This is a genomic window from Maribacter ulvicola (assembly GCF_900155985.1).
GTDB lineage: Bacteria > Bacteroidota > Bacteroidia > Flavobacteriales > Flavobacteriaceae > Maribacter > Maribacter ulvicola.
The window spans coordinates 1-46,427 of sequence record NZ_FTMA01000013.1; the positions used below are offsets into that span (position 1 = coordinate 1).

Below are 46,427 nucleotides of genomic sequence, written 5' to 3' on the forward strand. Positions count from 1 at the left end.
AAGGGCGTAGCATCAGAAATGGACGCGGAGAAAGCCATCCGCTTAGGCTTGGACGGCATTATCGTATCCAACCATGGTGGCAGGCAGCTAGATGCTGGAGAATCTACCATTAGGCCCTTGACCAGAATAGCAGAGAAATATGGAGATCAAATTAAGGTTATGATGGACAGTGGCCTACGTTCCGGTCCGGATATTGCCAGGACAATGGCCTCTGGCGCGGAGTTCACCTTTTTAGGGCGTTCATTTATGTACGGGGTGGCGGCATTGGGAAATAAAGGGGGAAACCACACCATTTCACTCTTAAAGACAGAACTACAACAGGTAATGGAGCAAGTATGCTGTGAGCATATAGAAGATTTTCCAAATTTTTTAGTGAGATCTTAGTTGCTTTTAAACCATGTTTTATAAGTCTTTAGTTGTTTAAATGAAATAAGGCATGATAGGTCTATAGTCAATGAGTGAAACTTTTGTATAAAAACCACTTTAAAGAAATACATACACTGTTATGTGATTTTGGTACTAGGAGGGTGAAGCTTTTGGTGAAACATTTAAGAATGTTGAAGCTGCTCTAAAGTTCTAATATTTTTATAACGAAATGGCTATAGTTTGCAACGCTTGCATCAGTGAAAAGATAGGTAATTTAGTTTACAAATCACACATAACTTATATTGCAAAAAAAGTATCATATTTTGCAAATTAAGGGTAGGTTTTGTGCGCACTAAAAATTTAGATTTGAATGCTTTCAATTCAACTTAAAGACAAAACAACTATCAAAAAATAATGTAATGACTAAACCAATAGTAAAATCGTTAAAATTAATTACATCCTTAATTGTAATACTCCTATTAGTTGCTTCGTGCAATAAAAAATCGAAATCTATTTTAAGGCTTAAAACAAATAGTACTCTTGAAATTGACGAAGATGATTCAAGAGATTCGGTACTTTTAAAAGCAACTCACGTCGTTCCTACAGAAAATCAAATGACAGCTTTAGAAGATGAGTTTATTGCGTTTGTTCATTTTGGTCCAAACACATTTACAGAATTGGAATGGGGAAATGGCATGGAAGATCCAGCTGTTTTTAAGCTTGAAAATTTAGATACGGACCAATGGTGTAGATCAATGAAAGAAGCTGGTATGAAAAAAGTTATCATTACAGCTAAACATCATGACGGTTTTGTATTGTGGCAAAGTAGATATACCAAACATGGTATAATGTCTTCACCTTTTAAAAATGGAGAAGGTGACGTGCTAAAAGAGTTGTCTCTTTCATGTAAAAAATATGGTATTAAATTAGGTGTTTATTTATCGCCTGCTGATTTATATCAAATTGAGAATGAGAAGGGTCTGTACGGTAATTTAAGTGAATATAGCATGCGAACTATACCAAGACCGGTAGAAGGTAGACCGTTTAAGAATAAAACTACTTTTGAATTTAAGGTAGATGATTATAATGAATATTTTTTAAATCAATTATTTGAATTGTTAACTGAATATGGTCCAATAGATGAAGTTTGGTTTGATGGTGCACACCCAAAAAGAAAAGGAGGGCAGCAATACAAATATAGAGATTGGAAGAAGCTAATAACAGCTTTAGCTCCTAATGCGGTTATATTTGGTAAGGAAGGTATTCGTTGGTGTGGAAATGAAGGTGGGGCAACAAGAGATACTGAGTGGAATGTTGTTCCCTATAAAGAAGATCCTAGAACTTTGAATTTATATGCAGATATAACTGCAGAAGATGTGGGTAGCATAGATAAACTAATGAAAGGTAATTTTCTACATTACCAACCGGCCGAGATTAATACTTCTATTCGTGAAGGATGGTTTTATAGAAACGATACAGAGCAAAAAGTTCGAAATGCAGACGATGTTTTTGATATTTACGAAAGGTCTGTGGGAGGTAATTCTATTTTTTTACTGAACATACCGCCAAATAGAGAAGGTAAGTTTTCAGAGCAAGAGGTAGCGGTTTTAAAAGAAACAGGTAAACGGATCAATGAAACCTATGGAGCTAATTTAGTGATAGGTGCATCAGAATCTGAATTGTTGGATGATGATAAAGATACATATGTAGTATTGACAGATTCTAAATTAGAACTTGAATTTGAGCTACCTAAAGAAACAAAGGTTAATAGGTTTGTTGTTCAAGAAGACATAAAAAGACATGGTGAACGTATAGCTAAACACGCATTAGATGCCTACGTAGATGGTAAATGGCAAGAGATGATTACGAGCACTAATATTGGTTATAAAAGAATTTTAAGGTTCCCTGAAATTACAACAAGCAAGCTTCGTTTACGAATTTTGGAGTACCGTGATACACCTGTAATTCAACATGTTTCTGCACACTATTATAAGAGTAGACCACCTGTTTTAAAAATAGAGAGAGCTAAAGACGGTAAAGTTAGTATAGTTCCTGGAAAGACAGATTTTAGTTGGAATTTACATGGAGAGAACGCCTTTAAAAATTTAAATAATGGTATTAAAATAGTGTATACTACAAATGGAAAAGAACCGAACAAAGATTCAGAAGAATATGTGAAGCCTTTTCAGTTTACAGATGGTGTAGTAAAGGCTGCGGCAATCCTAAATGGTGAGTTAGGTAGCGTATCGGATTATAAATTTGGTATACTTAAAAATACATGGAAAGTGCTTGATGTAGATAGTGAATTAAATGAACATAAACGTAGTTTATTGATCGATGAGAACAATGACACTTTTTGGCAAACACAAACACATAAAAAAGAGGGGCATTTTGTTAGTATTGATTTTGGTGAATTACATGCAATTAATGCATTTAAGTATACACCGCCAACAAGTATTTCCAACGGGATGATTCAAAAAGGAACTATCTACAGTAGTAAGGATGGTTTAAAATGGGAGAAAATAGAAAATTTTGAGTTTGGGAATCTTATTAACGACCCTACACCAAGAATGCATGAATTTAAATCAACGGTTACAACTAGGTATGTGAAATTGGTAAGTAAAGAGATTGCAGGTTCAAACACAACTGCGGCTATAGCTGAATTAGATTTTTATAAGAATTAGTTGTAATGTATTGAAACTTCTAAATTGGGTTTGACCTTTATATTTAAGGTTGAATCCAATTTTTAAATTGAAAATTGGCGTTGTAATAGCAAAGTTGCTTTTTTTTAATTTGTATTTATTTTGCAGGGTATTTTTACGGTATTTTTTAAAATAATTCTCTTTTGTACCATATAATTTCGGTTTTGCAATATCTTTAGGAGCTAGTTATCGATAAAATAAATCAGTGATTTTTTAATGTCGATATATTACACTTAAATTGCATGTATACTTCAATCTTATTTGTGTGATATGAAATAGTAGGTGTAGACGATTTTCTTAATAGAAGAAGTCTAAAACGGTTACAAGAAGAATTAGAAAATAAAATGACTCATTGGCAATTATTAAAAAATGTAGAACATGTATTTATTAATGTTAAATGTAATCAGTTAGGCTTTAGGAGGGAATACCTTAAAAATATATGGTCATTTATTTTGACTTTCATATTCGGGTTTTGTGTATGTCAAGCTCAAAAAGATTATGGTTCTTTATCTAAAGAGGAGAAAAAGGAAATTCGGTTACGTTCGCATTTATTAATTGATTTAAATTCTGTTTTACTTGATTCTTTACCAATTGCTCAGCGCATCTCCAATACCACTCCTTGGGCTATAATTCCCTCATCTAAAAAAAATAAAAACGTTCGTTTTTTACACGAATATTCAAAATATCAAAATAAGTTAATAGTTCTTGGAACTAGAAATATATTAGAAAATATACCTAGTGAACTTTCGGTCGTTTGGGTTAATGATCGTGATGTAGAGACACTTAATATAGAGGAAGAGCAAACGCTAAGCGAAGTAGATTCTAATGGTGTTCAGGAATTATTGCGTGTATATGTTAAGAATAAAGATTCTTTGGGTATTGATAAATTGTTAAATGTATGGCTTAAAAAAGGTAAGACACCAAATTTTATTGAAACTGCTGGAGCAATAGGCCATATAAATAGTTTAGTTGATAGCCTAAATAGACAGCCTAAAATATATGGAGTTGTCCATAATGAATTAGGTGAGTTACATGGTGTTTCCTTTAAAGGATATTTGCAAAACCATGTGCAGGGAAATTTTAGTTTACCTATAGATGAATCACAAACGTTGCCGGCATTAATACCTTACAAGTCAGGGTATTATTTTTCTCCTGACATCATATATACCACGCCAGAAAATCGAAATAATCCTAAAGATTTCATGGCTTTTCCTTTAAATCCGGAATATGCTTTAACCCACGACTATGTTTTTGGAACCCAAATAAGAAATAAACTTGCTTTTGATTCTTCAAAACTTATTTCTAATAATGTAGTGGCAAAAAAAGATTCTGTATTTGGAGACGTCAGTTATTTTTCAAATGGAGCTTTTATTGATACCGGTATAACCAGTAAATCTGCCCTAAAGTCAAATTTTTCAATATGTGCATGGATCAAGCCAACGCAATTAGACCCAAATAATAGCATACTTGGCAAAGGTGATAATTTTGTGTTTAAGTTACACCAGGGTTTTTTAACCTTTACAATGGCCGGAATCAAAGATTATGTGTCAACTTCATCTCCAATACCTCTAAATGAATGGAGCCATATTGCATTGGTGTATTCTAAAATAGAGAGCATGCTATATTTCTATGTGAATGGAAAAAAAACAGATAGTATGAGATTAATTTCAAACTATAAAAATTCAGATTTTCATTTAATGATAGGAAGCAATTTATGGGAAGAGTTTTTTGTAGGTTACATGAAAGAGGTTAAAATATGGGAGCGAGAACTTAATGACAAAGAAGTAAAACAACAATTTATTGGTATACCAAAAGCGAGCAAAGATTTTTCAGCGTTAATGTGGTGGCTTATTGTAGTGTTTTTAATTGCTGCTGTATTCTTCATTTTTCTGTATAATTTCAAAAAAAACAAGGATAGTTTAATACCCCGGAAAAAACCTGTTAATACGTTAAATGTAGCTATACATAATGGGAGTTCAGATTCAGCGATTCTTTGTTTTGGTCCATTACGTATTATGGATAGTAAAGGTGTTGAAATAGCTAAAAAATTAACACCACTTCAGAAAAAAATGTTCATAATTGTTTTTTTACATAGCCAAAATGGACAAAAAGGAATTAGTACAAAGGAACTTACTGGTATATTATGGCCGGGTAAAAGTATTGCACAGGCAAAAAACACAAGAAGTACCACCATTCAAAATCTAAGGTTAATATTAAGTAGCTGTAAAGGGGTAGAGTTGATTTTTAAGGATAAATGCTGGTTCATGGACGTTGGCGCAAATTGCTTTTCAAATTATGCCGTTTCTGAAGAGTATTTAACCATGTATAAGAACGAAGAATATGATCATACAGATTTTGAAAAAGATCTTCCTAAATTACTTTCGATCATTAGCTCTGGTAGGTTGCTTGCAAATGAAAGTTACCCATGGTTGGATCCGTTTATAGAAAAATTTAGTAACCGTGTCGTTGAATTATGTATTCAAATTGGTGAAAAACTTGAAATAGAAAGTCAGAATGAATTAATATTTGATCTAGCCAATGTAATATGTATCTATGACGACCTTAACGAACACGCGCTAAAGATGAAGCTTAATGTGCTTATATATCAGGGGAAATTAAGTTTGGCTAATCATGTGTACGATAATTTTGCAAAACTTTATGAGCAATTATATAAAGAGAAATATGAAGTGTCTTTTGAGAAAATAATTGTTCTAAAAGATTATCAATCTTAATGAACTATATTTTTTTAGATAGCATGTTTTAAAAAGGTCTTAGAATTGATTTGCATACATTACAATAAATGTAATTATAGATTTGTATGTTATTTATTTAATGCGGTGAAATACCATAAAGCCAACTGGTATATGGGTTATTTTTTACTAGGGAATTAATGATTCAGTATTACATTTAAAAAAGCTGTATACGCTCTTTTTATTATGAAGTAAACAATTTATAGAGTATTATGTTACAATACCTTAAAAGTATACCATTAAAATACTAGTAATAGCTAAGTGGCGTATTTATGCTATTGCCGGTATATTCAGCCTATAGTTTTATAATTTTAAACTTATGTAATTGGCAAGGACTGTGCCATCTATGGTTAAGCAATTTAAACTCTAAAAATATGACCAAATAGAATTATAAAAAAAAGAGTGTTTAACAGTTTGTATGGTTAAACACTCTTTTTTAAATTTTTATTGAAGGTATTATTTATTCTGTTTAGAAATACGTTGTTTTAGTTTAGATTCTCCGTTGACAAACAGTTCTATAACATATCTACCATCTTCAAATGAAGACATATCTATATCAAAGGTCTTATCTTTTACTTTTTTAAAGGGTATTGTTTTTTGCAAAGCACCATCTTTAAGTATTTGAATCTCTCCGTCTGAAAATTCCTCTAACTGTACCAGTAATTCTGTGTTTTTTCGAATTCTTCTTGGATATAGTTTTATAAGACTTTGTTCAACATTTCTATCTATTTTCGGATTTTCGTTTACGGTAAAATCAAACTGTTCTCCAATACCGCAATCACTTTCAAAACGATGCAACACGCGACCATCAATATCGGATATTTGTAAATAACCGAACCCTTGTTTTGGGTTGAACCAAAACTCTAGTCCGTTGTTGGCCGTATCGTCTAAGGTCATTCTATATCCGCCTAGATTCAAATTAAGTGTGTCTTTGTATAAGGTGTTTTTTAGCGTATTGGCTGGTGTTTTTTCATAGATTAATTTATTATTGGTATCTATTATTCTTACCGTATTATCTTCAGGAGCGTTGTTAGATTGATAGGTAATGACCACTTTGTTGGGCATTTCGTTAGGCGATGTAAATACGGAGGTTTTCGTATTATCTTGTGGCCATTGATCTACTTTGCCATTTGGTTTTTCTAGTTGTACGTTGAACTGATTTTCGCCAAAAGCATAATCGATTGTTCCTGGAAGTACTATAATAGCCTCCTCATAAAATTCTAGTTCACCGGTCCATTCAAAGGTCTTTTCTTCAAACCCTTTAGTTTTGTAGGTAACGGTAAGAGAATTAAGTACATCACGACCTAAGTTTTTAATAATAATTTTAGGTTCCACATTGGCTGGGTTATATCTATTTAGTTCAGGAGCATTGTTGGGAACCAATATTTGTTCTAGAGATACATCGTTTGCTTTAGCAGGTTGACCGTATTGAAATAAAATTGCACTTATACTTTCGTATGCTTGGATATTCTCTTCTGCAGTATAAGGTTCCATTTCAAAGTCTATAGTGTGTGTGTCTTTGGTTATAGGAAAATCGATAACATCTGGCGCCTGTAAATCTCCCGGGCACCAATATGCTCTATCAAAAATCCAAGTACCGCCCTGTGGGTATAGGTTGTTGTCTGCACATTCTTTCCACATATCTCTGTGGTCTATTACATTATCGTCAACAAGTACTTCTCTCCATCGACTACAAAATTCACTACAGCCTTTTGGTTTGTCCATTCCATGACCTGTATGTAGTATTCTTAATCTTCCAAATTCGCTACCTTTTTCTCTAGTAATTGTTTTTGGGGTAAGAGATGCTGAAATAGGCTTTTCTGGATTGCCATAACTGAAGCCGCCATCGTATAATTTTCTGTAGCTTAATTGTTCGGCTATTGGATCTCCCAGCTCTAAATCAAAACTGATATTAAGATCCCAGCCTACGTTGGCTCCTTCATAGCCGGTATGGTTATAGGTTATTTCAACACTGTCTCGTAAAATACTGGCTAAATCTGTAACGTCTATACGCCAGCGCCAGCGCCAATCTTTTTTAAAATTACTACCGTAAGGCGTAAGCATTTTACCAATTTCTAAATCTAGGGTGTCCCCTTTAGTGCCGCCTATACGACCAATTCTAATAGGATCCATGTAATCCCAATGGGCAATATCTATAGAATCTGGGTGACCTAGGCTCACCTCCATAAAAATACGTCTAATAGACTCTTCTTTATTTGGGAAAGTACCCCATGAAGAAAAGAGATTATTTCCCTTGCTAGGGTTACATATTATGGTAACGTTCTCATGGCTGGTAATAACTTTTGTTATCTTTTCTTTTGAAGGATCCTGACAGCCGATCAGTAAAATCAGGGAAAGAAAGAATAGTGTAGTGTAAATTGGTTTCATTAATTTTTTTGGATTTAATTTAGAATTCAGGTTGAATTGATCGCTATGGAAATAATTTAGCGATGCTCGAAATTGAACCGACTAAAATAAATACATCGTAATTGATGCGATATTAAGATTATGTTAAAATAAAGCCAAGGTGATGATTATTTAAGAAGCGTGGTTTAAATAATAATGATGATATGCATGCGCAATTGGAAAGCGATAAAATTCACTGCTAATTGATTATCAAATGTTCTAAAGCGTATTTTTTACTCCTTGTTTCGTTGTATTGAAATATTATACATGATAAATAAAATAGGCTCAACCTTGTGTTCAAGCTTTTTTCGTAAAATTTTAAAAGCTTTGCTCATTTGGTTTTCTACTGTTTTTATAGAAACGTTCATAAAGCTAGCGATCTCTACATTGGTAAGTCCTTCTTTTTTACTTAAGATGAAGGTTTCTTTACATTTTGGGGGAAGTTTTTGAATTTCGGTTTTAATAATGCGAATTTGCTTTTCAAGCAATTCCTCATCTTCATCTATGGCCTGATAAAGATGATGCATATGCTTTTCCTCTATCGCTAACATTTTTTTATCGCTTCTTAATTGATTAAGGAATCCATTATATACAGATTTGTACAAGAAACTTTTTAAGGAGTCTATAGTTGTAAGTCTATCTCTGCGCTCCCATAATTTCAAAAACACATTTTGAACAATGTCCTTTGCTTTCTCATTATCATGAGTGAGACTATAAATATATATGCAAAGAGAGTGTTGGTAAGTATCCATTATAACCTCTAAGGCATTATGACTTCCCTGGCTCAATGCTATAATAAGCTCCTTTTCATTTGAAGACTGTGTCAATTTCTACTGCGTTTATGTTAACGTAATGTTATGCAATTTATAAAAAACATTAAAATTTTATAGGGGTAATGTGAATTTCATGTGTCTTATGGTAAAATAAGTCAATAATCTTGAAAAAGAGAATAACATATTTATTAATTACTTATTTCTCAAAATCGGCATCGAGAGAAGAAATAGTAGAATTAACAGAACTCTTGAAGGATGAGGATAATTCATTTATTTTCAAGAGTTTGGTGAGAACCAATTACGTAATCGACCGCCATATGCTTGATTTTGATACAGAAGCTGAGAAGAAAAAAATATTAGAAAAAATCCATTTTAACGAACAAAGCAGTAAAAGAGTTAAAAGATTAAATTTTTTCAAATATGCAGCCGTAGTATTCATTTTGTTCGGTTTAGGTTTTTTTAGCTACAACTATAATACATCTTTTGTAGAAACAAAGCAGCAAAAGGTCAACGTTGTAGTTGATGCTAATAAGAGTCATGATGTTTTGCCTGGTAGTAATAAAGCGGTTCTTACGCTTGAAAATGGAGATCAATTAGTTTTAGGTAAAGAAAAGAAGGTAGCGTTAAAAGGTGTAAAACAAGAAGGTGAAAAATTAGTTTATGATCAACTTTCTTCTAAAAGTACAATAGCTTATAACTATTTAACCATACCTAAGGGAGGGCAGTTTTTTGTGCAATTGTCAGACGGTTCTAAAGTTTGGTTGAATTCAGATTCAAAACTTAAATATCCTGTTAAGTTTACTAAAGACCGGCCAAGGGAGGTAGAGTTAATTTATGGTGAGGGCTATTTTGAAGTTGCCGAAAATAGTGAAGACTTTGGTGCGCATTTTTTGGTTAAAACTAAAACACAGACCGTAGATGTCCTGGGTACCCAATTTAATATAAAAGCCTATAAGGAGGATAAAAATATTGTGACGACCTTAGTGGAAGGAAAGATTGCTATAGAGTCTGGTGGTGTTAGAAAAAATCTTCGTCCATTAGATCAGTCTACAGTTACTGCAGATAAGTCTGGTTCCTTAACTGTTGAAAAATTAAAATATGTTTTTGATGAAATAGCATGGAAGCAAGGATATTTTAGTTTTAAGCAGAAGTCGATGGAAGATATTATGGTTGTACTGTCTAGGTGGTACAATGTTGAGTTCACCTTTAAAGATGTAACAAAAAGAAATAAAACATTTACGGGGGTGTTAGACCGTGAAAACACTATAAGTCAAATACTAATTAATATCAAGAAAACCAATGAAATAAACTTTAAAATCAATGAGAAGAATGTAATTATCGAATAAGAATTCTTGTACTTTATGAGAGTGCACAGCCGGAATTCTTTTATTAACCAAAAAACTAATTAATTTTTTAACTAATCCTAACTTTTTTGTATGGAACTAAACTCAACCAAAGCATTCCATAGATTTCGTAAAAGATGTTTTACGAAATTTATATGCGCAATTTTAATTTTATCTTATTCAACGTCTTTCGGATTTTCATCGAAAGATCTTTTTCAAAATGTTGAAATAAGTATTGATAACAACAAGAATATTGATTTACCTGAGCTTTTTGAGCTTTTAAGGGAGCAAGCTGGCTATAGATTTGTTTATAGTGATGAGCTTGTGGCAAAAGCTCCTAGCGTTAAATTGACAAAAGGGTCAATTTTGGCAAAAGACTTATTGTATATGGGGTTAGCTCCTAAAGGTCTTACCTATGAATTTGCAAACAATAAAACAATAATTGTAAAAAAAGAACTTCTAGTTCAAACCCAAATAAATAAACAACTTTCTGTTTCGGGTACTGTAGTAGATGATCAAGGTATGCCTTTGCCAGGTGTTAATGTAGTAGAAAAAGGTACTACTAATGGTACATATACTGATTTTGACGGTAACTTTGAGATTACGGTGTCTAACAATGCATCTTTAATGTTTTCTGCACTGGGCTTTAAAAGCGTTGAACAATCAGTTAACGGTAGGTCAAGTTTAACAATTACCATGCAAGAAGATGCGGAGCAATTGGGTGAAGTTGTTGTAACTGCTTTAGGTATAAAGCGTGAGCAAAAAGCACTAGGTTATGCAATGACCGAGGTGAAAGGTGAAGAGCTTGCTGAGACAAATACCGTAAACCCGGTAGCGGCGTTACAGGGTAAGGCTGCCGGTGTTAGTATTGGTGGTTCTGATGGTGGTCTTTTTGGAAACAGCAAGATTCAAATTCGTGGTGTCTCTACTTTAAATTCTAATAATAACCAACCTATTTTTGTGATAGACGGTGTAATTCTAGATAATAGTACTTCTAATTCTAGTGCAGATTGGTCTAGTAGTTCAAATGACTATGGTAATATATTAAAGAACTTGAACCCAGATGATTACAAGAGTATTTCTATTCTTAAGGGTGCTGCTGCAACGGCATTGTATGGTTCTCGTGGTATTAACGGTGTGGTTTTAATAGAGTCCAAAGATGGTGCAAATGCTAGAGGTATAGGTGTTTCAATAACACACTCTTTAGGTTTTGACAGGGCTTATGATCAACCGGCATTGCAAAACGAATTCGGTGAAGGTACTTTGGCGGGGTATGTTAATTATGGAGAAACCGATGCTAACGGTAATTTCTATCGTTTTGATAATGGACAGTTTTATAACAATAGTCAAGGTATGCCAACTGTGATAAATCATGCAGGTGGGTTAGGGTATGGTCCTAGATTTGATGGAAGGCCAATAGAGGATTATGATGGTAATACCATTCCGTATAGTCCATCAAAAACTAATATGTTAGATGTGTATGACACTGGTGTTAACTCTAACACTTCGGTAGCATTGAGTGGCGGTAATGAAAAAGGTAATTTTTATCTTTCGGATTCTTACAACTTAAGAAAAGGGATCATGCCTGATAATAGTTTTAGAAGAAATTCATTGTTATTGTCCGGTTCGTACCAGTTAGCGCCATGGCTAAAGGCTAATGCGTCTATTTCCTTTACCAATTCAAGTGCAAAAAACCCGAGAAACGATATTTCTCAAAGTTTTTTCGACGGTAATTTCCAGCGTATCTACAATACCGATAAATACACGCAGCAACAATACTGGCAAGCGCCACATGGAGGTTTGCCTAGTGCTAACTATAGCGATGATTTTGCCTATGTGCCTAATAAAGGACTTTGGTTTGGTTATTATAACAATGATCAAGCTAACGAAGAGCAGGTAACACGACCTGTAGTTCGTTTAACGGCAAATGTTACGGATTGGTTGACAATTGCAGCAGAAGGTAATATGAATCATTATACCGTGCGTTTTGAAAACAAAGAGCTAGGTAGTGGTTATGCCAATGAAGGTGGTTATTATGAGCTACAGCATAGAGAAGACATTAGTAAAACGGGTAAATTGACATTCAATTTTACACCAAAAATTTCAGATAACTTTACAGCGCAAGTATTGGTAGGAGGGGAAATCTGGAACCAAGAAAAGTCTAATACAAGAGTAAGAACAGATGGTGGGTTAATTGTACCGGGTAGGTTTTATTTAGATAACTCTAAAAGAACCAAACTGTCAGAAGGTGGTATATCTGCAACCAAACAGATCAATTCTTTATACTTCTTGTCTAGCTTTGGTTATAAAGACCAACTATTTTTAGATCTTACAGGTAGAAATGACTGGTCTTCAGCTTTGGTGTATACTAATGGTGAAGGGAATTACTCTTACTTCTACCCATCAGTATCTACATCATGGGTGTTTAGTGAAACTTTTGCTAAAACCGACTGGTTTACTTTTGGTAAGTTACGTGCGTCTTGGGCGCAAGTAGGTAGTGATACTAGCCCGTATTCAATTAACAAGGGGTATGGTCTTGGTACATATGAGTTGCCAGATGGTAATTTTGTGTATAAGAACTCTGTAAATAGTACAACGGTTGACAGAGACATTAAACCAGAGCGTAAAAATTCGTTTGAAGTTGGTGCAGATGTTCGTTTTTTTAGTAATCGTTTAGGGGTTGATTTAGCCTATTATAATGAAACTATTAACAATCAAATTGGTTCTATACCATTGCCAAGTGTTTCTGGTTATAGTGGTCTATTTACTAATATTGGATCTTTATCTAATTATGGTGTAGAGTTAAGTGTAACGGGTACTCCGGTACGTACGGCAAATTTTGAATGGAATACGACATTTAATTATTGGAACAATACTACTAAGATTAAAGAAATGCATGAAGATCTTGGTGAGTACAAGGGTCTTGGTGGTGCTATAAACTATGGTAATTTCAGAATTGGTTCTGTGGCTTATGAAGGTGGTGAGTATGGTGTGTTATATTCTGATATTACTCCAAAATTATATCAAGCAACTGATAATGCTGGTAATCCTATTGATGATGCTAATAATGGTAAGAAGGTGCTTGTTTGGAGTGATTCAAGACGAGGGGCTTATTATGAAAGAAGTTATGAAGTAGAGGAAGTAGGAAAAATTCAGCCAGATTTTGAAGGTTCTTTTAATAATGAATTCAATTACAAAGGCTTGTCATTATCGGTTTTATTAGATGCTAGATTTGGAGGTAATATTGCTTCTTATTCAAGTAGGTATGGAACTGCATATGGGTACCTTGAAGAATCTTTGCGAGGAAGAGATGCTGAATATGGTGGTGTTCCTTGGACATCGCAATACGGTGACACACAAGATAGAAGTTATGTAGATGGTATAATCCCTGATGGTGTATTTGCTGATGGTCAAGAGGTTACCGCGCCAAATGGTTCTACCGTTGATGTTGGTGGTATGACGTACCAAGAGGCTTATGATGCTGGTCATGTGGAACCTACGCATGCAAGTTTTTATAACTATTTTACAAATTCTTGGGGTCAAGGCGTAGTAAATGATGATTGGTTTAATAAGTTAGAGTATATCGCAATTAGAAATGTATCCTTAGGGTATAACTTACCAAAGGCATTTAGCGATAAATTGGGCGCTAGGAATTTCTATATTGGGGTTAACGGAAGAAACTTAGGTTACTTGCATAATTCATTACCTAATAATATAAATCCTGAAAGTTTTAGGGGTACTACAAGTGATTCTTCATTTTTAGAGCGTTCTTTTAGCCCTTATGTTTCAAGTTATACAATGACTGTTAAAGTAGATTTTTAATTTAAAAAAGGAATATAATGAAACAAATATATAAACCGGTATTAATATTTTTAATGGTGCTTGCCTTTGGTTGTGATGCTGATGATTTTGCTGAATTGAACAGTAATCCATCGGAGCTTGCTGAGCCAGATGTAAGGTTTTCCATAACACAGGCGGTTCAGGATATGTATAGCGAAGATTATTTGAATTGGTTCTATACCAATTTTGACTATATTTTTCCTTGGAGCCAATTAACAACTGCAAGTGTGGGTGGTGGTAACTCAGAAGCTCTAGTTGAGATAGGGCCTACTGGGTCACAAAGTATATATCCTAATTTGTATGCAAATACCAGAGATATTCGAACACGTATAGATGCTTTGCCAGAAGAGGAAAAAGCAGAAAGACTTGCTATGAGGGCAATGACTTTTCCTATTCAAATTCAACCGGCACTTACCATAACGGATCACACTGGGTCAATGGTGTATACAGAGGGTGCAATGGCGCCGTATACTACGCCGCCGTTAATTACTCCTGTATTTGATAATCAAGAAACCTTATTCAATACTTGGTTGGCGGAGTTAGATGGTGCAATAGCTGATTTAACAAAAGAGAATCAATTTAATTTGGGTAACCAAGATGTAATCTATAATGGAGATTATGAAAAATGGGCCAAATTTTGTAATCTTTTAAAGTTAAAGATTGCTGCCAGACTTGTAAATAAGAATAGAGCAAAAGCTTTTTCTATAGCTGAGGAAGTTGCAACTTCTTCTGCAGGTTACATGAATGCGGTAAGCGATGATTTTGTCTATAGGAGAGATGTGAATTACAGAGGAAATGGTAATGGTTTTCAACCAGGTATAGGAGGTAAGAATATTATCAACTTTATGTTAGAGAATCAAGATCCAAGAATTAGGGTTATTTATGATAAAAATGACTTTAATGGAGAGGTTGTACAGGCGTTTATTGATGCAGGTAAGGCTCTGCCACCTTTTGTAGAGGAGTTTGTTATGCTTGATAATGAAGGAAACTTTGAAGGATGGTCAGGTCCGGGTGAGCCATGGGTTAGATATGCCGGGGTACCACTATCCCCAGAGGAAACTTTAAAATCTGAGAATAGAATTTATTTTAACCAATCTGAACTTTACAGAATTTCTTCTGGAGGTGTAGAAAAATCTTATGAGGCTACTTCAGATTATACAGAACGTATAACCAGAACTGGATTCAATTTTACCTACCCAACCAAACCAGGAGGTCGTGTGATAGAAATTACCGATAATTTTCCTCCACTAGAGGTGATTTTAGGTTCTTCTGCAGAAACCAATTTATATTTAGCTGAATTCAAATTATTGGGTGCCAATTTACCTGGTTCTGCTCAAGATTATTTTAACCAAGGCGTTCGCTTATCGGTAGAAAGAATGGATTTGTTAGCTAAAAACAGTGGTTTGCCTTATTATAATAGCGATCCTGTTTATGTGAATGAGGTTATGGCCAATGCTGCTTCAACTAGTCTTAAAGCTGGTGAAATTGAGGCTTTATTGACACAACCGGCTTATGATTTAAGTACAGATGGCTTAGAAAAGGTTTATATACAACAATATATAAACTTTGCAGCTACTCCTAATGATATGTGGACTACGGTTCGTAGATCTGGAATTCCAGCAACGGGTAGTACTTATCTACCAAGAGAAAACTTTTTGGCAGGAGGTACAGAGCTTACCTTACCAAGACGTTTACCTGTAGGTACACCAACAGAGGATGATAAAAATTATGCCAATGCTGTAAGTGCTGCAGAAGAGCAAGGCTTTACTACAGGTACAAATGATCCTACAGTTTTAAATACTCAAAGACTTTGGTTTGATCAAGAAAACCCAAGCTATGGAGCAGGACCTAATGAATAGGTTTTAATAGTATTGAAGAAGTCGTCCAAGTTTATATGGGCGCATATAGTTGAGTTAGATTTTGAGAAGCCATTTTTTTAAATGGCTTCTCATTTTTATACAATATTCGCTTTAAGTTATCTATGGTAATTTTTAAATGTAAATCCTCTAAGAGGTAACTAAGACAGCTTATTAATTACAGTTTTTTAAAAAAAAATCATATAGTGAACAGTTTACAGAAAAAATGCACAGTATTTACCTTTTTATGGCTAGGAGTGTTCATGGTACAATCTCAAAAAGTACCCAAAAGCTATGTGGCCTATCAAACGGTAGACACCATCTCTATTGACGGAAAGGCAAATGAAAAGTCATGGAAAAATGCAGAATGGTCAACACGCTTTATTGATATTGAAGGTGTAAAAGAACCAACCTACAAAACTCAGGTGAAGATGTTGTGGGATAAGACACATCTTTATTTTTATGCAGAAATGGAAGAGCCACACGTTTGGGCAACCCTTACACAACGTGATACCGTAATTTTTTATAATAATGATTTCGAGATTTTCATAGATCCAGATGGCGATACCCATGAGTATATGGAATTTGAGGTAAATGCACTTAATACCGTGTGGGACCTTTTTTTAACAAAACCGTATAGAAACCATCCTAAAGTTATTGATGGTTGGGATATCAACGGATTACAAACAGCAGTAAACGTAAAAGGAACAATTAATAACGCTAAAGACACGGATACGGGTTGGTCTGTAGAAATTGCAATGCCATGGAATGCGTTATTAGAGGCCAATAGTAAGGGTAAACTTCCAATGAACGAATTTTGGCGAATTAATTTTTCTAGGGTTAATTGGGATTTTGATCTGCATAATGGTCGTTACTCACGTAAAAAAGACAAAAAGGGTAAATTCTTACCAGAATATAATTGGGTCTGGTCACCACAAGGAGTTATAAATATGCATGAGCCAGAGCATTGGGGGTATGTTTATTTTTCTGAACAGCCGGCAGGTTCAAAAATCTCTTTTTCCATACCTGAAGATGAATATATAAAATGGTTTCTTTTTAAAAAATATAGAGAAATTAGAAATCTAGAAAATAAAGAGAATTTTAAAGTATCTCCTAGTAATATCATGGGTAAAACGATAAGTCCGGTTTTTAAAGAACATTCGTTGGGCTGGTATGTACAAGTGATTAGTCCTTTTACGGGTGATGTACTAAGTATTAGGGAAGATGGTAAATTCCAGAGAAGCAGAGGTGAAAAATAGTTGCTGATTTAGCCTTATATCCGTTACTAACGGTAGTGATAAGAAATTTGAGATGGCGATTATTCTAGGTGTAAAGGAGATATAATAAGGAATATTTGTTATGAAATGTTAGTACGCATTAATGAAGGTAAAATACTTTTTTGGGTTGGATTAAAATCCTTTAAAGTCCTCTTCATCCCGTATTACTAAAATATAATGATTTTTTTAAGAAATCGTTTTCGTAAGGGTGTTAGCGTCTTTTTAAGCCTAATTCATGCTCATCATAAATGTGAACGCTGTTTGTGGTTTACACGTTCAATAGCGTATAATGACATATGAATTTTTTAAGTCTGCAGAATTGTTCCGTTATGAACATGGTGCAACCCATTATTCTATAAAATTAGTAGATTTTATTTTTAAGAGCTAAGTTGTTTGTTCAAAATATAGTGTAATTATTAATTAAAAAATGAAATTATAAAATGAGACAATTAGTAATGATTTGTTTGTTGGTTTTTTCATGCTTAAGTGTTCGTTCACAAGAATGGATAACCTTTGGCGGTGAAGAAGGTGCTAATAAAAATCAGAAACACATAGTGTTGATTTCTGGTGATGAGGAATATCGATCAGAAGAGTCCATGCCAATGCTGGCAAAAATTTTGGCTAAAAGGCATGGTTATAAGTGTACGGTGCTTTTTGCCATCGATCCAGAGACCGGTAATATAAATCCTGAAGTTAACAACAATATACCGGGCTTAGATTTACTTGAAAATGCTGATCTAATGATCATCAATACCAGATGGCGACGATTACCAGATGATCAAATGAAATATATAGATCAGTATCTAAGATCTGGAAAGCCGGTTTTAGGCTTAAGAACTTCAAATCATGGCTTTAATAATAAAGAAGGAAATTATATTCATTATAGTTCTGAGTATAAAAAAGAGAATCCTGAACATCCATGGTATAGAGGTTTTGGAGGTTTACTGTTCGGTGATCATTATGTACGCCATCACGGTAAGCATAAACATGAATCAACTAGAGGGGTCTTTCCAGAAACGGCTGTGAACCATGCCATATTAAAAGGCATAGACGATGGAGAAATATGGGGACCTACCGATGTATATGGTTGTAGGGTAGCTCATCTTCCAATAACTCCGTTAGTTATGGGGCAGGTGCTTGAAAGAAAAGGAACCTTTAATATAAATGATAGGTTTTTTGGCATGAGGTCAACTGACCTTCCTTTAGCTGGTCCCAAAAACAATCCTATGCTGCCTGTAGCTTGGTTAAAAGCGTATCAACACCCAGATAATGGAAAAGAGGGTATAGCTTTTCATACCTCCATGGGGTCATCAACTGATCTTGAAAATCAAGGACTTAGAAGGTTGGTGGTAAATACGGTCTACTTTCTTTTAGACCGTAGAATACCTAAAAAAGGAACTAATGTAGCGTACGTAGGGGAGTATTATACTACGGCATATGGTTTTTTGGGTAAAGAGTTTTGGGATAATAGAAAATTAAAGCCTTCACATCTTTACTAAATTAAAAGTAGGCTAGTTCCTGCTAACGTTAAATCTATTAATTAGTTAAAAGAATGCATACACAGAAAATTGGTTTCATGAAATTAAAAATTGTAAAAAAGCATCTATACGTTTATGGCCTTATGCTATCGTTTTTACTTATAGGTTGTTCGCAAAATAATGTTGAAGAACACTATTTACAACCTAAGAAAAATTCACGAATTGTCCTTGTGGGTAATAACCTAGGTTCACGAATGATGGAATTTGGTCATTTTGAAACAGAAGTACAGTTAAAATACCCAGATAGTCTGCTCTTTATTAGAAATATGAGTGATGGTGGTAATACCCCTGGCTTTAGGCCACATCCTTCAAGAAAATCGCCATGGGCTTTCCCAGGTGCGGATAAATATGTAGATAATGCTATTTCTGAACATTTTACAGATTCTAAAGGATGGCTGAAAACAGCAACTGAAGGTCACTTTGAAACACCGGATGAATGGTTGACAAGGCTAAAAGCTGACATAATCATTGCATTTTTTGGTTATGGAGAATCCTTTAGCGGAAACAAAGGTGTAGAGAACTTTAAAATGGAACTCCAATCATTTATAGATCACACCTTAAAACAGAAATATAATGGCAAGAGCAGTCCGCAGTTAGCATTGGTCTCTCCCATTGCATTTGAAAACCTTTCGTCAAAAAAAGATCTACCAAACGGCATAAATGAAAATAAGAACCTTTCGCTGTATACCACAGCAATGAAAGAGGTTGCCGCAAAAAATAATATAATTCTTGTGAATACTTTTGAAACTTCAAAAGATTGGTATGAGGATGAAAAGAACGACCTAACGCTTGATGGGTTTCAATTAAACGACCGTGGGTATCGTAAATTTTCTAAACTATTGGCTAACCGTCTGTTTGGTAAAACAAAAGAGAAGAATGAAGAGAACCGAGATTTGGTACATGAGGCGGTAATGGAAAAAAATTGGTTTTGGCATAAAGATTTCAAGATTCCAAACGGTGTACATGCCTATGGCAGAAGATATAAGCCTTACGGTCCAGATAATTACCCTGACGAGATAGAAAAAATAAGGGAGATGACCCATGTTAGAGATACGGCAATATGGGATGCCGGTAAAGGCAAAAAGAAAGATTTGCTTCTTGCTGATCAGAAAACAAAAACGTTGCCCCAAATAGAAACAAATTATAGGCCCAGTAATAAGAACGGTACTACTGAGTACTTATATGGCGACAAGGCACTAGAGAAAATAAAGGTAGCTCCAGGGTATAAAATTGAACTTTTTGCTTCTGAAAAAGAGTTTACTGATCTTGCAAATCCTGTACAGTTATCATTTGATAATAAAGGCAGGCTTTGGGTAGCTGTAATGCCTAGTTATCCGCATTATAAACCAGGTGACCAAAGGCCTAACGATAAGTTGATCATATTAGAAGATACGGATAACGATGGTAAAGCCGATAAGCAAACTACTTTTGCAGATGGTTTGCATTTACCAATAGGATTTGAGTTGGCCCCAGAAGGTGTGTATGTTTCGCAAGGAACTAATTTGGTGCTTTTAAAAGATACGAACGGCGATGATCGTGCCGATGTAAGGGAAGTTGTTTTAAGTGGGTTTGATGATCATGATACACACCACGCCATAAGTGCTTTTTCCGCAGATCCATCTGGTGCTATTTATATGGGAGAAGGTGTTTTTCTACACAGTAATATAGAAACTTCCTATGGTACGGTTCGTGGAACCAATGGAGGCTTTTTTAGGTACAATCCCCAACGTCATCATCTTGAGCGAACTGCTCAATTACCCATCCCTAATCCATGGGGAATTGCCTTTGATGAATGGGGACAGAATTTTTTTGCACATACTTCTGGTCCAGATATGACTTGGATGATGCCCGGTACTATAAAACCCCGTTATGGAGAGGGTTCCCCAACCCCCAAAAGTTTAATTGAAAAGGATCATAAGGTACGCCCAACATCTGGACTCGAATTTGTATCAAGTAGACATTTTCCTGATGAAGTACAAGGAGATGTATTAATCAATAATACCATTGGTTTTCTTGGAACCAAACAACACAATATTGATGACGATCCTACAACTGCAGGTTATACCAGTAAACATAGAATGGATCTAGTAAGTGCCACGGATAAAAATTTTAGGCCTGTGGATATGGAATTCGCTCCTGATGGATCTCTATTCTTAATAGATTGGCATAATGTTCTTATAGGGCACATGCAGCACAATGCGCGTGATCCATTACGTGATCATGTCCATGGTAGAATTTACAGGATAACTTACCCAGAAAGACCATTGGTACAACCGGCTAAAATATATGGAGCTGACATAGAAGAGCTATTGAATAATTTGAAGTTGCCAGAATACCGTACCCGCTATAGAACAAGAAGGGAATTACGAAGTAGAAACGCTACTGAGGTGATGGCTAAATTAAAGCCATGGGTCGATGGTCTTAATAAGAACGATCAGCAATATGAACATCATTTGGTAGAGGCCTTATGGGTAGCTTGGGGGCTAAATGAAATGGACGAAGACCTTTTGAAGAAGGTATTTTCATCAAAAGATAGTAGGGCACGTGCCGCTGCTGTTAGGGTAGTTAGGTATATGGGGCACAGACTTGATGATCAGTCAGAATTTTTGATGATGGCCGCAAAGGATGAAAACCCAAGAGTAAGGCTTGAAGCATTGGTTGCTGCTTCTTGGCTTAAAACAGCGGACGGGCTGGAAATACTCAATGAAATAAATAAAAAACCTTTAGATGAGTGGATGAAACTTCCATTTGAGACGGCTATGGCTCATTTTAGTGACCATCGATTAAACTCAGAGAAGAAAACTGAAAAAAAGGATGAAACTGCTTTGAAAGGTAAGGATAAGGAGTTGTTTATGAAAGGTAAAGAGGTGTATCATAGAGAAGGATTCTGTGCAACCTGTCACCAACCGGATGGTCAAGGTTTAACGGCATCTCAATTTCCTCCTTTGGCAAGTTCCAAATGGGTTACAGGTAGTAAGGAAAGACTTATTAAGCTAACACTTCATGGTTTAATGGGACCCATTGAAGTGAGAGGTAAGAAATACCCAGGACAGGTACCTATGACTCCGTTTGGTGGTATGTTGAAGGACGACGAGGTTGCAGCTGTACTTACTTATGTTCGCAATAGCTTTGGGAATAAAGCTTCTTCGATAACTCCTGCTCTAGTGAAGAAAATAAAAGAGGAAACCAAAGAACGTAAAGGTTTTTATACTCCTAAAGAATTGTTGAAAGAACATCCATTTGATTAATATATGGCTAAAGAACCTATAATGGGTATGAACAAAAATTAAATGCAGGATTATAGATATTGTGATATTAATTTTTGAGTCTAAATCAGCTGTCTCTATGATCTTAGAGACAGCTGATTTTTTTTAGTTAGGTTCATAGAAATCATAAGCGTAGGCAAGCAAAATTTATAATATTACATGATTGTTAAATTAAAAAGTAACTAAAGTAAGTAGCAAAACTGTATACTTTTCTATCTTTTTAAGTTTATCATGTTTGGTGGGTAGTATTGTAAATTATTATGTCACACCATTAACTTTATGGTGTCTCCAGGGCTATTTATTAATGATGAATAGAGGTATGTATAATTATATTTATTTTTTGAAGTGTTTTCAAATTCGTTATTGTCTTCTTATATAGTAGTATTTTGTGGATTTGAAAGATGTTTTGTGAATATTTAAGCAAAACTGAAAAAAAGAACAGTAAAAAGTAGGGGATGTGTAGAAATCAGTTGTCTTATAGAAGAAGATAATTAATGGCACAACAAACGTATTGTAACGTTGAATTGAATATAAGATATATTTAAAATCAATATAGATATACCAAATGGAGGTCATCTAAGAATCATAAAAAGACATTTTACATTGAGACTACTCTTGAATAACAAAATTTTATATGTAATATACCTGTCATTATTCTTTGTTTCATGTAAATCAATATCAAAAGAAGAAATAGGGCAAGAGGAAGGTGAACATCCGAATATTATTATCATTTTTACTGATGATCAGGGCTATGCGGATGTTGGTAGTTATGGGGCTAAAATGTTTGACACTCCAAATATTGATAGTTTAGCATCTGCAGGTATTCGTTTTACCGATTTTTATGCTGCTGCATCTGTATGCACTCCGTCTCGTGCTGCATTGCTCACCGGTTGTTATCCAAAACGGGTTGGTTTACATGAATCTGTACTACGCCCTTATTCTAAAACCGGTCTGTCTTCTAATGAATATACCATGGCCAATATGTTAAGTGACGCAGGTTATCAAACAGCTTGCGTGGGCAAATGGCATTTAGGACACCACACAGAATTTATGCCCAACAACCAGGGTTTTGATTATTATTTTGGCGTCCCTTATTCTAACGATATGGATTCGTATTATTATAGCGATGTTGATTTTAAATCTCCTCCATTACCTTTATACGAAAATAGAAAAGAAATTGAATCAGGTCCTGATCAACGATATTTGACTAAACGGTTTACTGATAAGGCCATAAATTTTATTGAGGATCAAGAAGGTCCTTTCTTTCTCTATTTGGCCCATATTATGCCGCATGTGCCTTTAAGTGTATCAGAAAATTTTCAAGGAAAATCAGCGTATGGTATTTACGGAGATGTAATAACAGAAATAGACTGGAACGTTGGTAGATTGGTTTCTTTCTTAAAGGATAAAGGAATCTATGATAATACAATTATTGTATTTACATCTGATAATGGACCGCATAGGGCAAAACAAAAAGGATCTGCTAAACCTCTTAGAGGATGGAAAACCGAAACCTGGGAGGGTGGTTTTCGTGTACCAGGTATTATAAGTTGGCCAGCTAAAATTACACCTAATGTAGTTTCTGATGAAGTAGTCACCACAATGGATTTATTGCCGACGTTTTCAAAAATAGTTCATGGTAACGTGGTTAAAGAAAGAAGTTATGATGGTAGGGATCTTTCCGCATATCTATATGATACTACTATAAATATTGAAGACAGCCCATTTTATTATTATGGTGTAGACGGGGTTGTTGAAGCGGTAAGATTGGGGAAGTGGAAGCTTCATGTTTCAAAAAATAAGCGCCACAGTACTGATGAGAAGTTTCCTTTGTCCTTATATAATTTAGAGAAAGATGTTGGAGAGACCATAAATAAGGCAGAAGATTACCCGGAAATAGTTGAAAAGTTACAGGGCTTAATCCATAGTTTCGATAAGAAAATAACGCTTGAGTCAAGACCTGTGGGTAAAATAGATTACTAAAGAACAGGTGTGGTTCTGCTTTGGTAGGTGATAGAATAATTCATAATTAAGTGAATTTAATTTTACCATAATTAGTTGTTGGTAGAAAACTTTATGACAACTAAAATTTAGTTTGTATGTTATGCAAAAAAAATATCTATGGCACATGCTGGTGGGTAGTTTTATTATGATAAAGTTTGGTTTATAAGCATTTTATAAAATATTAAAATGGAGAAAATAGCTATTAAAAAGGAAGTTAAAACCAACCACATTTAATGTCTTTAAAGTAAAGGGCCTTGGCATAAATAAGCTAAGGGCGTTTTTAGCAATGATTTAAGATTATGATGAATGCCAAATTGGTTTAGAAGAGTTACGTAGTTGTAGGAGAAGTACATGTAGCATGGTTTTAAAGTATTGTCTATGTTGAAGAGTTAGTATAGAATTATCATTGGTAGTATGACTGTTTCAATAGCAATGTAATGCACAATTAGTATTAAAATTAAATATAACGAAATTCACCCCAAAAGGAGAAATGATAATGACAATGACAATGAGAATGAAAATGTTGGTTTGTATAGCTGTAGTTTTACTAGCACCCAAACAGGAAATGACGGCACAACAAAAACCGATCTATCATAAAGGTTGGATAGATTTCAACAAAAATGGAGAAAAAGATATATATGAGGATTTCACTGAACCTATAGAGAGTAGAATAGAAAATTTAATATCACTCATGACTACGGAAGAGAAAACCATGCAGATGGTTACCTTATATGGTTATGGGCGTGTGGCAGAAGACGAAATTCCTACTCCAGATTGGAAAAATGAATTATGGAAAGATGGTCTAGCTAATATTGATGAAGCTTCCAACGGTGTTTCTGAGAAAGCGCAATATACCTTTCCGTATAGTAAACACGTATGGGCACTTAATCAAATACAACAGTTTTTTATAGAAGATACACGGTTGGGCATCCCTGTAGAGTTTACAAACGAGGGTATACGTGGACTTAATCATGTAAAAGCAACTTCTTTCCCTGCACAAATAGGAATGGGTGCTACTTGGAACCCGGATTTGGTATATAAAGTAGGGCAGGTAATAGGAAAAGAGGCTTTTGCTTTAGGATATCATAATATTTATTCGCCTGTACTTGACGTGGCACGCGATCAGCGTTGGGGGCGTATAGTTGAGAGTTTTGGTGAAGATCCGTTCTTGGTCTCAGAGTATGGAGTTCAAATTAGTAAAGGCCTACAAGAGCAGGGTGTAGTAAATAGTTTAAAGCACTATGCTATTTATTCAGCACCAAAAGGCGGACGAGACGGTCACGTGCGTTTAGATCCTCACCTTTCATGGAGAGACATGCACCAAATGTACCTATACCCTTTTAAGCGTACCATTCAAGAAACCGATATAATGGGCGTAATGAGTTCCTATAATGATTATGATGGAGAACCTATTACCGGTAGTCATTATTTTTTAACAGAGTTATTACGAGATACGTATGGTTTCAAAGGCTATGTAGTATCTGATAGTGATGCTCTGGCTTACCTTTATAGTAAGCACAAAGTAGTAGGCTCATATAAGCAAGCAGTTCTAAAAGCAGTTACAGCAGGGCTTAATGTACGCACAACCTTTAATCATCCTAAGAATTTTATAGAACCTTTAAGAGAATTGGTAGCCGAAGGTAGTATTTCACAAGATCTTTTAAACCAAAGGGTTCGTGAAGTGTTATTGGTGAAATTTAAAGAAGGCCTTTTTGATAACCCGTATAGAAATGAGAAAAATGCAGATGAGGTTGTTTACAATTCCAATCATAAAGCATTGTCTCTTAAAGCGTCTCAAGAATCTATCGTACTATTAAAAAATGATAAGCGCACACTGCCTTTAGATAAAAATAAGTTAAGTGGTATTTTGGTTTGTGGTCCAACGGCGCAATCAACTTCTAGTTCTATAAGCAGGTATGGTGCGTTACAGTCAAAAATAGTGTCTGGTCATCAGGGTATAGTGGAATATTTGAAAGGAAGTAAGGTTGAGGTAGCCTATGAGAAGGGTGTTGATATCAAGGACGCTCATTGGCCAGATTCAGAAGTTTTTGATGTTCCATTAGAAACGGAAGAAGAAAAAATGATTGCTAACGCCGTTAATGAGGCGCAGCAAAGTGATGCCGTAATTTTGTTTTTAGGAGAAGATGAAACTATGGTAGGTGAAAATTTAAGCCGTACAAGTTTAGATTTACCTGGTCACCAGAAAAATTTATTAAAAGCGCTGTCCAAATTAGATAAACCATTGATCGTTGTATTGTTGAACGGTCATCCTCTTTCTATAAACTTTGCCGATAGAAGGGCAGATGCTATTCTTGAAGCGTGGTTTCCTGGAGAATTTGGAGGGCAGGCTATTGCTGAAATTCTTTTCGGAGATTATAATCCAGGAGGGAAATTACCGGTAACAGTACTACGCTCTGTAGGTCAAATACCATTTAATTTTCCTTATAAACGAGATTCACAACTTGGTCAGGCTAAAGAAGGACCAAATGGAACGGGAGAAAGTAGGGTAGTTACAGAGCTTTACCCGTTTGGGTATGGATTAAGTTATACTTCTTTTGATTATGATGATTTAAAGGTACATGGTGATATTTCTACAACGGCAGGAAAACTCTCTGTTAGTTTTACAGTGAAGAACACTGGTAAAATAGCAGGCGATGTAGTGCCTCAACTGTACGTAAATGATGAAATAAGTTCTAGAACAACATATGAATGGCAACTAAGGGGGTTTAAAAGAATACATTTAAAACCTAATGAGATGCGTAAAGTAGAATTTGAAATTTACCCCAAAGATTTAGAGTTGATAGATGATAATAGAGACTTTGTTGTTGAGAAAGGTGATTTTAATATCGCCATTGGTAATTCATCAAAAGACTTTAGATTAAAAGATTCATTTAAAATAGAAAAATAAGATGTTTCGATATATTTTACCATTTTTAGGTCTTGCTTTCGTTTGTTGTGAGCAGCCTATGCCAAAACAAACTACGGCAAAAGTTAATGTACTTGATCATGTAGATCCTTTTATAGGAACGGGTTTTCATGGGCATACTTTCCCTGGACCTGTAATGCCACATGGCATGGTTCAATTAAGTCCAGATACGAAATTGAACGGTTGGGATGCTTCTAGTGGTTATCATTATGCAGATAGTACAATTTATGGATTTTCACATACCCATTTAAGCGGTACGGGCATAGGTGATATGGGAGATGTTTTACTGCTGCCGTTTACAGGTGGTATTACAGAACAAAAACCTGTAGCCATGTTCAGTAAGTCTAATGAACACGCCAAAGTAGGAAGCTATAAAGTGGCGTTTAATAATTTTGATGTTGAAGCAGAGCTGACAGCCACTACAAGAGCAGGCTTACATCGTTATACCTTTGGTGCGGCAAAAGAAAAGCGGGTATTATTGGATGTTGGACATTTGCTTCAAGAAAGTTGGGGACATGGTAATGTAGTCAACAAATTGGAAATTATAGATAATAGGACAATACGTGGTTTAAAATACACTAAAGGTTGGGCAGATAAACATAAAGTCTATTTTTATGCTGAATTTTCTAGTCCTTTTACCATAGATAAAATGATAGTAGATGGCAGTGAAAATAGTCAAGACCTAAAAAACTACGAAGGAAAAGATATTTTTACATACCTAAGTTTCGCAGAGCTTAAAGACGATAGTGCTCTTTTAATAAAAGTGGGAATTTCACCGATAGATATAAACGGAGCCGAAAAAAACCTAAAAGCAGAAGTTCCACATTGGAATTTTGATAAAGTAAAAAAAGACAATCAAGAGGCTTGGAAAAAGGAGTTGGAACGTATATTGATTACCACTTCCAATAAGGATCGATTGACTATATTCTATACGGCCATGTATCATACAATGATAGCGCCTATGATCTACCAAGACGTAGATGGTAGGTATAGGGGTATGGATAAGCAAATTCATACCGTTGAAGAAGGGGAGACTAATTATACGGTCTACTCATTGTGGGATACTTTTAGGGCATTGCACCCTCTCATGACTATTATCAATGAAGAAAAATCAATAGATTGGGCAAATAATTTGTTGCTAAAATATGAGCAAGGTGGCTTACTACCAAAATGGCCGCTTTCCGCCAATTATACCGGGACCATGATAGGCTATCCCGCAACCGCGAATTTGGCAGATATTTTATCCAAATATCCAGAAAGTATAGATAAGAAAAAAGCATTACAGGCATCCTTGGCCAGCGCAGCGTATAATCCTGATATTATAAAACTTGGTGATGAGCCTAGAAAACATAGGTTAATGCCTCTTCATAACAAATATATAAATGAAGGTGTTCATATACCTGCCGATAAAATCACCAAATCCATTTCCTATGGTTTAGAAAACGCATATTATGATTGGTGTATAATGCAATTGGCAAAAATGTCGGAAAACGATTCAATTGCGGCTGTATTTAAAGATAGGTCAAAAAATTATGCGCGCTATTTTAATGAAGAAACTGGTTTTATGCGTGGAAAAAATGCCGATGGTTCATGGGTTACCCCATTTAGTCCGCGGTATTCAGAACATGAACACTCAGATTATGTAGAAGGAAACGCTTGGCAATGGAGCTGGTTTGTACCTCATGATGTAGAAGGGTTTGTTAATTTATATGGTAGTAAAGAGAATTTTGCTACCAAATTAGATTCTTTGTTTACAGTGTCATCTGAAATGGAAGGGGAACATATTAGTGGAGATATAACAGGGCTTATAGGACAGTATGCACATGGCAATGAGCCTAGTCATCATATTGCTTATCTCTATAATTATATTGGGCAAGGTTGGAAAACCCAAGAAATAGTAGACAAAATTCTTAATGATTTTTATACCACTCAACCAGATGGTATAATAGGGAATGAAGATTGTGGTCAAATGTCTGCATGGTATATTCTAAGCTCATTAGGATTTTATCAAGTAGCGCCAGGAAACCCAACGTATACCATTGGTAGACCTCTTTTTGATGATGTAAGTATTAACTTGGATAATGGAAAAGTTTTCAAAATAAAAATTGAAAATAATAGTAATCAAAATACCTATGTTCAGCAGATAAAGTTAAATGGGGAATTATTGGATACCCCATTCTTTCAACATGATGATATCATGAATGGCGGAGAACTTATGATTACTATGGGGACCAAACCAAAAATGAATTGATTTGTCGCTCATAATACAATGTGGTGTAAGAGACTATCGGCAACAAAGCCGTTAATTTTATGTGCTAAAATTTATGATAGCTGAAATACATATATAAGGATAAAAACATAATAAGGATAAATATACCAGAAGGCCAAACCATATAATGATAAATGATCATTAGTATATCAAAACTGTAGAACAGATATTATGAACAACTCTTTACTTAAAGTACACCGAATATTGCTACTAACAGTATTGACCATGTTAATGGGCTGTACCGAAAGCAAGGTTAAAAAAGTAGACCAACTACCAAATATCATCTATGTCTTGGCCGATGACCTAGGTTATGGTGATGTAGGTATCTATAATGCTAATGGAATGATACCTACACCGCATATAGATAAATTAGCTAAAGAAGGAATGCGTTTTACAGATGCACATTCAAGTTCGTCAGTTTGTACTCCCACTAGATATGGTATTCTGACAGGAAGGTATAATTGGCGTTCTACGCTTAAAATGGGGGTTCTCACAGGTAAATCTGATGCATTGATACCACCTTCTAGAACTACCGTGGCTTCATTATTAAAGAAGCAAGGATACCATACAGCCTATATAGGAAAATGGCATTTAGGGTGGAACTGGGCAAAAAAGAAGGAAGGTATAGACGAAGGGGCTGGTTGGAATTATGAAGATTTTGATAATATAGATTTTTCAAAACCTATTAAAAATTCACCAAATGATTTAGGTTTTGATTATGCCTATGGTCATAGTGGTTCCTTAGATATGGCACCTTATGTATATGTAGAAAATGGCCATGCAACAGCTTTGCCTACGGCTACAACAGAAAATAAGGAAAAATATAGTTGGTGGAGAAAAGGCCCTACTTCTCCAGATTTTGTGCATGAGCAAGTGACCACCAATTTTTTTAATAAAGGAATCAAATATGTGAAGGAAAAGGCCAATAAAGATCGTCCCTTCTTTTTGTACCTACCATTACCATCTCCTCATACCCCAATTTTACCCTTAGAGCAATGGCAAGGAAAAAGTAATTTAAACCCCTATGCCGATTTTTTAATGATGATAGACCATTATATGGGTAGACTGGATCAGGCTATTAGAGAAGCGGGTATAGAAGAAAATACTCTTGTTGTTTTTACAAGTGACAATGGTTGTTCACCAGAAGCAAACTTAAAGTTGTTGAGAGAAAAAGGGCATAACCCAAGTAGTATTTTTAGAGGTCATAAAGCAGATATTTTTGAAGGTGGTCACCGGGTACCCTTTATTATTAAATGGCCGGCTAAAATAAAAGCAGGAAAAGTGAGTGATGAAATTATCAATCTAAATGATTTTATAGCTACGGCCGCAGCTATCACCGATTATCAACTACAAGACAATGAGGCTGAAGATAGTTATGATTTAATGCCCGTTCTTACAGGTCAAAATCTAGATAGACCTCTTAGAGAGGCTTCTGTACATCATTCAATAGATGGTAGCTTTGCTATACGAAAAGGAAAATGGAAGTTAGCAATGTGTAATGACTCTGGGGGGTGGAGTTATCCTAACAAAAATAATAAGAAAGTATTGGCTACTTTAGAACCCGTTCAATTATACAATTTAAAGACAGACCCGGGAGAAAAAGAAAACCTCGTGGTTCAATTTCCAGATATAGTTAATGAACTACAAGCATTATTGACAAAATACATCCGTGAAGGCAGAAGTACGCCAGGTGCACCGCAAGCAAATGATGGTCCAAGTCATTGGGATCAACTATGGTGGCTGTCTTCTGATCAATTAAGTCATTAAAATAAATGTTATAACCAGACTAATTATGAAATTTCAAGATATTTTTTGTATTATTTTAATAGGGGTGTTTTTTCAACAAAGGAGCATTAGTCAAGATGACGAGATAAGAAAACCGAACGTTTTATTTATTATTGCTGATGATTTAACCACTACCGCCATTTCTTCATATGGCAACAAAGTGTCTAAAACTCCTAACATTGATAATCTTGCTACAGAAGGAACAATGTATACCGCAGCCTACTGTCAATATCCGGTATGCGGCCCCTCAAGGGCATCTTTTTTAACCGGATACTATCCCAGCGCAACGCAAACCTATGGTTATGTTAGCGGAAGAGAAAATATTGGTGAAACCAGGGAAACATGGCCACAATTGTTCAAGAATAATGGATATTTTACAGCGCGGGTAAGTAAAATTTATCACATGGGTGTACCTGGCGATATTGAACTCGGATCCAACGGTAAAGATGATGAAGCTAGTTGGACAGAACGTTATAATAGTATTGGTCCAGAATGGAAAGCTCCAGGTGAAGGAGAATTGGTTCAAAATAATCCTGATTATTCCAAACCAATTCGTGGAGGTAATGTAATGACGATCGTAAAAGCGAACGGGGGAGATTTGATACACTCTGATGGAAAAACTGCGGAGAAGGCATCTGAACTTATACGAGAACATAAGAATGAACCCTTTTTTCTAGCGGTTGGTTTCGTAAGGCCGCATGTACCCTTCGTTGCACCAAAAGATGATTTTGAACCTTACCCTTTTAATGAAATTGAACTTCCTTACAATTTTAAAGAAGATTGGGAAGATATACCTAAAAAAGGCATCAATTATGTGACAAGTGAAAATGCCCAAATGAACCATGAACAAAAACAAAAGGCTGTAGCCGCATATTATGCGTCGGTAAGGTATATGGACAGACAGGTTGGTAAAGTACTGAGAACTTTAAAAGAGCAAGGTCTTGAGCAGCATACTATTGTAGTATTTACTTCTGATCATGGTTTTCACTTAGGGGAGCATGAATTTTGGATGAAGGTCAGTGTAAAAGAAGAATCTGCAAAAGTTCCATTAATTATAAAAGTACCAGGAAAAGAACCGGCAGTTTGTAACTCTTTGGTAGAACTTTTAGACCTATATCCAACAGTAGCGGAGCTTGCAGACCTCGATTACTCCAAGCATATACAAGGAAAAAGTCTGGTAAAGACCTTGGATAACCCCGCTTATAAAGTTAGAGATATGGCTTTTTCTGTGACTCAGGATGGGAAAACATTTCTATTGCGATCTAAAGATTGGGCTTATATTCAATATGGAAAAGATAATATTCAAGGAATAGAATTGTTCGATATGAAAAAAGATCCGAAACAATTTACAAACTTGGCACTGTTACCGGAATATGCTAGAAAGGTAGCGTATTTTCAAAAAAAGCTTAAGCAGAAGTTGAAAAAAGTACAAGACAATGATCTAGAAATAACGTACAACTAAGTAGAATTAGCGCAAAGGCACCTAATAGGTATCTGTCATTTTTATAGGAACATATTACAGTATTAGTACTAGGCATTCTTATTAGAGAAATCAAAGAACTTAACATAAAAACTGAACTACAATTAGTCTGTTTGGTTTGTTCTTGTTTAATCTGTTTGTTTGATATTTTAGATTTAAATACTGTGGTACTTGTGTTAAAATCTCAAAAAAAATCAATTCATGCCTTGTGGCTATCTGCGATAATTTTCGTGAATCCTACTATTGTAGAATTGACTTCCTTTTTTAATCAATTAAGATTTGTTGTTAAAAAATTATCTAAAGTGCATTAAAGAATAATTTATTGATTATGAAAGCGCAATTTGTAAATAGAACAAATAAAATCAGTAGTACATTATCTGAACAAGCGCATTCATTTCCACATTTTTTTAAAGTATGGCACTACCATACAGAGGTAGAAATTATTTTAATTAAGAAAAGTACTGGAGTTGTATTCTTAGGTAATGACATGAAACGTTTTCAACCTGGTGATATTTTTTTTATAGGTAGCAATGTGCCACATATGTGGCAGAACGATCAGCAGTATTATAAATCATCTACTGCATTGAAAGCAGAATCATTGGTAATTCATTTCGATAAGTCTTTGTTAGGTAGTGATATTTTTAGATTACCAGAGGCAATCGAGGTTGGTCCATTTTTAAAAAACACACAATATGCAATAAAGTTCAATTCTAACAAGACGGCAAAATTTGAAGAAGATATTAGGGCTATGTTTAAAATGGGAAATTTTGAGAAAGTGACATTTCTTTTAAAGTTATTGTTTTCCTTATCAAAAGAAGAATATGAAGTTTTAGGTAAAGGGTGTAAGGTAATAGGTTTAGAAACAGAAGCTTCTAACAATATGGATAAAGTTTATGATTATATCTATTGTAATTTCAAAGAAAATATTGCGCTTGATAGACTGGCAGAATTAGCTTGCATGAATAAATCTTCTTTTTGTAGATATTTTAAAAAGATGAATCATAAGACTGTTTCCAGGTTTGTAAATGAACTACGTATTGGTTATGCCTGTCAACTTCTTCAAGAACAAAAGTATAGTATAACCAGTATATGTTATGAAAGCGGATTTTATAATATTTCTAATTTCAACCGTCAGTTTAGAAACATTATGAAAGCCTCTCCATCTGATTATGTTATGAATTTAAAAAGAGGGGAAAGTAAAATTGATGACTATTAACAACAATTTAAAACTATTCCAAAATTAAATAGAAAGTAATAAGCGCATATTGATTTGTATCTATGATTCTCAATTATTTAATGACCGGTTAATTAATAAAATAATGACGCTTTATATTATGCCATCGTGTAAGCTGATGAGAAGGAGGGATTTAGATTATAACTACCAATTTAAAGGAAGGAAATAGGGACCTTGGAATATTGCAAAAGTAACGTATATGTTCACTCAAGAGGAAAGAAAAAAATCAACCAATAAGGTGTCGTTAATTTCATCTTTTGATGATGTAACTTACTAACAAAAAGATAACTACTATTATAAATGGTCTTTTAAAACAAACTATGGTCACGCTTAATAGCTAAAACTGATTTCTTTAATAAAAAGTACACTTTTAGCGCTTTCAATACTCCATTTGGTACCCCATTTTATACACCTGAAGTTCTTAATTTGTTATTTATATATTCAAGATTAAATGAATTATAGTGAAAATCAATAAAACTGATTGTACTGAAGTTTTGGTTATAACATAACAATATAGATTTCATTTGGTAACGGTTATTAATTAGTGTTGAAGAAATTATATTTATTTGTATTGAATTAGTTACTATTTTAAATGAAGTTTAATAAGATATTGATGAAAAGAATGAGAATAGACTTAAAACGACCAATTTTAGTAGTAACGATTCTTTGTTTTTTTTCCTTTTTTAGAGGTTTGGGGCAAGAAACAAAACCTAACATTATTGTTTTTTTAGTTGATGATATGGGATGGCAAGATACTTCCGTACCGTTTTGGAAAAAGAAGACTCCCTTTAATAATAGATATTACACGCCCAATATGGAGCGGCTGGCGAGCCAGGGTATGAAATTTACACAGGCTTATGCAACACCAATTTGTTCCCCTACCCGTGTAAGTCTAATGACTGGTATGAATGCTGCAAGACATCGTGTTACCAACTGGACATTGCATAAGAATACATCAACAGACGGTAAAGATGATCATTTAGAATTTCCAGAGTGGAACGTTAACGGAATTTCTCCGGTTCCTGAAATAGAAAATACAATCTATGCAACTTCCTTGCCTAGTTTGTTAAAGAATGAAGGTTACCAAACAATACATGTTGGAAAAGCACATTTTGGAGCAGTTGGTACCCTTGGGGAAGATCCTAAAAACTTGGGTTTTGATTTTAATATAGCCGGTCACGCAGCAGGTGCTCCAGAAAGTTATGAAGGTCTTGAAAATTTTGGGAATGGGAAACCAAATAAAGCCATTTGGGCCGTTCCTGGTCTACAAAAATATCATGGTAAAGATATATTCTTAACAGAGGCCCTAACTAGAGAAGCGCTAATTACCCTTGATAGTTTAGACCAGAATAAGCCATTTTTCTTATACATGTCTCATTATGCAGTTCATGTTCCTATTTATGGAGATAAACGTTATTTGAAAAAATATTTGGATGCCGGTTTGCAAGAAACCGAAGCAAAATATGCCTCTATGATAGAAGGTATGGACAAAAGTTTAGGAGATATTTTAGATTATTTAGATCGTAAAAATATTGCAGATAACACTATTGTTTTATTCATGTCTGATAATGGCGGGTTAAGTGCCCATGCCAGAGGTGGCGAGCCAAATACGCATAACAAACCATTAGCAAGTGGCAAAGGTTCTTTTTATGAAGGAGGCATACGTGAACCTATGATTGTAAAATGGCCAAATAAGGTTAAACCGGCAACGACTACAGATAATTATGTAATTATAGAAGATTTTTACCCTACAATATTACAGATGGCAGGTGCAACGAATATGAATACGGTACAACATGTTGATGGCAAAAGCTTTATGCCAATTTTAACCAATACGTCTAAAGAAAAGGACGAGTATAGACCGTTATTTTGGCATTATCCTAATAAATGGGGTGGTTTTGGTCCAGGTATAGGTACAGGTAGCGCAGTAAGATATGGAGATTGGAAATTGATTTACTTTCACAAAAGTCAAACCTTAGAGTTGTACAATATTAAAAATGATATTGCAGAGTCTAACAACTTAGCATCTAAAAATAAGAAAGAACTTCATAAATTAGCCTCTATTTTAACGGATTATTTAAAGTCCTCAAAGGCTCAAATGCCTAAATATAAAGCAACGGGAGAACCTGTCCCTTATCCAAATGAAATAGTGGAATAGAAATTTTGATCCATACCGTTAGCTATTTCATTTAAGAATATCCATGTCATTATTTTGCAGGTGTTTTTTTGTATAAGACTAGAAACACGTTATATGAAGTATTTATATCTAGTTATAGAATCTATGTAAGCTGTGTTTGATTTCAAAAAAAAATAGAATCATAAATGATTTTTTCAAAAAGTGTGGATGTTGCAAGGTGTGGTTAAAAAGTAATTTCAATAAGAATCTATTTCTAATAGTCTTTTACTGATGTTGAAGTGCTGTATTCTTCTAAAATAGCATTTTTGTGATTATTTACGGAACGTACTTTATGCTATACCACTACTAAATACACACATATTTTCAAAGAAAATGTAGAAAGCAAGGTTTGATCTTAGTAATCTTTTTAGGTCAAAAACCTAAAACTAAACAAATTCAGTAAACGCTAGATATATTAATAGGGTATACTTTTATTGGTAAAAGCATCTATTAAATTCATTATAGATGTGTACTCAAAATTATAGTGCTTTCGTTTGCATGGAAAGGAGGTACAACCAAGTAGCGAAATCTTAAATAAAATTCAAGCACAAACTTTTTATTTCCATTTTTTTGTTAAAAGACTCAATTATAAAGGGTTTTATTTACTTTTTCAATTTTGATACCCCATTTAGTACCCTAAATTTTACGCAATGATGTAGTTCTTTGTACAAATCAAACGCTTCAATAATTAATCGAAATAAACAATAATGAAGAAAGAATCAACTAGTAGAAGAACTTTTGTAAAAAAGTCTCTAGTGGCAGCTGCAGGTATCAGTATTATACCAAGACATGTAATGGGCGGCACTAATTTTATTCCACCAAGTGATCAATTGACGAAAGCTGTGATAGGTGTTGGTGGCATGGGCCAAGGTCATTTAACATATGAAGGAACCCGACTTTTAGCTATTTGTGATGCAGATGCTAACCATTTGTCCAATACACTTCAAAAAGTAGGAAATAGTGTAAAAGGTTATCGTGATTTTAGGGAAGTTTTACAAAGGCCTGATATTGATATTGTACATATAGCAACCCCTCCACATTGGCATGGATTAATGAGTATAATGGCAGCCGAAGCAGGTAAGGATGTATGGTGTGAAAAACCGATGACCAGAACTATTGGCGAAGGTAAGAAGGTAGTAGAGGCTATGCGTTTACATGGTAAAATGTTTCGTTTGAATACATGGTTTCGTTTTCAGGATAATTTTTATGGTATGGGCACACCCGTAAAAAAACTTAAAAAAGTTGTGGATAGTGGTGCCTTAGGATGGCCGTTAAAAGTAACGATCAGCGGAGTAACAGGTTTTAATTGGAAATTTTATTGGGTTGGTAAGGAAAACCTAAAACCTGAGCCGGTACCACAAGAACTGGACTATAATATGTGGTTGGGTCCTGCACCTGAGAAACCTTATAACCCACATAGAGTTCATAGTACTTTTAGAGGATATTGGGATTATGATGGAGGTGGATTAGGAGATATGGGGCAGCATTATATAGACCCTGTTCAATATTTCTTAGGTAAAGATGGAACAAGTCCTGTGAAGGTGGAGGTAGATGCTCCAGAACAACATTATGATGCCATAGGTACATGGCGAAAAATAGTGTATACCTATGCCGATGGATGTCAGATAATTTTAGATGGTGAAAATGCAGATAAAGATGCCGCGTACATTGAGGGACCAGATGGAAAAATATATAATGGATTTAAGTCCACAATACCTAATATTGAAGGATTTGTTAGTAGTTTACCAGATCCCGAAGAGCAGATAACCCAGTTTTCAGAATCAGTTAAAACCAGACAGAAATTTGCATTGAACGAGGAGAATGGCCATAGATCGGCAACTGTCGTTAATATGGGTATTATAGCCTTACGCTTAGGACGAACTTTAGAATTTGATCCGGTAAAACAAGAATTCATTAATGATGAAGAAGCCAATAGATTAATAAATCAACCAATGAGGTCCTCTTGGGCTTATTAATTAACATATTTTAGATTTAAGAAACATGAATAGATTTTATAAGATGATGAGCGTGCTAATGCTGATGCTTTGTACGTTGGTTGCGAGCGCTCAAGATAATAGAACCTTAGATACTAAGGTAGCGGACATACTAATGCAGTTACCAACGAAAGAACTTGGTCATGCAAATAGTTTGATGGAAGAAATAATTGGGTTGAATGAAGAAGGTATTTTAAAAATTACCAATAAACTGGTTTCACTTGGAAGTGGAGATGATACTAAAGCTAGATATGCTATAAATAGTTTAGCCATCTATAGCGGAGGTTTAAAATCAAAGGATAAAAACGAGTTAGTAGAAAAATCTTTATTGAAAGCGTTAGCGTTGGCCACTGATAAAGAAGTGAAAACCTTTTTAATAAATTGTCTAATTTATGCAGGAACGGATACCAGTGTTTCAACATTAGAGAAATATTTAAAAAATAAGGATCTTTATAAGCCATCTTTGGCTTCACTGGTTTCAATAGGTACTACGAATGCTGCCTTGGCTATAAAAAATAATGTTAGCGCAAATGATAGCCACAAGCAGGCATCATTTATTGAGGCTTTGGGAGTTTTACAGTTTACGCCGGCAATAGAACTTTTAAAGGAGGGTGCAACTTCTACATCTATATTGGTAAGAAAAAAGTCTCTAATGGCCTTGGCCGTAATAACAAGTCCGGATTCTTATGAGATCTTGGAAAAGGCCGTTGAAGATTCTAAATACACACTTGATGAAACAGAGAGTATTCTCGCTTTTATTGAATTTGGTAACAGATTGCAAAAAGCAGGTAATAAATCCCTAAGTAATTCGGTAGCAAGAGAATTGCTTAAAAATTGTAAGGCAGTTTCACAATTACATTTTAGATCTGCAGGGGTACATATCCTTACTGCAAACGAAGGGGCATCTTTTACTAAAACCCTACTTAAAGAGTCTAAAAATAAAAATGTTGCCTATGTTGGTGCAGTTTTAAATACTTCAGGTTCAGAATTAACTATTTCAGAAATATTACAATGGACAAAGAGATATAGAAAATCAACTGTACAAACTAAGTCTCTTATTATTAATATGTTAAGAGAGAGTGACGAGCCAGTTGTTTTTGATAAAGTCATCTTGATGGCAGTCGAAGATAAAGAAGAGTCCGTGCGTCTATCAGGTATTAAAGCTTTGGCATATCAACCTAAAAATAAAGCACTACCAATATTGTTCAAAAGTTTGCGTTCTGCTAATTCTAATGAAGAATATACAGCAATAGAAAAAACAATCTTAAGATTGTGCGATGATAGCGATACAGCGTTAATTGCAAGCGAGATTGAAAATCTAAAAGGTAAAGGCAAAGTAGTATTGATAAATGTTCTGGCTGCGAGACATGCCACAGAACAGTTTGATACGGTGTTGACGACGTTAAGTTCAAATAATGACATAGTTTTAAATGCCGCCTACATGGCGTTGCCATATGTTTCTTCAGAGAAGGACTTTTCTGCACTAATTAATTTGCTAGAAAACACTACAGTTGTAGCATACGTAAAACATACACAAGATGCTATTATAAATATTTTGAATAGTAGTAAAGGAGCTTATAATGAACAGGTCTTCAAAATTTATAACGACACAAAGGATAAGTCGAAAGTACTACCTGTTTTAGCTGCGCTGAATACCGATGAGGCTTTAGAATTAGTTTCACAAGTATTATCAAAAGGAAGCAAAGAGGAGAAAATTATAGCTCTAAATGCATTGGCAAACTGGAAGAGCAACGCTGTCTTACCCTATTTGTTTAAAGCGGTAAAACAAAGTTCTAGTAGTGATTTAAGAGAAAGTGCTTTTAATAATTACCTGACTAAAGTTGGCAAGTCAGATTATCCGGTCGACCAAAAATTGCTTTTGGTAAGAAAGTTAATGTCAGAAGCTAAAACTACCTCAGAAAAGAAACGAATAATTGCTGCCGCAGGTAACATTAAAACATTTTTATCATTAGTATTCGTTGCTGATTATTTAAACGAAAAAGAGTTGCTTACCACGGTTTCAAATACAGCTATTGCCATAGCATTACCGACTCCCGGAGAAGACAATGGCTTAAGTGGAGAAGTAGTTAGGGATATTGTTTCTAGAAGTATAAATAATCTAACAGGTCCTGATAGTCAATATATTAAAATTGATGTAAAAGAGTTTTTAGACAAAATGTCTGAAGAGAAAGGTTTTGTATCCATATTTAATGGACAGGATTTTTCTGGATGGGAAGGATTGGTACACAACCCCATTGCCCGTTCTAAAATGTCAACTAGAAAATTAGCGCAAGAACAAGCCAAGGCCAATAAACAGATGATGAAAGATTGGTATATTGAAAATGGGGTTATCGGCTTTAGAGGAGAAGGATATAATAACATTTGTACCGTTAAAGATTATGGTGATTTTGAAATGTTGGTAGATTGGAAAATTACTAACGGTGGTGATAGTGGTATTTATCTAAGAGGAACACCACAAGTTCAAATATGGGACATAGCCAGAGTAGAAGTGGGAGCACAAGTAGGATCAGGCGGGTTATATAATAATCAAAAACATGAAAGCAAGCCATTAGTAGTAGCGGATAACCCAATTAATGATTGGAATACGTTTAGAATTAAAATGGTTGGTGAACGTGTTACTGTTCATTTAAACGGAGTCTTGGTTACCGATAATGTGGTTTTAGAAAACTATTGGGATAGAAAGCAGGCTATTTTTATGAAAGAAGCTATAGAACTACAGGCTCATGGCGAAGATTTAGGATTTAGAAATATATATGTCAGAGAAATAAGTTCTGGTGAGGATCAATTAACTGAAGCAGAACGAAAAGAAGGTTTTAAATCTTTATTAAACGGTAAAAATTTGGACCATTGGATTGGAAATAAGAAAGATTATGTCATGGAAAATAATGAATTGTTGGTGCGCCCAGAAAGAGGTGGTCATGGCAATCTTTTTACGGCCGAAGAATATGCTGATTTTATTTTTAGATTTGATTTTAAATTGACGCCTGGCGCTAACAATGGTTTAGGAATTCATGCACCACTAAAGGGAGATGTGGCCTATGAGGGCAAAGAATTACAAATATTGGATGATACTGCAGATATTTATGCAAATCTAAAACCTTATCAATATCATGGTTCGGTATATGGTATTATTGCTGCTAAACGGGGAGCTTTGAACCCTGTAGGAGAATGGAACTCACAAGAAGTTATTGTAAAAGGTAGTCACATAAAAATCACCTTAAATGGTAAAGTAATCGTAGATGGTGACTACAAGGAAGCTTCTAAAAATGGTACTGCGGATCATAAAGAACACCCGGGATTAAATAGAAACAGTGGACACATTGGTTTTCTAGGGCATGGTGCTGAATTGGCATTTAGAAATATTAGAATTAAAGATTTGAGTAACTAAAATGAATGTTAAAAATGACACTATCCTCATAAGTGTATAATTTCAAAATAATAAGATTAAGTAATTTATAGCTTAAACTTGTTTTGAAGTAGTATCTCATAAAGAGTGTAGGTTAAGAATAGCGAGGGTTCGGCTTTTATCTAAAGTCGAACCCTTTTTGACATATCATTAAGAACCGATTTAAGAATATACTTGGATTACGAACTAACATTTACCATATTTTGGTAACCTAGCTTATAGCCAAAATATACTGATTTCATAACGGCATCTTCGGTTGGGAAAATAATTGGCTTTTGTATAATTACTTTTTTTTGTTTAGCTTTTTATAAGATTTTTAGTGTAAATCATAATTTTTATTTTAATAGAAAACCATAGAATTTTTTAAACTAATTAATAATTGTTTTCTCATTATATGTAGAGTTTTATATAAACTATCGCAAGTTCGAAGAACTTGGACTTGTATTTTTTTCTATTATTAATTGAATTTCTTTTTGATGTAACCCTTATGGAGGTTGACTTCCTTGTTGTTTTAAAGTTAAACCTAGTTTTTTTGAGGTCTTCGTTTATTTTTGGGAAGCTTATCTACATTACCTTTTACAAATTTTTTAAAAGTATTTTTACTTTATTACTCTTTTAATCACTTTATATATCCTTTTGGCTTTATAAGTATGTGAAATCTCAGATTAATATTTAATCTGAGATTTTATAACTTTAATATTTCATATGAAAATGTCGTTTGCCATCTTAAGTTTCATGTTATATTCCATTTTAACTACTGAATTTGGAAATTATATTAAAGAAAAATGTAATGTACTTACCTAATAATAATGAATTCTGACCTACGATTTAGTTCATGTTCTGTATCTGAACATGAAGAATTGTTAGTGCATAAATTAATTAATTTACTTTCTCCATAACCAATTCCGACTAATCTAGATTTTGAAACTCCTTGCGAAACTAAATAGCCTACTGTGGCTTTTGCTCTCTTCGTAGACAAACGTTGATTGTATTTATCTCCCGCTCTAGAATCTGTATGTGATCTAATTTCAATTTTTGATAAAGGGTACTGTTTCATATATGCGATGACTTTTTCAAGTATTACTTTGGCATCCGCACGTATAGAATGTTTATCTAAATCAAAGTAAATAGGATTTAGTTGTAATGATTTGGCTAGATCTGTTCCCGAGATTTCTTCTATAAGAGTAGATTTCAAGAAGATTTCTAATGTATCCTCTATATGGATTGACACTTTGTTTTCTTCATAATCTATTTTTGAAGCGATAATTTTGTAATTATCATTTTCGCATGGTACTTCAAATTGAAATCCACCATCAGAGTTTGTAACCGTTTTTGATAGTACATCTCCGTTATCACCTACTAACTGCAAATCTACTCGGGCAATAATTTCGTTTGTTTTTAGATCTTTTACTTTTCCATTAATTTGGGAGTAACAATTAAAATCCAATTTTTTATATTCTACAAAACTATATATATCATCGCTTCCAATACCACCATCACGATTAGATGCAAAAAAACCTTTCTGTTTACCTTCGTCTATAACGAAGGAAAAATCATCTTGCTCGCTGTTAAGTGGTTTTCCAAGATTGTGTATAACGGCTTTCTCTTTGTTATCTATTTTAGCAGCAAACATATCAAGTCCGCCTAATCCTGGATGTCCGTCTGAAGCAAAATATAAAATACCGGATTCTGTTATGAAAGGAAAAGTTTCTCTAGCTTCAGTATTTATGGAACTACCCATATTTACGGGTATTCCGAAATCGCCATCTGAGTTTATATCTACAACAAAAATGTCTGAAGCGCCAAGAGTTCCTTCCATATCAGAAGCAAAATATAACTTACTCTCATCAGTATTTAATGAGGGGTGGGCTGTGGAGTAATCATCTCCATTGAAAGGAAGTTCTGTAATTGCACCCCATTCACCATTTATTTTAGTTGCTTTATAAATTTTTAGTCTACTTATGCCTTCTTTATCACGAGAAAATCTACCATTTTCTGAGTTGTTGCGAGTAAAATACATAGTAGTACCATCTTTACTAAAAGCAGTAGATGATTCATGGGTTTTTTTGTTTATATTTTTCGAAAGTTTTTTTGTGTTTAAGAAAGAACCATCTTCGGTAATTTGCGAAGTATAGAGATTTAAGAACGGTTTATTGTTCCATTCGTGTACATTACTCGAAGTAAAACGAGTATCTCTGGCAGTAGCAAAAATTAAATTTTCATTATATAAAGAAGGCGAAAAGTCAGATTCTTTTGAATTGATTGCTATATTCTCTATCTTATATCTGTTTGAATTTAGTTCTATATCTTTTAAATAGTCATAAGTTTTTCTAAATTTTTGAACACGCCCATCTTTTACTTTTGCTAACTCAAATTTTTTCATCCATTCAAAAGATTCATCGTATTTTTTGAGCGATTTTAATGATTGTGCATACCTATAAAGGTACTCTGGGTCAATTGAACTACTTTCTAGTTCAAAAAGTTGTTTGTACCAATTGGTTGCCTTATCATATCTGGCATTTAGATAATACGCATTTCCCAGTTTCTTATAAATTTTTTCATCTGAAAATCCATCTTTTACTAAATCTTCATAAGATGCTATTGCTTCAAAAAAAGAATAGTTTTCAAACTTCTCTTCAGCTCTTTTTTCTTTATTACTTTGAGAAAAAGCGAAACAACAAACTGTGAGTAGTATTAGTGTACTTTTTATTTTTTGTGATTTCATTACTTTAAAAGAATCTTGGTGTTAGTACTTTGTTGTAGCGTGTTTTAAACTCATATCTTAAGAAGACTTCAAAAGAACCATCATTGAAGGCGGTATTACCTAGGTCGGTAGTTTCTTTGTCATATGCAAGTCCTAACATTAATTGATCTGTTATTTGCATTCCTATTAGTGCACTTAGTGCAGCACTCCATCTATAAGCTGTTCCAAATGAAAACTTATCCCGTAATAAAAATGTTGCAGAAAGATCAGCTTGTAATGGAGCGCCTTGTACGGCTTTAAAAAGTGCGGCGGGTTTTATTTTCCAATCATAATTAAGATCAAAAACATAACCAGAAATAAAGTATAAATTAATTCTTTCTTGTGCTAAGAATGAAGTTCCTCCATTTTCACCAGATCTATCAAAATGTTCGGTCTCCAAAAAGTTGGGTATAGAGAATCCTGCATAAAACTTTTCCGTATGATAATAGACACCCGCTCCAAAGTTTGGAGAGAATTTTTTGTCAATATTTGTTGGAGTACCAAGATTGTTTTCGGCTTGGTAATTTCGTAATTGATTAAAGTTAACATTTAAAAAATGCCCCCCAGCTTTTAGTCCAAAAGAAAGTTTTCCCTCATTAGAAAATGGGATACTGTATGAGAAAACACCATCAAAGTAAGTATCTTGATTGGTGCCATTTCCAATTTCATCATTTACAATTGACAAACCGATACCTACTCGTTCTGAAACAGGTGTATTAAAGTTCAACGTTTGAGTTGTGGGCGCACCATCTAAACCTACCCATTGAGAACGATGTAGGGCAGCAATACTAAAAACTCCTCTTGAGCCAGCGTAAGCAGGATTTATAGCTAATGTATTATACATGTATTGGGTATATTGCGCATCTTGTTGTGCTTGTATTCCAAAACTGGCAATAAACAATAGTATAAATGATATATATATGTTTTTCATGTTATTTTTATTATCGATTGATGTATAAATATCCTGCTTTAGATTTCGCATTGCCATTAACGATGTATTTTATAATATAGTAATATATTCCTACAGGTAATTCTTGTGATTTTTTTAAGGTTGCCCTCCCGTTTGAGATACCTCTAAAAACATTACTACTATTGTCATAGTTTTTGGTTTCATAGACAATTACTCCCCATCTATTATAGATTTCTACTGTATTATCAGAGAACGATTCAATATTTTTAATTCTAAAGGTGCCTTCGTTAATATTATGGTCTATCAGATCGTTCTCGATTATTAAATCGCAAGCTGAACCTGAAGGAACAATACCTCCAATAGAATCACAAGGGTCTAATGGATCGGTATGGTCTTCGACTTCTTGACCATCGTTAATACTATCACCATCAGAATCGGCATTCTCTGGGTCTGTGCCGCCGGTAGTTTCTTCATCATAGGTGAGTCCGTCATTATCACAATCGGAAGCACCGAGTTGTGTACCCCCTACGGAATCACAGTTGTCGTTAGGATTTGTTCCATCAATAGCTTCCTGCCCATCGGAAATACCGTCATCATCGGAATCTGGATCGTTGGGATCTGTAATCTCCCCATTTGGATTCGCTATAGTAGCAATATCGTCTACACCCGTAGTTTCCTCATCGTATGACAACACGTCATTATCACAATCGGAAATTCCAAGTGGCGTACCGCCTACGGAATCACAGTCATAGTTAGGGTCCGTGGTATCGATAACTTCCTGTCCATCGGAAATACCGTCACCATCGGAATCAGGATCATTGGGATCGGTACCTAATATTAATTCTTCATCATTTGTTAAACCATCGCCATCATCATCGTTATCATTACAAAAAGTATTAACAGCATCTGGATCACATGGGTCAAGTGGGTCGCTATTACCATTGGGAGATTCAGTAGTAGTAGTAGGGTCATCTATATTATTCACTTCTTCTCCATCTGTTAAGCCATCTCCATCAGAATCGGCATTCTCTGGGTCTGTGCCGCCCGTGGTTTCCTCGTCATTGGTAAGACCGTCATTATCACAATCTGAAGTTCCTAGCGGGGTACCGCCCACGGAATCACAATCGTCGTTAGGATCTGTACCATCTATGGCTTCCTGTCCATCGGTAATACCGTCATCATCGGAATCTGGGTCGTTGGGGTCCGTAATCTCCCCGTTCGGATCGGCCGTGGTGGCAAGGTCGTCCACGCCCGTGGTTTCCTCGTTATTGGTAAGACCGTCATTATCACAATCTGAAGTTCCTAGCGGGGTACCGCCCACGGAATCACAATCGTCGTTAGGATCTGTAGTATCTATGGCTT

23 protein-coding genes are annotated in these 46,427 nt (G+C 34.7%); 18 read left to right on the plus strand and 5 right to left on the minus strand.

Going from position 1 to position 46,427, the window contains the following annotated elements; genetic code table 11:
• The 3 genes from BW936_RS18800 to BW936_RS18810 form a co-directional block, all read left to right on the plus strand.
• On the plus strand, positions 1-384 hold a 384-nt coding region (locus tag BW936_RS18800; protein ID WP_208611145.1), incomplete at its 5' end, for an alpha-hydroxy-acid oxidizing protein.
• Between the two features lie 401 nt (positions 385-785).
• Positions 786-3,050, plus strand: coding sequence for an alpha-L-fucosidase (locus BW936_RS18805; RefSeq protein ID WP_076551360.1), 2,265 nt, complete (start codon positions 786-788; stop codon positions 3,048-3,050).
• A 470-nt stretch (positions 3,051-3,520) separates the two neighbouring features.
• Positions 3,521-5,800, plus strand: a complete 2,280-nt coding sequence (locus BW936_RS18810) for a LamG-like jellyroll fold domain-containing protein (protein ID WP_159439039.1) — start codon at positions 3,521-3,523, stop codon at positions 5,798-5,800.
• A gap of 474 nt (positions 5,801-6,274) precedes the next feature.
• Here the strand turns inward: BW936_RS18810 and BW936_RS18815 are convergent, their stop codons facing one another.
• Both BW936_RS18815 and BW936_RS18820 read right to left on the minus strand, forming a co-directional pair.
• A complete protein-coding gene (locus BW936_RS18815; protein WP_076551364.1) occupies positions 6,275-8,206 on the minus strand; it encodes a peptide-N-glycosidase F-related protein in 1,932 nt (643 codons plus the stop codon).
• 251 nt (positions 8,207-8,457) lie between these two features.
• Positions 8,458-9,051 carry an RNA polymerase sigma factor gene (locus BW936_RS18820; protein ID WP_084182144.1) on the minus strand — a complete coding sequence of 198 codons (594 nt, stop codon included), beginning with the start codon at positions 9,049-9,051 and terminating at the stop codon, positions 8,458-8,460.
• A 110-nt stretch (positions 9,052-9,161) separates the two neighbouring features.
• Here BW936_RS18820 and BW936_RS18825 point away from each other — a divergent pair, with 110 nt between their 5' ends.
• The 15 genes from BW936_RS18825 to BW936_RS18895 all read left to right on the plus strand — a co-directional run bounded on the left by BW936_RS18825 (position 9,162) and on the right by BW936_RS18895 (position 41,394).
• The gene (locus tag BW936_RS18825; RefSeq protein WP_143744225.1) at positions 9,162-10,343 is read left to right on the plus strand and encodes a FecR family protein; all 1,182 of its coding nucleotides are present in this window, start codon (positions 9,162-9,164) and stop codon (positions 10,341-10,343) included.
• 90 nt (positions 10,344-10,433) lie between these two features.
• Positions 10,434-14,162 carry a SusC/RagA family TonB-linked outer membrane protein gene (locus tag BW936_RS18830; RefSeq protein ID WP_244156279.1) on the plus strand — a complete coding sequence of 1,243 codons (3,729 nt, stop codon included), beginning with the start codon at positions 10,434-10,436 and terminating at the stop codon, positions 14,160-14,162.
• A 17-nt stretch (positions 14,163-14,179) separates the two neighbouring features.
• Positions 14,180-16,039: a SusD/RagB family nutrient-binding outer membrane lipoprotein gene (locus BW936_RS18835; protein WP_076551369.1), complete on the plus strand. Its 1,860-nt coding sequence runs from the start codon at positions 14,180-14,182 to the stop codon at positions 16,037-16,039.
• Between the two features lie 203 nt (positions 16,040-16,242).
• Positions 16,243-17,295 carry a carbohydrate-binding family 9-like protein gene (locus BW936_RS18840; protein ID WP_317042906.1) on the plus strand — a complete coding sequence of 351 codons (1,053 nt, stop codon included), beginning with the start codon at positions 16,243-16,245 and terminating at the stop codon, positions 17,293-17,295.
• A gap of 458 nt (positions 17,296-17,753) precedes the next feature.
• A complete protein-coding gene (locus tag BW936_RS18845) occupies positions 17,754-18,812 on the plus strand; it encodes a hypothetical protein (RefSeq protein WP_076551373.1) in 1,059 nt (352 codons plus the stop codon).
• A 77-nt stretch (positions 18,813-18,889) separates the two neighbouring features.
• Positions 18,890-22,099: a PVC-type heme-binding CxxCH protein gene (locus BW936_RS18850; RefSeq protein ID WP_076551391.1), complete on the plus strand. Its 3,210-nt coding sequence runs from the start codon at positions 18,890-18,892 to the stop codon at positions 22,097-22,099.
• A gap of 633 nt (positions 22,100-22,732) precedes the next feature.
• A complete protein-coding gene (locus BW936_RS18855; protein WP_076551375.1) occupies positions 22,733-24,100 on the plus strand; it encodes a sulfatase family protein in 1,368 nt (455 codons plus the stop codon).
• A 517-nt stretch (positions 24,101-24,617) separates the two neighbouring features.
• Entirely contained in the window at positions 24,618-27,029 is a 2,412-nt protein-coding gene (locus tag BW936_RS18860) for a glycoside hydrolase family 3 N-terminal domain-containing protein (protein WP_208611146.1), read from the plus strand.
• A 1-nt stretch (position 27,030) separates the two neighbouring features.
• A complete protein-coding gene (locus BW936_RS18865; protein WP_076551376.1) occupies positions 27,031-29,298 on the plus strand; it encodes a GH92 family glycosyl hydrolase in 2,268 nt (755 codons plus the stop codon).
• Positions 29,299-29,487: 189 nt separating this feature from the next.
• Positions 29,488-31,083, plus strand: coding sequence for a sulfatase family protein (locus tag BW936_RS18870; protein ID WP_076551378.1), 1,596 nt, complete (start codon positions 29,488-29,490; stop codon positions 31,081-31,083).
• A 25-nt stretch (positions 31,084-31,108) separates the two neighbouring features.
• The gene (locus tag BW936_RS18875; RefSeq protein ID WP_076551379.1) at positions 31,109-32,563 is read left to right on the plus strand and encodes a sulfatase; all 1,455 of its coding nucleotides are present in this window, start codon (positions 31,109-31,111) and stop codon (positions 32,561-32,563) included.
• Positions 32,564-32,909: 346 nt separating this feature from the next.
• Complete coding sequence (locus tag BW936_RS18880; RefSeq protein ID WP_076551381.1) at positions 32,910-33,797, plus strand: AraC family transcriptional regulator; 888 nt, start codon at positions 32,910-32,912, stop codon at positions 33,795-33,797.
• Between the two features lie 631 nt (positions 33,798-34,428).
• Positions 34,429-35,973 (plus strand): sulfatase, encoded by a 1,545-nt coding sequence (locus BW936_RS18885; RefSeq protein WP_244156280.1) that lies wholly within the window; start codon positions 34,429-34,431, stop codon positions 35,971-35,973.
• A 725-nt stretch (positions 35,974-36,698) separates the two neighbouring features.
• Positions 36,699-37,967, plus strand: coding sequence for a Gfo/Idh/MocA family oxidoreductase (locus BW936_RS18890; RefSeq protein WP_076551382.1), 1,269 nt, complete (start codon positions 36,699-36,701; stop codon positions 37,965-37,967).
• A gap of 25 nt (positions 37,968-37,992) precedes the next feature.
• Positions 37,993-41,394 (plus strand): 3-keto-alpha-glucoside-1,2-lyase-like domain-containing protein, encoded by a 3,402-nt coding sequence (locus BW936_RS18895; protein WP_076551384.1) that lies wholly within the window; start codon positions 37,993-37,995, stop codon positions 41,392-41,394.
• 814 nt (positions 41,395-42,208) lie between these two features.
• On the opposite strand, the gene BW936_RS18900 is transcribed toward BW936_RS18895, so the two are convergent.
• The 3 genes from BW936_RS18900 to BW936_RS18910 form a co-directional block, all read right to left on the minus strand.
• Positions 42,209-44,137 carry an OmpA family protein gene (locus BW936_RS18900; RefSeq protein WP_076551385.1) on the minus strand — a complete coding sequence of 643 codons (1,929 nt, stop codon included), beginning with the start codon at positions 44,135-44,137 and terminating at the stop codon, positions 42,209-42,211.
• A 4-nt stretch (positions 44,138-44,141) separates the two neighbouring features.
• Complete coding sequence (locus BW936_RS18905) at positions 44,142-45,086, minus strand: PorP/SprF family type IX secretion system membrane protein (RefSeq protein WP_076551387.1); 945 nt, start codon at positions 45,084-45,086, stop codon at positions 44,142-44,144.
• A gap of 10 nt (positions 45,087-45,096) precedes the next feature.
• Positions 45,097-46,427: T9SS type B sorting domain-containing protein (locus tag BW936_RS18910; RefSeq protein ID WP_143744226.1), on the minus strand; the 1,331-nt coding region annotated here is incomplete at its 5' end.

Bases quoted from the DNA above. Each gene is read 5' to 3' on its own strand.
- BW936_RS18880 (WP_076551381.1), top strand. From the start codon at position 32,910: ATGAAAGCGCAATTTGTAAATAGAACAAATAAAATCAGTAGTACATTA.
- BW936_RS18865 (WP_076551376.1), top strand. From the start codon at position 27,031: ATGTTTCGATATATTTTACCATTTTTAGGTCTTGCTTTCGTTTGTTGT.
- BW936_RS18890 (WP_076551382.1), top strand. From the start codon at position 36,699: ATGAAGAAAGAATCAACTAGTAGAAGAACTTTTGTAAAAAAGTCTCTA.
- BW936_RS18815 (WP_076551364.1), bottom strand. From the start codon at position 8,206: ATGAAACCAATTTACACTACACTATTCTTTCTTTCCCTGATTTTACTG.
- BW936_RS18850 (WP_076551391.1), top strand. From the start codon at position 18,890: ATGAAATTAAAAATTGTAAAAAAGCATCTATACGTTTATGGCCTTATG.
- BW936_RS18895 (WP_076551384.1), top strand. From the start codon at position 37,993: ATGAATAGATTTTATAAGATGATGAGCGTGCTAATGCTGATGCTTTGT.
- BW936_RS18805 (WP_076551360.1), top strand. From the start codon at position 786: ATGACTAAACCAATAGTAAAATCGTTAAAATTAATTACATCCTTAATT.
- BW936_RS18860 (WP_208611146.1), top strand. From the start codon at position 24,618: ATGACAATGACAATGAGAATGAAAATGTTGGTTTGTATAGCTGTAGTT.
- BW936_RS18900 (WP_076551385.1), bottom strand. From the start codon at position 44,137: ATGAAATCACAAAAAATAAAAAGTACACTAATACTACTCACAGTTTGT.
- BW936_RS18870 (WP_076551378.1), top strand. From the start codon at position 29,488: ATGAACAACTCTTTACTTAAAGTACACCGAATATTGCTACTAACAGTA.
- BW936_RS18885 (WP_244156280.1), top strand. From the start codon at position 34,429: ATGAAAAGAATGAGAATAGACTTAAAACGACCAATTTTAGTAGTAACG.
- BW936_RS18905 (WP_076551387.1), bottom strand. From the start codon at position 45,086: ATGAAAAACATATATATATCATTTATACTATTGTTTATTGCCAGTTTT.
- BW936_RS18830 (WP_244156279.1), top strand. From the start codon at position 10,434: ATGGAACTAAACTCAACCAAAGCATTCCATAGATTTCGTAAAAGATGT.
- BW936_RS18845 (WP_076551373.1), top strand. From the start codon at position 17,754: ATGAGACAATTAGTAATGATTTGTTTGTTGGTTTTTTCATGCTTAAGT.
- BW936_RS18835 (WP_076551369.1), top strand. From the start codon at position 14,180: ATGAAACAAATATATAAACCGGTATTAATATTTTTAATGGTGCTTGCC.
- BW936_RS18875 (WP_076551379.1), top strand. From the start codon at position 31,109: ATGAAATTTCAAGATATTTTTTGTATTATTTTAATAGGGGTGTTTTTT.